Origin of the sequence: Kocuria sp. CPCC 205260, from assembly GCF_040981045.1 — a bacterium.
In the GTDB taxonomy this organism is placed as follows: Bacteria; Actinomycetota; Actinomycetes; order Actinomycetales; family Micrococcaceae; genus Kocuria; species Kocuria palustris.
This window is the reverse complement of the sequence record NZ_JAVKPT010000005.1, coordinates 55,971-113,641: the sequence shown is the minus strand read 5'-3', so window position 1 is coordinate 113,641 and position 57,671 is coordinate 55,971. Positions and strand designations below refer to the sequence as shown.

Genomic DNA, 57,671 nt, shown 5'->3' with positions numbered 1-57,671 from the left:
CCCGATCCTCGACGCCCTGCGCGATCCGGTGGACTACGACGTCCTGGCCGTCGAACTGTCGAGCTTCCAGCTGCACTGGGCGCACTCGCTGTCCCCGCTGGCCGCGGTGTGCCTCAACGTGGCCGAGGACCACGTGGACTGGCACGGCGGCTTCGAGAACTACGTGGCGGACAAGTCGCGGATCTACGAGAACTGCCAGGTCGCCGCCGTGTACAACGTCAGCGATCCCCGCACCCGGCAGATGGTCGAGGAGGCGGACGTCGTCGAGGGCTGCCGGGCCATCGGCTTCACCGCGGGCAACCCGGACGTCTCCATGCTGGGCGTGGTCGAGGACCTGCTCGTGGACCGGGCCTTCCTGGACGACCGCCGCAATCAGGCGCTCGAGGTCGGGCTGGTGGAGTCCATCAAGCCCGTGCCGACCCCGCACGGCGTGACCAATGCGCTGGCGGCCGCCGCCCTGGCCCGAGCCGCAGGCGTCTCCGGCGAGGACATCGCCCAGGGTCTCGCCGCATGGGAGCCGGGCGGGCACCGCATCCAGCCCGTGGCCAAGACCTTCGGGGTGGTGTGGGTCGATGACTCCAAGGCAACCAACCCGCACGCCGCCGCCGCCTCGCTGTCGGCCTTCGACCCGGTCGTGTGGATCGCCGGCGGCCTGGCCAAGGGCACGGACAGCTCCGCCCTGGTCGCCGCCCACGCGCGCCGCCTGCGGGCGGTGGTGCTGATCGGCACCGACAACGACCGGCTCGAGGCCGCTCTGGCCGCTTCTGCTCCCGACGTGCCGATCCTGCGCGCCGCCGACGGCCTCGAGGACGCCTCCGACGGCGAGGCCGTCATGCGCGCCGCCGTCGAAGCCGCCCACCGCGTGGCCGTGGACGGGGACACCGTGCTGATGGCCCCGGCCGCGGCCTCCATGGACCAGTTCCGGGACTACGCCCACCGCGGGGACGCGTTCGCGCGCAGCGTGGCCGATCTCGTGGAGCGCCTGTCGTGAGCCCGCGAACCGCAGCCGTGGCCACCCGGCTGCGGGACCGGATCGACGAGCGGTCGGGCCCGCTGCGCGGGGTCGAGCACCGGGTCCGCAGCGGCCCCCTGCTGCAGTCGTACTACGCGCTGGCCGTTTGCGCGGTGCTGCTCTTCGCGATCGGCGCCATGATGGTGCTCTCCGCCTCTGCGGTCGAGTCGATCTCCGCCGAGCAGTCGGCCTACGGCCTGTTCGTGCGCCAGCTGATCTTCGGCGCGCTGGGGCTGATCGCCATGTTCGCGCTCTCGCGCGTCCCGGCCCGGGTCATGCGGCGGCTGGCGATCCTGGCGTTCTGGGTCTCGGCGGTCATCCTGGCGCTCGTGGTGCCGTTCGGCGTCGAGGTCGGCGGCAACCGGAACTGGCTGTCGGTCGGCGGCTTCACGCTGCAGCCCTCGGAGATCGCCAAGCTGACCTGCATCCTGGCCCTGGGCGTGTGGCTCGGCCGCGTGGCGGGGCGCATCCGCACGCTCAAGGACGCGCTGTGGCCCTCGGCCGTGGCCGTCGTCGTGCCGGTGCTGTTCGTGATGTACGGCCGCGACATGGGCACGGCCGGCATCTTCCTGCTGATCTACCTGGCCGCCGTGTTCTTCGCCGGCATGCCCATCCGCTGGATCCTCACGGCCTTCGCCGCCGGTGCCGCGGTGTCGGTGCTCTTCGTGATCTCCGCGCCCCACCGCATGGAGCGCGTGACCTCCTGGCTGACCGGCGACTGCGACCCATCCGCGGGCTGCTACCAGGCCATGCACGGGCTCTCCGCGCTGGCCACCGGAGGCTGGTGGGGAGTCGGGCTGGGGCAGTCGCGCTCCAAGTACAACTACGTCCCCGAGGCCCACAACGACTTCATCTTCGCGATCATCGGCGAGGAGCTCGGACTGCTCGGCACCGTCACCATCCTGGTGCTGTTCGCCGTGATGGCCGTGGCCATGGCCCGGATCCTGATGCGCTCCACCTCGGGCTTCGAGCGCATCGTGACCGGCGGCGTCCTGGCCTGGCTGATCGGGCAGGCCTTCGTGAACATCGGCATGGTCACCGGCGTGCTGCCGGTGATCGGGGTGCCGCTGCCGTTCATCAGCTACGGCGGCTCGTCGCTGCTGATGTGCCTGTCTGCCGTGGGCGTCGTGATGTCCTTCGCCAGGCAGCCCTCGGTCGGGATGGTCGAGGCGATCCCGCAGCCGCGCTCGCGCCCCGTCGCCGCCCGACGGCCGCTGCCGGGCGACGATGCGTACGATGCCTACGACCACGAGGGCCGCTACGACGACCTCATGGACGATGAGCGCGAGCCCATCGCCGAGGTCCACGACATCCGCCGCGGAAGGGTCCTCCGCACCCGCGGCGACTCGTGAGCCCCCAGACACCCGAACGCACGTCCCGTACACCGCAGGAGCAGCCGCATGAGCGACCACGACGCCCACCCGACCGAGTCCCAGCGCCCCGTGAACGTGGTGCTGGCCGGCGGAGGCACCGCGGGGCATGTCTCGCCGCTGCTGGCGATCGCAGCGGCGGTGCGCCGCGCCGAGCCCGAAGCGCAGGTCACCGCGGTCGGCACCGCCTCGGGCATGGAGACCCGCCTGGTCCCGGCCGCCGGTCTGCCGCTGGAGACCATCGACCGCGTTCCGCTGCCTCGCCGACCCTCCGTGGATCTGCTCAAGCTGCCCGTGCGCCTGCGCGGGGCGATCGGCCAGGCCGGGCGGATCATCGACGAGAGCCGCGCCGACGTGGTGGTGGGCGTGGGCGGCTACGTCTGCACCCCCATGTACCTGGCGGCCCGCCGTCGCGGCGTCCCTGTCGTGATCCATGAGGCCAACGCCCGCCCCGGGCTGGCCAATCGCGTCGGAGCCCGCTTCGCCGCCGTCGTGGCCACCGCCTTCCCGAACACGCCGCTGAAGGGCGCCCGCACGGTGGGGATGCCCATGCGCCGGGAGATCTCGCTGCTCGACCGCGCGGCCGCCCAGAGCGGGGCCCGGCAGCGCCTGGGCCTGGACCCGGAGCGCACCACAGTGATCGTGACCGGCGGCTCCTCCGGGGCGATGGCCATCAACCGCACGATCCAGGGGATCGTGCCGGGGATCGCCGAGCAGGGCTACCAGCTGCTGCACATCACCGGCCGCGACAAGCCCGTGCTCACCCCGGACCTGCGCCCGCTGGAGGCCGAGGGCTATCGGCAGGTGGAGTACGTCGACGGCATGGAGGACGTCTACGCCGCCGCCGATCTGCTGATCGCCCGCGCCGGGGCCGCGACCGTCTCCGAGGTGGCCGCCGTCGGACTGCCCGCGATCTTCGTGCCGCTGCCGATCGGCAACGGCGAGCAGGCGCTCAACGCCCGCTCCCTCGTGGAGGCCGGCGCCGCCCGGCTCGTCGAGGACTCCGACTTCACCTCCGAGTGGTACCGCGCGAACGTGCTGCCTCTGCTCACGGCCCCCGAGGGCCTGGCCGAGATGACCCGTGCGGCACGAGGGGCAGGCGTGCGCGATGCGGACGCGACCATGGCTGAACTGATCCTGCAGGAGGCACGACGTGAGCACTGATCCCGGAACCGGGTCCCCGAACGAGTCCATGGGCGTGGATACCGATCCCGCCGGGCTGGGGCCCACCCACCTGATCGGCATCGGGGGCGCCGGCATGTCCGCCGTCGCCCGCCTGCTGCTGGCCCACGGGGTGAGCGTCTCCGGATCGGATGCCCAGGAGTCCCGCGGGCTCGCCGCGCTGCGCGAGCGCGGGGCCCGCATCAGCATCGGTCAGGCGGCCGAGAACATCGCCGACGCCCGGACCGTCGTCGTCTCGACCGCGATCCGCGAGACCAACCCCGAGCTGGCCGCGGCTCGGGAGGCCGGGCTGCGCGTGCTGCACCGCTCCCAGGCCCTCGGGGTGGCCATGCACGGCTCCCAGGTGGTCGCGGTCGCCGGCACGCACGGCAAGACCACCACGTCGTCCATGGCGGCAGTGGCGCTGCAGGAGTCAGGGCAGGAGCCGTCGTGGGCCATCGGCGCGCACGTGGCCGATCTGGGCACCAACGCCCACCTGGGCCGCGGCCGCTGGTTCGTGGCCGAGGCCGACGAGTCCGACGGCTCGTTCCTCTCCTACGCGCCCACGATCGCCGTGGTCACGAACATCGAGCCCGACCACTTGGATCACTACGGCTCCGAGGAGGCCTTCTTCCAGGCCTTCGAGGACTTCGCGGACACCCTCCGCCCCGGCGGCACCCTGGTGGCATGCCAGGACGATTCCGGTTCGCGCCGGCTGGCCGAGGCCGTGCGCCGCCGCGGCGGCAGCGTGGTCACCTACGGCACCGATGCCGCAGCGCAGATCCGCGTGAGCGATATCCGCACCGAGGGCATCGGCGCCACCGCCGAGCTGAGCCTGGGGGAGGGCGCCGACCTCCGCAGCCACCGCATGCGCCTGGAGGTCCCCGGCGAGCACAACGTGCTCAACGCGGCAGCGGCCTTCGCCGTCACCCAGATCGCCGGGGTCCCCGCCGAGGACGCCCTGCGGGGCCTGGCCGGTTTCCACGGCTCCGACCGCCGATTCGAGCTCAAGGGAGAGGCCCGCGGCGTGCGGGTCATCGACGATTACGCCCATCACCCCACCGAGGTGCGCGCCGCGCTGACGGCCGCACGGCGCGTGGCGGGGGAGGACCGCGTCCTGGTGCTCTTCCAGCCCCACCTCTTCTCCCGCACGCAGGCCTTCGCGGGCGAGTTCGCCCAGGCCCTCGAGATCGCCGACGACGCCTGGGTCCTGCCGATCTACGCAGCGCGCGAGGACCCGGTCGAGGGCGTCTCCTCGGATCTGATCGCCGATGCCGCCGGGGACTCGGTGCGCAGCGCCTTCGACCCCCAGGAGGCGATCGCTCAGATCGCGGCCCAGGCACGGGAGGGAGATCTGGTGCTCACGGTCGGCGCCGGGGACGTCACCGCGTTCGGCCCCCGCCTGCTCAGCGCACTGGAGGACTCCGGGCAGGCCGGGGCCTCGGCCTGATGGCGGGCGGACCCCGACCCCGCCAGCCGCGCTTCGGCGGCACATCCGGCTCCTCCTCCACGCAGCGCGGACGCGAGCAGGAGCCGGTCGAGACCGCCGGCGGCGCTGAGTCCCCGTCGTCCCCCGGTGCCGAGACCCCGCGCGTGCGCGTCAACAGCCGGGACAAGGTCGCAGCGCTCGACGAGCAGCGCGAGTCCGAGTTCGAGCCCGTGCCCACAGGAGGCGGGCGATTCAGCGACTGGCGGCGCACGCTGCAGCTGGGCTCGTCCGGCTCGGGATCCAGGGGCTCGGCGCGCGACGGGCACGACGGCGATGACAGTCGTCGGCTGTCCCCGGCGCTGCGCCGCCTGGTGCGTCTGGCGGTGGCCGTGCTGATCGTGGTCCTGATCGTGTGGGGCGTGTTCTTCTCCCCGCTGTTCTCGGTGCGCTCCCTGCAGGTCGAGGGCCTCTCCCTGACCGACCAGGGGGCCGCCGAGGAGGCGCTGCAGCCGCTGGAGGGCAAGTCCATGACCCGGATCTCCTCCGAGGAGGTCGAGTCCCTGCTCACGCAGTTCCCGGCAGTCGCCTCGGTGGACACCAGCGCCAGCGGCAGCGGGACCCTGCGCGTCGAGGTCCAGGAGCGGATCCCGGTCGCTGCGGTCGAGGACGGCGACGGCTGGCAGCTCGTGGACCGCGAGGGCACGCAGCTCGAGCAGGTCACCGACAGCGAGCAGATCCAGGTCCCGGTTATCGCCGGCGGCACCGACGTGCTGGGCAGCGAGGACTGGGACACGGTCAGCTCGGTGCTGGCCTCGCTGCCCTCGTCGCTGCTCGAGCAGGTCCAGACGGCCCGCGCCGAATCGGGCGGGGTCGTGATGCTCGAGCTGCAGGACGGGGTCACGGTGCGCTGGGGCGATGACACCGACAGCGCCCTGAAGTCCGAGGTCCTGGCCGCGCTCGTGGACGCCTCGGAGGCCACCGGCCAGGTCGAGGTCTACGACGTCTCCGCTCCCCGTCATCCGGTGCTGGAGTAGTCGTCCGAAGCGATTTCCTTCGACCCTCAGGTGAGTGTTGAAGGGGTGCCCCCGAATCAGGGGACTCAATGCGCACAACACGCGCCGCGAACTCGTGGCGACGCCTCCTCGGTTGTTAGGCTGACTCGGAAATCAGAGCATGAGCCCTCAGGCATATATCTCGACCTTGGATCGAAGGTTGAGACTGAGGGGTCAGCGCGGACCCCACCGTCGATACAGGTCGGCGGCCCCGAATCAAGACAGGGTGATCATGGACACCACGCCCCAGAACTATCTGGCCGTCATCAAGGTCGTCGGCATCGGCGGCGGCGGCGTCAACGCCGTCAACCGCATGATCGAGGAGGGACTCCGCGGTGTGGAGTTCATCGCGATCAACACGGATGCCCAGGCGCTGCTGATGTCGGATGCCGACGTCAAGCTCGATGTCGGCCGTGAGCTGACCCGCGGCCTCGGCGCCGGCGCCAACCCGGATGTCGGACGTCAGGCCGCTGAGGACCACCACGAGGAGATCGAGGAGGTCCTGAAGGGGGCCGACATGGTCTTCGTGACCGCCGGCGAGGGCGGCGGCACGGGCACCGGCGGCGCTCCGGTCGTCGCGCGCATCGCCCGCTCGCTGGGCGCGCTGACCATCGGCGTCGTGACCCGTCCGTTCACCTTCGAGGGCCGTCGCCGCTCGAACCAGGCCGAGAACGGCATCGAGACCATGCGCGACGAGGTCGACACGCTCATCGTCATCCCGAACGACCGCCTGCTGTCCATCTCGGACCGCAACGTGTCCATGCTGGATGCGTTCAAGTCCGCGGACCAGGTGCTGCTGTCGGGCGTGCAGGGCATCACCGACCTGATCACCACCCCGGGTCTGATCAACCTCGACTTCGCGGACGTCAAGTCCGTCATGCAGGGCGCGGGCTCCGCGCTCATGGGCATCGGCTCGGCGCAGGGCGAGGACCGTGCGGTCAAGGCCGCGGAGCTGGCGATCGCCTCGCCGCTGCTCGAGGCCTCGATCGACGGCGCCCACGGCGTGCTGCTGTCCATCCAGGGCGGCTCGGACCTCGGCCTGTTCGAGATCAACGAGGCCGCTCGCCTGGTCCAGGAGGTCGCCCACCCGGAGGCCAACATCATCTTCGGCGCGGTCATCGACGACGCCCTGGGCGACAGCGCCCGCGTCACCGTGATCGCGGCGGGCTTCGACTCCCTGTCGCAGGAGACCAACGCCAACGCGAACTCGCCGGCCGCGCAGCAGGCCGCCTCGACCCGCGCCGCCTTCGGCGCAGGTGCCGGCGCTCCGTCCACCGCCTCCAGCTCCTCCGCTCAGCGCGGCGGTCAGAGCTCGGGCTTCGGCGGCTCGCAGTCGGGCTCGTGGGGCTCCAGCCCGGCGTCCTCTGCCCCGTCGAACGACGACGTCCCGGACGACGCCGGCTTCGACGTCGACCTCCCGCCGGAGAGCGGCGCTCCCAAGTCCTCGGGCCGCAAGGACTCGCTGGACTTCCCGGACTTCCTCAAGTGAGGTCCTGACATCGCGGATCCCGCGATGTCGTGAGCACGAGGGCGGCGCCCCGACCGACCGGTCGGGGCGCCGCCCTCGTCTCGTCCCGGCCCGAGCCGTCGCACGGTCAGCAGAGTCGCCGTGGCCCGCTGAAGTCCCCGAGAGCCCACTTCGGGGCGGGGCTCGGCCACTTGTGGCACTTGGGCTCCGCGAAATAGCCGCCGAACCTCTCCGGCAGATGCCGCCGCCCGTCGAGTGGCGTGCTGGTGTTCCCTCTGCCGCCGAGCGGCATGGGCGCAGCGGGGTCGAGCTCTCGCTGCTGTGACGAAGCGGCCGCTCGGTGTCCACCGTGTCGTCAGGTGCGTGCGACTAGGGTCGGGCCCATGTACTGGCATTCGTCTCAGCGCCTCGGCGTCCGCACCGTGTTCACCGACAGGGACCTCGGCAATCTGGGCCTTCATGTCCCCGACGACCCCCAGGCGGTGCGCGCTCGTCGTGACCGCGCGGCCATCGATCTCGGCGTGGATCCCTCCTCCGTGCTCTATCTGGATCAGGTGCACGGCACCCACGTGGTCGATGCCGATGCGGCGGCCCCGGGGGAGGTCTGCACCGGCGACGCCGCGGTCTCCACCGCAGGACGCCCGCTCGCCGTCATGGTCGCTGACTGCGTGCCCGTGGTGCTGGTCGGCGAGCCCGAGCGCGCCGGCGCCGCGCCGTTGACCGCCGTCGCCCATGCTGGTCGGCGCGGGTTGCTCGACGGCGTCCTTCCGGCGGTCGTCGAGGCTCTGCGCGCGCGCGGGGCCCAGCGCATCAGCGCGCAGATCGGCCCGTGCGTGTGCGCGCAGTGCTATGAGGTGCCCGAGCAGATGGCCGAGGAGTCGGAGCAGAGCCTTCCCGGCATCCGCACGACGACCCGCTGGGGCACCCCGGGGCTCGACCTGCCCGGCGCTGCTGCGCGCCAGCTGGAGCAGCTCGGAGTGCAGGTCGAGGTCGTGGCTGAGGACAGCCCGCGCTGCACGCTCGAGAACGAGGGACTGTCCTCCCATCGCCGCGATCCCTCCAGCGGCCGGATCGCCGGCATCGTCGTCCCCGTGTCCTGAGCAAGGCTGAACGCAGCCTCGCCGCGCTGGGCGGCGCTGGCCGTGTCCTGAGTCGCACTCCGGGCATCCGACCGGCACGTCTGACGTGGCGCTGCAGGACAGTCGGGTAGCCTGGCGGTCGACCTCCCCGCCGCTGATCCTTCCGGGCCCGGCGGCATCGGGCCGAGCCCGCCGCAGGACGCGAACCGCGCCCTGCCGATGCGGACCGCCGGGACGGTCGGAGTCGAAGACCATCATCTGCACCGCGGTGCAGATCAGAGCGAGGAGGGTCGCGCGTGAGCCAGTCGATGCGCCGAGCCATGATCCGTCTGGGCCTGGCCGAGCCCGAGGGCCACGACGAGGACTACGACCGATCGCCCGCCCCGCAGCGGCCCGAGCGCCGTTCCGCCCCGGCGCAGCCGCGCGAGGACCGCCCCTCCCTGGACGACGGCCCCCGCCGCGCGTCCGAGGACCGCGGATCCGATGGTCGCGGCGAGCCCGCCGATCGCGGTCCCCGCGACGGCGAGTCCGCGTCGCAGCGCCGCGGTGCCGAGCAGTCGCGCACCCGGCCCGCGCGCGAGCATCGCCGAGACTCCGAGTACCGAGCCCCCGTCACGCCGATCAAGCGTGCCCCCTCGACATCCCGAGAGGATGCAGACGACATGCGCACCATCACCACCGTCCACCCGCGCTCCTACAACGACGCGAAGTCGGTGGGCGAGTCCTTCCGCGACGGCACTCCCGTCATCATGGACCTGAGCGATCTGGCCGAGGCCGAGGCCAAGCGCCTCGTGGACTTCGCCGCCGGGCTGGTCTACGCCCTCCACGGATCGATCGAGCGCGTGACCACCACGGTGTTCCTGCTCACCCCGTCCTACGTCGAGGTCGTCGACTCCTCGGTCGGCCCGGACGAGGACCTCGACGCCGCAGAGGCCTGAGCGCCATGACGGTCGTCTTCGCGATCCTCTACCTGCTGGTGCATGTCCTGATCCTGGTCGTGCTCGGCAGGTTCGCCGTGGACATGATCCAGTCCTTCGCGCGCGGATGGCGCCCCCAGGGGGCTTCCCTGGTGCTGGCCTCGAGCATCTACGCCGTGACGGATCCGATCCTGAACCCGTTGCGGCGGCTGATCCCGCCGCTGCGCCTCGGCGGGATCGCCCTGGATCTGTCGTCGATGATCCTCATCTTCGGGCTGGTCATCCTGGAGAGCGTCTGCATCTCCCTGCTGGTGTCGGCCTGAGATCATCCGGTTCGCCTCGCCGCTCGAGTGCGCTCAGATGGGCCGCAGCTCGGGCTCAGCTGACAGTTGGGCCACAATCACAACCGTGGACGGGTCCACCAGTCTCCGATCCCTGCCGAGCATGTAGTCTGATCCGTCGAAGGCCCCCAGTGTCGGGGCACGTCGCGCGGAGGCATCTCCTGCAGGGCTAGCAGGTACCGGACCCGCGGATCTCGTTGTCCGAAAGGGGGTTCCCGGATCGTGCGGCGGAACTCGACCCCATTGCTATGAGGAGAGGCATATTCCATGGCTCTGACCCCGGAAGACGTCATCAACAAGCGTTTCCAGCCGACCAAGTTCCGCGAGGGCTACGACCAGGACGAGGTCGATGACTTCCTGGACGAGATCGTCGTCGAGCTTCGTCGGCTGAATCAGGAGAACGCCGAGCTGCGCGATCGCCTGGAAGGTGCGGACGCCTCGACGGCCGCATCGGAGGCTGAGACCTCGAGCGCCGTCTCGGCTCAGGACTCCGCGCAGGAGCAGGAGACCGTCGAGCCCGTCAGCGCTCCGGTCGCCGAGCAGCCCGAGGCCCCCGGCGACGCTGCGGCCCCGGCCGGGGAGGCCCCGGCTCCTGCCCAGCCCGCTGAGGATTCCTACGTCGCCTCGGCCGAGAGCGCGGCCGGCGTGCTCGCCATGGCCCAGAAGCTGCACGACCAGTACGTCAGCGAGGGTCGCGCCGAGCGCGATCGTCTGATCGACGAGGGCCGCACCCGCGCCGACGGCCTCGTCTCGGAGGCCGAGACCACCAAGTCCCAGGTCCTCTCCTCCCTGGAGGAGGAGCGCCGCGATCTCGAGGTCGCCGTCTCGGATCTGCGTGGCTTCGAGTCGTCCTACCGCGAGCGTCTGGCCGAGTTCATCGGCGGGCAGCTCGAGGAGATCAAGACCGCTCCGTCGCTGGCTCCCGAGTCCTCCTCGGACGCCCGCTGATCTGAGCTGACGCCGCGCGCCTTCCCCGTCACCGGGTCGGTGCGCGGCGTCTGCTCTTCCTCGACCCCGTCCGGTCCGCACAGGACCGCCCTCGATCCGCTTCCCGCGAGAGAGCCCGGTGCACAGCCACATGTCCTCACCCGCCCCTGAGCAGCAGACCCGCAGCGCCGCACGGAGACGGGGCCGGGGGGCTGTGCTGATCCTCGCGCTGCTGTGCGCCGTCGTGGTCTACGGGCTGGATCAGGGGACCAAGGCTCTCGTGGAGCGGACCATGACGCTGGGCCAGCAGATCCCGGTGATCGACGGCCTGCTGCAGTGGCACTACATCCTCAATCCCGGTGCGGCCTTCTCCATGGGGGAAGGCTTCACCTGGGTGTTCACAGCGATCATGGCGATCGTCTCGGTCGGCATCCTGGTCTATCTGCCGCGGGTGCGATCGCTGGCCTGGGCACTGAGCCTGGGCCTGGTGCTCGGCGGGGCGACCGGCAACCTCACGGACCGGCTGCTGCGCTGGCCTGGGTTCCCCAACGGGCACGTGGTCGACTTCATCCACGTCCAGGGCTTCGCGGTGTTCAACGTCGCCGATTCCGGAGTGGTCGTGGGCGTCATCCTGACGGCGACGCTGATCCTCTTCGGCCGCGAGCCCGACGGCACCCGCTCCGGGCGCGATCGCCCCGGGACCGAGGGCACGGGATCCGCCGAAGCCCCCCGCACCGACTCGGCTCAGGATCGCGTCGTCGACCACGACTCCTCCGCCGGCGATGCCTCCAGTGAGGGGGCTGCCCGATGAGCGCGGCGTCCCAGTCCCCGCAGCGCGAGTCGCGTGAGCTGCAGGTCCCGGCGGAGCTGGCCGGCGCCAGGGCCGATGCGATCGTGTCCCAGCTCAGCGGGCTGTCGCGCACCGCGACCGGCAGGCTCTTCGAGGCCCAGGAGGTGGAGGTCGACGGCGCGCCGATCGCCAAGTCCCGCAAGCTCGCTCAGGGAGCTGCGGTGCACGTCCTCATGCCCGAGGAGATCGACCTGTCGGTGATCGTGCCGGAGACCGTCGACGGCTTCTCCGTGATCCACGCGGACGACGACATCGTGGTGATCGACAAGCCCGCAGGCGTCGCCGCGCATCCGTCGCCGGGATGGTCCGGCCCCACAGTGCTCAGCGCCCTGGCCGGCGCCGGGATCACCGTGAGCACCTCCGGGGCGGCAGAGCGCCAGGGCATCGTCCATCGCCTGGACGTGGGGACCTCAGGTCTCATGGTCGTAGCCCGCTCCGAGCGGGCGTACGCGGCGCTGAAGCGGGCGTTCAAGGAGCGCACGGTCGAGAAGATCTACCACACGGTCGTGCAGGGCATGCCCGATCCCATGAGGGGCACGATCGAGGCGCCGATCGCCCGGCACCCCGACTACGAGTGGCGTTTCGCGGTGATCGAGGGTGGGCGCGATTCCGTGACCCACTACGAGACGCTGGAGTCCTTCGGGCGCGCCACGCTGCTGGAGGTCCACCTGGAGACGGGGCGCACGCACCAGATCCGCGTGCACTTCAGCGCCCTGAAGCACCCCTGCGCCGGGGACCTCACCTACGGCGCCGATCCCGCCCTGTCGGCGGGCCTGGGCCTGACCCGCCAGTGGCTGCACGCGCAGCGTCTGGGCTTCGAGCACCCGGGGACGGGGGAGCGGGTCACGTTCACGTCCGAGCCTCCCGCGGATCTGAGCTGGGCGCTGGAGACCCTGCGCGACGGCGGACCGCGCTGAGGCCTGCTGGCCTCCTGACTCGGCGGGGCCGTCGTCGTCCGGGGCGGCGCCGCACGAGGGGTCCGTGATCAGCGGCAGCGGTGTCGGCCCCTGTCGCGTCGGAGGCTGCGGATAGGATCCTCGCGATGACTCAGGGCAAGGGATTCACGCATCTGCACGTGCACACCGAGTACTCCATGCTCGACGGCGCCGCTCGACTCGACGATCTGTTCGAGGCCTGCCACGCCCAGGGGATGGACTCGCTGGCCACGACCGACCACGGCTTCGTCTTCGGCGCCTACGACTTCTGGTCGCGGGCCAACAAGGCCGGGATCAAGCCGATCATCGGCGTGGAGGCGTACCTGACCCCCGGCACGGCACGCGCCGATCGCACGCGCGTGAAGTTCGCCGACGGCGGCCGCAACGACGTCTCCGGCGCCGGCTCCTACACCCACATGACCCTGCTGGCCGAGACCACCGAGGGCATGCAGAACCTGTTCCGGGCCTCGAGCTACGCCTCCCTGGAGGGCCAGCTCTACAAGCCCCGCATGGACCGGGATCTGCTCAACCGCTACGGCAAGGGCCTGATCGCCACGACCGGCTGCCCGTCCGGGGAGATCCAGACCCGTCTGCGGCTGGGTCAGTACAAGGAGGCGATCGACGCCGCCGCCGAGTTCCGGGACATCTTCGGCCCCGAGAACTTCTACTGCGAGATCATGGATCACGGCCTGGGGATCGAGAAGGACGTCCACCAGGACCTCATGAAGCTGGCCAAGGACCTCCAGCTGCCCCTGGTCGCCACGAACGACCTCCACTACACGAATGCCGAGGACGCCAAGGCGCACGCCGCCCTGCTGTGCGTGCAGTCCGGCTCCACGCTGGCCGATCCCAAGCGCTTCAAGTTCGATGCCGACGAGTTCTACCTCAAGTCGGCCGCGGAGATGCGGGATCTGTTCCGGGACTACCCGGAGGCCTGCGACAACACGCTGGAGATCGCCGAGCGCTGCCACGTCGAGTTCGACGAGACCGTCGGCAAGTTCATGCCCGTCTTCCCGGTCCCGGAGGGCGAGTCGGAGGAGTCCTGGTTCGCCAAGGAGGTCGACCGCGGCCTGGAGTTCCGCTTCCCGGACGGCGTCCCCTCGGAGGTGCGGGATCAGGCCGAGTACGAGAAGGGGATCATCCTGCAGATGGGCTTCCCCGGGTACTTCCTGGTGGTGGCCGACTTCATCACCTGGGCCAAGGCCCAGGGGATCCGCGTGGGTCCGGGGCGCGGCTCCGGTGCAGGCTCCATGGTCGCCTACGCCATGCGCATCACGGAGCTGAACCCCCTGGAGCACGGGCTGATCTTCGAGCGCTTCCTGAACCCCGAGCGCGTCTCCATGCCGGACTTCGACATCGACTTCGATGATCGTCGCCGCCCGGAGGTCATCCGCTACGTCACCGAGAAGTACGGCGACGAGCGCGTGGCCATGATCGTCACCTACGGCACCATCAAGGCCAAGCAGGCGCTGAAGGACTCCTCGCGCGTGCTGGGCTACCCGTTCTCCATGGGCGAGAAGCTCACCAAGGCCATGCCGCCGGACATCATGGGCAAGGGCATCTCCCTGGCGGATGTCTACAACGAGGATGCCAAGCGCTACGAGGAGGCCGCCGAGCTGCGAGAGGTCCTGCAGGAGGACCCCGAGTCGCAGAAGGTCTTCGAGACGGCCCAGGGCCTCGAGGGGCTCAAGCGCCAGTGGGGCGTGCACGCCGCCGGCGTGATCATGTCCTCGGACCCGCTGATCGACATCATCCCGCTCATGCGCCGCGAGCAGGACGGGCAGATCATCACCCAGTTCGACTACCCCACGTGCGAGGGGCTCGGGCTGATCAAGATGGACTTCCTGGGGCTGCGAAACCTCACGATCATCTCCGACGCCCTGGAGAACATCACCCACAACCGCGACGGCTTCGTCCTGGACCTCGAGGGGCTGGCTCTCGACGACAAGGCCTCCTACGACCTCCTGGCCCGCGGCGACACGCTGGGCGTCTTCCAGCTCGACGGCGGCCCCATGCGCCAGCTGCTGAAGATGATGCGCCCGGACCAGTACGAGGACATCTCCGCTGTGCTGGCGCTCTACCGCCCCGGCCCCATGGGCGTGAACTCGCACATCAACTACGCCCTGCGCAAGACGGGCCAGCAGGAGATCACCCCGATCCACCCGGAGCTCGAGGAGCCGCTGGCCGAGATCCTGGACCTGACCTACGGCCTGATCGTGTATCAGGAGCAGGTCATGGCCGTGGCGCAGAAGGTCGCCGACTACACCCTGGGCCAGGCGGATCTGCTGCGCCGAGCCATGGGCAAGAAGAAGAAGTCCGAGCTGGACAAGCAGAAGGACTTCTTCTTCGGCGGCATGGAGAAGAACGGGTACTCCCGGGAGGCCGCCGACACCCTGTGGCACGTCCTCGAGTCGTTCTCCGACTACGCGTTCAACAAGGCGCACACCGCCGCCTACGGACTGGTCTCCTACTGGACGGCCTACCTCAAGGCGCACTACCCGGCCGAGTACATGGCCGCGCTGCTGACGTCGGTGGGCGATGACAAGGACAAGCTCGCGCTCTACCTCAACGAGTGCCGCCGCATGGGCATCACCGTGCTGCCACCGGACGTCAACGAGTCCGTCGTGAACTTCACGCCCGTGGGGGAGGACATCCGCTTCGGCATGGCCGCGGTGCGCAACGTGGGCGCCAACGTGGTGGAGGCGATCGTGCGCGCTCGCACGTCGGAGGGGGCCTTCACGTCCTTCAACGACTTCCTCTCCAAGGTCGAGCTCGTGGTGTGCAATAAGCGGACGATCGAGTCGCTCGTGAAGTCGGGGGCCTTCGATCAGCTCGGGCACACCCGCCGGGCGCTCGTGGACGTCCACGAGCAGGCCATCGACGACGTCGTGTCCCAGAAGAAGAACGAGGCCAAGGGCGAGTTCACCTTCGACATCTTCGCCATGGGCGGGGACACCGCCGAGTCGGAGGGCGAGGGGCTGCAGGTCGAGGTCCCTGACCTGCCGGAGTGGGAGCGCAAGGACATGCTCTCCTTCGAGCGCGAGATGCTCGGGCTCTACGTCTCGGATCACCCCCTGCGCGGGCTGGACCAGGCGCTGGCCGAGCACTCGGACACCTCGGTGCAGCAGGTGCTCTCCGAGGACGGCGGCAAGCCGGACGGGGCGATCGTCACGGTCGCCGGCATGATCACCTCGGTCCAGCGCCGGATCGCCAAGTCCTCGGGCAACGCCTATGCCCGGATCGAGCTCGAGGACCGATCCGGCTCCGTCGAGATCATGTTCTTCGGCAAGGTCTACGCCCCCATCGCGGGAGTGCTGGCCGAGGACCTGATCTGCTCGATCAAGGGCCGCGTGCAGAAGCGCGACGACGGCTCCGTGTCCATGTCCGCCATGGAGCTGACCCTGCCGGAGATCCACCCGGAGGGCCACGCCGGTCCGGTCACGATCACGGTGCCGGAGCGCCGGCTCAACGAGCAGACCGTCGGGGAGCTCGCCTCGGTGCTGCGCAGCCACCGCGGCGATTCGGAGGTCCGGCTTCGGGTCGGGACCCAGCGGGCCACGCAGGTCTGGCAGCTGCCGCCGCAGTACCGGGTCGAGGCCGGACCGGCGTTCTTCGGCGATCTGAAGGTCCTGCTGGGCCCCGCCTGCCTGGAGGGCTGAGCCCGTCGCAGAGGGGGCCGGTGCTCCCGGGGCCGTCATCGCCCGGGGCCTAGAATGGACGCCGTGAACGCGAATCCTGAGAACCCCGTGCCCTCCGCCGACCCCGCTGCTGCGGCCTCGTCCCAGGACCGCGCCGGGAACGGGGCCGGTCCCGTCCTGCGCACGATCGATCTGCGCGGCCAGGACCTGGCCTGGGCGCAGCTGCGCGCCGTCGTGCCTCGGCAGACCGACGTCGCCCGTCAGGACGCCGACGACACCGTCCGGGCGATCATCGCGGACGTGCGCGAGCGCGGCGCGCAGGCCCTGCGGGACTACGCCCAGCGCTTCGACGGGGTCGCCCAGGAACGCCTCAAGGTGGATCCCGAGCAGATCCAGCAGGCCGTGCGCGAGCTCGATCCGGCCGTGCGCGCGGGTCTCGAATCGGCCATCGAGCGCTGCCGCGCCTTCGCCGCCGCTCAGCGCCCGGCCGATGCCGAGATCGAGGTCGCTCCCGGAGCCCGCCTGGCCCACCGATGGACCCCGGTGCAGCGCGTGGGCCTCTACGTGCCGGGCGGTCTGGCCGTCTACCCCTCGTCGGTCGTGATGAACGTCGTGCCCGCGCAGGCCGCCGGCGTCGAGTCGGTCGTGCTGTGCACGCCGCCGCAGGCCGAGTTCGGCGGCCTGCCGCATCCCACGATCCTGGCCGCCGCCGGGCTGCTCGGCGTGGACGAGGTCTGGGCGATCGGCGGGGCCCAGGCCCTGGCCGCCATGGCCCACGGCGTGGTCGACGAGGGCGAGGACCGCCGTGACGTCCTGGAGCCCGTGCACACGATCACCGGGCCGGGCAACCTGTTCGTGGCGACCGCCAAGCGCCAGCTGCGCTCGGTCGTGGGCGTCGATGCCGAGGCCGGCACCACCGAGATCGCCGTGATCGCCGATGAGACCGCTCAGCCGCGCTACGTGGCCGCCGATCTGATCTCCCAGGCAGAGCACGACCCGCTGGCCGGGTCGGTGCTGATCACCCACAGCCCGCGGATCGCGCAGCAGGTCGCAGAGGCCATCGTGGAGCTGGCCGGCACGGCGCGCCACGCCGAGCGCATCCGCACGGCGCTGGAGGGCGAGCAGTCCGGCGTGGTGCTCACCGACAGCCTCGAGGCCTCGATCGCCGTGGCCGATGCCTACGCCGCCGAGCACCTCGAGATCCACACCGAGGATCCGCGCGCCGTGGCGGCCAGGGTGCGCAACGCCGGGGCGATCTTCGTGGGCCCGTACAGCCCGGTGCCGCTGGGGGACTACGCGGCCGGCTCCAACCACGTGCTGCCCACGGGCGGGTCGGCGGTGCACGCCCAGGGGCTGTGCACCACGAGCTTCATGAAGGCCGTCCAGGTCATCGAGTACGACCAGCAGGCCCTGCTGGAGCTCGAGCCGGCCATCACCGCACTGGCCGAAGCAGAGGACCTGCCCAATCACGGCGTGGCCGTCACGGTGCGCGCGCAGGACGCCGCGCACGCCGCCGACACGGAGGGCTGAGCGTGCACTGCCCGTTCTGCCGCCATCCCGACTCCAAGGTCGTGGACTCGCGCACCACCGACGACGGCGCCGCGATCCGGCGCCGCCGCCAGTGCGCGCAGTGCAAGCGGCGCTTCTCGACCATGGAGACCACCACCATCTCCGTGATCAAGCGCTCGGGGGTCACCGAGCCGTTCGAACGGCAGAAGATCGTCTCCGGCGTGCGCAAGGCATGTCAGGGCCGACCCGTGAACGAGGACGACCTGGCCAAGCTGGCCCAGGAGGTCGAGGAATCTGTGCGCGCGGCCGGGATCGCCGAGATCGAAGCCGATGAGGTCGGGCTGGCCATCCTCAAGCCCCTGCGCCGGCTGGACGTGGTCGCCTATCTGCGCTTCGCCTCCGTGTACCAGGCCTTCAGCGACCTGGACGACTTCGAGAACGCCATCGAGGTGCTGCGCTCCGAGCGCGCCGCTCAGGCCATCGGCCAGCAGGCACTCGTGGACGACGAGGTGACCGCACCGCGGCGCTCCAAGCGTCGCACCGCCCCCTCCGCCGAGCGGCGCACGTCCGCGCAGCGACGACGCTCCGCCGCACCCGCCGAGACGGAGGACAGCCCCGAGCAGGAGCGACTGCTGTGACGGGAGCATCCCGGGCCTGACCTGGGGCTGCGCCGCGGGTTCCGCCCTCGGCGATCACCGCCTTGCCGGGGATCGGAGACGGCCTGTACAGTGAGTGCATAAGGCCCGTCAGGGGTTGCGGAGGGGAAGCCGCGAACCTTGACGGGCCTTTGCAATGCCCGGATGCTGCCGGGGCCCGGGCACTGTCGGGAGGGAGCCGGACTCAGCCCGCGGCGTGGCGGCGCTGATCCTCCTCCGCCCACAGGGCGGCGCCCACGATGCCCGCGTTGTTGCGCAGCTGAGCCACCTCCACGGGGGTCTCGAGCTCGAGCAGCGGCAGGAACTTGTCCGACTTCTTGGACACGCCGCCGCCGACCACGAACAGGTCGGGGGAGAACAGCATCTGCACGTGCTCGAAATAGGGCTGCAGGCGGTGCGTGGCCCACTTCTTGAAGGACAGCTCCTGCCGCTCGCGCGCCACGGCCGAGGCCCGGGTCTCTGCGTCGTGGCCGTCGAGCTCCAGGTGCCCGAGCTCGGCGTTGGGCACCAGATGCCCGTCCATGATCAGGGCGGCACCGATGCCCGTGCCCAGGGTCAGCATGATGACCAGTCCGTCGACGCCCCTGCCGGCGCCGTAGCGGGCCTCGGCCAGACCGGCGCCGTCGGCGTCGTTGAGGGCGGCGATCGGACGGCCCAGCGTCTCGGAGAAGGTCTCGGCGATGTTCGCCCCGACCCACGACTCGTCGATATTGGCCGCCAGCTTGGTCACGCCGTTCTTGACGATCGACGGGACGATCACGCCGATGGGCGATCCCGGCTCCGGGGCACCCTCGCGGTCCTGCAGCACGGCGACGATCTCGCCGATGACCTTGCCGACGGCTTCCGGCGTGGCCGGCTGCGGCGTGGGGATGCGGTAGCGCTCCCCGATCAGATCGCCGACCTCCAGGTCGACGATCCCGCCCTTGATGCCGGTGCCGCCGACATCGATCCCGATGAAGCGACGCGCGCTCGAGGCCGAGCCCGCGGACGGGGCCGGGGGAGTGGTGTCATCGTCGCGGACTCCCGAGTCCTTGACGACGTCCTCGGCGGTGATCTTCTCCGCGGGCTTGGCGTGGGTCTTCTTGGCGGCCATGTCGGCTCCCTTCGATGGACGGTGCAGGCTCAGGCGGCCGTGGGCAGCGTCAGGACATCCACGCCGTCCTCGGTGACCACCATGGTGTGCTCGAACTGGGCGGTGCGCCGCCTGTCGGCGGTGGTGATCGTCCAGTCGTCGTCCCACTGCTCCCACTGGATGGATCCGAGAGTGAGCATGGGCTCGATGGTGAAGATCATGCCCGGAACGATCTCCGTGGCATAGGAGGGCGCGGCATCGTAATGCGGGATGATCAGCCCGGTGTGGAATTCGTGGCCCACACCGTGGCCCGTGAAGTCGCGGACCACGCCGTATCCGAAGCGCTGGGCGTACTTCTCGATGACCCGTCCGATGACGTTGATCTCGCGGCCTGGACGCACTGCCTTCATGGCGCGGTTCAGCGACTCCCGTGTCCGCTCCACGAGCAGGCGGGACTGCTCGTCGACCTCGCCCACCAGGAACATGGCGTTCGTGTCGCCGTGCATCCCGTCCTTGTAGGCCGTGACGTCGAGGTTGATGATGTCGCCGTCCTCGAGCACGGTGGAATCCGGGATGCCGTGGCAGATGACCTCGTTGAGCGAGGTGCAGATCGACTTGCGGAAGCCGCGGTAGCCCAGGCAGGACGGATACGCCCCGTGATCGCACATGTACTCGTGGGCGATCCGGTCCAGCTCATCGGTGGTCGTGCCCGGCACGCAGGCCTTCCCGGCCTCCTGCAGGGCGTCGGCGGCGATCGTGCCGGCGGCCCGCACCAGCTCGATCTCCTCCGGGGTGTAGATGTTCGAGCACTTGCCCTCGTCGGGATCCTTCTTGCCCACGTACTCGGGCCGGACGATGCCGCCGGGCACCTGGCGCGACTTCCCGATGGCTCCGGGGCGCAGGCGCCCGAGCGGGGCGGCGCCGGGCTCGGCGGGGAGGTTGTGGGACGGGCTGGACACGGGGATCGGCGCTCCTTCTGGTCAGGGGTTCTCGACGGCGCTGCGTCGGGTGGTCTTCCTCCCAGCCTAGTTCTCCGGGCCGACGCCGCTGCGGGACCGGTCGACCGGGCAACGGGGCGGCGTGCGCGGACGGAGCAGACCGTGCGGATCACGGTGGGGGATACTGGGCAGCGGAAGCGCTCGCGCAGCGAGCCGGCCGCAGGGCCCTGGAGCCATGCGGCCGCACGACGACACCGGGAAGGCAGGTCGCATCATGGAGTACTGGTACAACCTCAGCAGCGGTCAGATCGAGCGGGGCCAGCAGTCGGACTACAGCCAGCTGCTGGGCCCGTACGCCTCGGAGGCCCAGGCGCGCAGGGCGCTGGAGACCGCGGCGGCCAAGTCCAAGGCCTGGGACGAGAAGGAGCGCGAGTTCCGCGACGACTGAGCGGGCTTCGTCTGCTCCGAGGACGTGGACGGGCCCCGACGGCAGCGCTGCCGTCGGGGCCCTCGTCGTCCCGTGCCTCGCAGCTGAGCTCTCAGGCCACGTGCCTGGCCGGCTCGGACCTGCTCAGGGGCAGCTTCAGAAGGTGTGCTCGGGCCCGGGGAAGGAGCCGTCGCGGACATCGTCGGCGTAGCGGGTCACGGCGTCGGTGATCGTGGAGCGCAGAGCGGCGTACTGACGCACGAACCGCGGGACGCGTCCGCCGTTGAGACCCAGCAGGTCCTGCCACACGAGCACCTGCCCGGTGGTCGCAGCCCCTGCGCCGATGCCGACGGTCGGCACGTCCAGGGCGGCGTCGACCTCCTGCGCGGTCTGCGCCGGGACCATCTCGAGCAGCACGGAGAACGCACCGGCCTCCTGCAGCGCCAGGGCGTCGTCGAGGACGCGTCGGGCCGTCTCGCCGCGGCCCTGGACCCGGTAGCCGCCCAGGGCATGCTCGGACTGCGGGGTGAAGCCCACATGGCCCATCACCGGGATCCCGGCGCGCACCACGGCGCGCACGTGCTCGGCCAGCGCGACGTCCGCCTCGATCTTCACCGCGTGGACCCCTCCCTCCTTGAGCAGCCGCACCGCCGAGCGCACGGCCTGCTGCGGAGACTCCTCGTAGGAGCCGAAGGGCAGATCGGCGATCACCAGGGCGCGACGGGTCGCGCGGGAGACCGCGGCCGAGAGCATGATCATCTGCTCGAGCGTCACCGGCAGCGTCGAGGACTGCCCGAAGACCGTGCTCCCGGCCGAGTCGCCGACCAGGAGGGTGTCGATGCCCGCGGAGTCGAAGATCTCGGCGAGCATGGCGTCGTAGGCCGTGAGCATCGTGAAGCGCTCGCCGGCCTCCTTGGCCTCCTGCAGGTGCCGGGTGCGCACCCGGCCCACGCTGCGCAGCCCCGGTGCGCTGCGCTCGGCGGCGCCCGCCGGAACGGAAGCGCTGTTGGGGTAGGGCGCCGAGTCCGGGCGAACGGAGGCATGATCCGAGGAGGCTGCATCAGTCATGATGCCAGGGTACGCGTCGGACGCGGCGCGCCGGGTCGTCGTCCGAGCCTGCCGATAGGCTGGGACTCGGCACCGCACCGGGTCGTCATCGGCGACGACCCCTCGCCCTGGGGCGAGCACTCGAGCCATAAGGAGACCCCATGGACCGTCAGCAGGAGTTCGTGCTGCGCACCATCGAGGACCGCGACGTCCGCTTCGTGCGCATGTGGTTCACGGACGTGACGGGCACGCTCAAGTCCGTGGCGCTCGCCCCGGCGGAGGTCGAGTCGGCCTTCGAGGAGGGACTGGGCTTCGACGGCTCCTCGATCGAGGGCTTCTCGCGGGTCACGGAGTCGGACATGCTCCTGCAGCCGGATCCCTCGACCTTCCAGATCCTGCCGTGGCGCGGTAAGGATCAGCCCACGGCCCGCATGTTCTGCGACATCCTCACCCCGGACGGCGAGCCGTCCATGGCGGATCCCCGCGGCGTGCTCAAGCGCGTGCTGGCCAAGGCCACCGAGCAGGGTGTCACCTGCTACACCTCCCCGGAGATCGAGTTCTACCTCCTGGAGTCCTCGCGCCTGGATCCTGCCACGGGTGAGCCCACGCCGGTGGACAGCGAGGGCTACTTCGATCACACCCCGGGCGGCGTGGTGCAGAACTTCCGCAGGGACGTCGTGCTCATGCTCGAGGAGGTCGGCATCTCCGTCGAGTTCTCCCACCATGAGGCCGGCCCGGGCCAGAACGAGATCGACCTGCGCTATGCCGATCCGCTGCAGACTGCGGACAACATCATGACGTTCCGCACGATCGTCAAGGAGTCGGCACTCAAGCACGACTCGTACGCGACCTTCATGCCCAAGCCGTTCGGCAATCACCCCGGTTCGGGCATGCACACGCACTTCTCCCTGTTCGAGGGCGACACCAACGCGTTCTTCGAGGCGGGTGCCGAGTTCCAGCTCTCGCGCGTGGCCGGGCACTTCATCGCCGGCGTGCTGCGCTACGCCCCGGAGATGGCGATCCTGACCAATCAGTTCGTGAACTCGTACAAGCGGCTGTGGGGCGGCGACGAGGCTCCCTCCTACGTCTCCTGGGGCCACAACAACCGCTCCGCGCTCGTGCGGGTGCCGCTGTACAAGCCGGACAAGGTGCAGTCCGCGCGCATCGAGTACCGCGGCCTGGACTCGGCGGCCAACCCGTACCTGGCCTACGCCGGCGTGCTGGCCGCCGGCCTTCGCGGGATCGAGGACGAGCTGGAGCTGCCTGAGGTCGAGTCGGACGATCTGGGCGCCATGTCCAGCGCCGAGCGCCGCGTGGCCGGGCACGAGCCCATGCCGGGCTCCCTGCACGAGGCGATCCGACTGGCCGAGGAGTCCGAGTTCATGGCCGATCTGCTCGGCGAGCAGGTCTTCGGGCACATCATGCGCAACAAGCGCGCGGAATGGGAGTCCTACCGCACGGTGGTCACCCGCTACGAACTCGAGACCAATCTCGGCCTGCTCTGAAGAAGGAAAGCGCTCGCACATGAGCCAGGAACAGGACGCTCCCACCGCCCTTCCGGAGGCGCTCGAGAAGCTCGCGGACCGGCGCCTGGTCAAGACCGGGTTCGACGACGTGCGCACGGCCCGGCGCTGGCTCGGCTTCGGCGAGCTGAAGGGCGTGGAGCTCGAGCCCCTGCTCGGGCAGCTCGAGCAGACCGGCTGCCCGGACGCCGCCGTGCGCTGCCTGGTGCGACTGATCGAGGCCGAGCCCCGGGCCGCTGCCCGTCTGAAGGACCCGCAGCAGGCGCAGACGCTGATCCGCCTGCTGGGCTGCTCCGAGGCCCTCGGCGGCTTCCTCGAGTCGCACCCGCAGCACCTGGACCTGCTCGATGGTCCCCTCGACCCCGAGCCGGAGGAGATCTCCGCCGACGAGCTGCGCTCGAGCCTCCTGCGCAGCGTGGGCGCCGACCCGGAGGCGGACACGCCCGTCGCGCAGTCCGTCGGCGACGACGGCGCGGCAGCCCTGCGCGTCGAGTACCGCCGCCAGCTCATCCGCATCGCCCTGGGCGATCTGGGCGCCGCCGATCCCGTTGATCACCTGCCGGCCGTCGGGCGGCAGCTCGCGGATCTGGCCGCAGCGGCCATCGAGGCCGCGCTGGCCGTCTCCCGAGGCGAGATCCACGCCGGCAGCGGGTCCACCCAGGCGGACCCGGAGGAGCTCGAGCGCATCCGGCTCAGCGTCATCGGGATGGGCAAGTGCGGGGCCAGGGAGCTGAACTACATCTCTGACGTGGACGTCGTCTACGTCCACGACATCGTCGACCCGTTTGGCGGCGAGGACGGCCACTTGCCGATCGACGACGACCGCGCAGCCGTGCTGGCCACGGCCCTGGCCAGCGGGACCGCTCGAGCCGTGATGTCCAACGGCCCGGAGGCCCCGCTGTGGGAACTCGACGCCAACCTGCGCCCCGAGGGCAAGGACGGGCCTCTGTCGCGCACACTGGACTCCCACGTGCGCTACTACCGCAAGTGGGCCAAGTCCTGGGAGTTCCAGGCGCTGCTCAAGGCCCGGCCCATGGCGGGGGACCAGGAGCTCGGCCGGCGCTACTCCGAGGCGATCTCGCCCATGGTGTGGGAGTCGAGCCAGCGCGAGGGCTTCGTGTCCTCGGTGCAGGCCATGCGCCGGCGCGTCATGGACAACATCCCCTCCGAGGAGCGGGACCGCCAGATCAAGCTCGGCCCCGGCGGCCTGCGCGACGTCGAGTTCACCGTCCAGCTGCTGCAGCTGGTGCACGGCCGCGGCGACGAGTCCGTGCGCACCCGTGCCACCACGGACTCCCTGGCGGCCCTGGCCAACGCCGGGTACATCGGCCGTGAGGACGCCGAGGAGTTCGGCGCCCAGTACCGGTGGCTGCGCCTGCTCGAGCATCGCATCCAGCTCTTCCGCATGCGTCGCACCCACCTGATGCCCACCTCCACCGCGGAGCTGGCCGTGATCGCCGCCGCCATGCACCCGCCCGGGGCGGGTGCCCGCACCGGCGGCGACGACCTGATGGAGCGCTGGCACAAGACGCGCAGGGCCGTGCGCGGCATGCACGAGCGGATCTTCTACCGCCCGCTGCTGGCCGCGATCACCAACACCTCCTTCGAGGGCGTCGAGCTGAACCAGGACCAGGTCCGAGACCGCCTCAAGGCGCTGGGCTACCGCGACCCCAAGGCTGCCCATCGTCACCTCGAGGCGCTCACTCGGGGCGTCAGCCGCCGGGCTAGCATCCTGCGCACGCTGCTTCCGGTGCTGCTCGAGTGGTTCGCCGAAGGCGTCGATCCGGATGCCGGGTTGCTCGGCTTCCGGCGAGTGTCGGAGGAGCTGGGCACCTCGCCCTGGTACCTGCGGATGCTGCGCGATTCCAACACCGGGGCGCAGCGCCTGTGCCACGTGCTCTCCTCCTCGCGCTACATCTCGGACATGCTCGAGACGCTGCCGGAGGCCACCGCGTGGCTGGGCACGGACGCCGAGCTCAAGCCCCGGACCTTCGCCACATTGTGGGCGGAGACGCACGCGCAGATGGGCCGTCACCCGGATGCCGAGTCCGCAGTGCGCATGATCCGACTGATGCGGCGCAGGGAGTCGCTGCGCGTGGCGCTGGCCGACACCGCCGGGCTGATCGATGTCCAGCAGGTCGTCGCGGCGCTGTCGGACATCGACCGCGCTGCGGTGCTCGGTGCCCTGTACTCCGCCGAGCGGGAGCTGCATCGCGAGCAGGGAGTGCCCTGGGCAGCCGACATCCTCGTGGTCGCCATGGGGCGCCAGGGCGGTCGCGAGATCGGCTACGGCTCCGACGCCGATGTCCTCTACGTCTACGTCCCCTCCGAAGACGGCCACGAGCATCCTGGCCGCGATGAGCTCGGGCTGATCTCCCGACCGGACGATGCCGCGGCCCCCGGGGCGGCCGATGCCGTGGAGGGCGCGAGCACCGACGACACCGCGGAATCCGACGATGCACTGTCGGGCGCCTCCGACGAGGCTGCGGCCTCCGATGACGCCCCGGACTCCGACGCCGCCGCCGAGGATGCACCGCCGCAGCAACCGGGGGAGCAGGCGGCGCGGGTGATCGAGCGGATGGTCCAGCTGCTCAAGCGGCCCTGCGACCCGCCGATCGTGGCCGAGCGCGTGCTGGAGATCGACAACGATCTGCGTCCCGAGGGGCGCTCCGGCCCCATGGTCCGGTCGCTGGAGTCCTACGCCGAGTACTACAGCCGCTGGGCGGACACTTGGGAGTTCCAGGCGCTCACCCGAGCCCGGCCCATGGCGGGGTCGGATCTGCTCGCTGAGCGGTTCACCGAGCTGATCGATCCCTACCGCTACCCGGCGGAGCTCACCGAGCGCCAGCTCAATGAGATCCGACGCATGAAGGCTCGGGTGGAGAACGAGCGCCTGCCGCGCGGTGCCGACCCGTCCCGGCATGTGAAGCTGGGTCGCGGGGGTCTCTCGGACGTCGAATGGCTCGTGCAGACCCTGCAGCTGCAGCACGCCCACCAGCATCCCGGCCTGCGCACCACCTCCACCCTGGACGGGCTCGAGGCCGCGGTGCAGGCCGAGCTGATGGACTCGGAGGACGCCCACGCCCTGGCCAAGGCCTGGAAGCTGTGCACGGCCATCCGCAACGGCAACGTGCTGCGCACCGGCCGGGCCTCGGACGTGCTGCCCTCGGCGGGCCAGGACATGGAGGCCGTCGCGCGGTGGTGCGGCTATCCGCCGGGCAGCTCCGAGCTGCTCGAGGATGACTACCTTCGCACCACGCGCCAGGCCCGCGCTGTCTTCGAGCGGCTGTTCTACGGCCTCTGAGCAGACCGCACCCGATCGTCGGAGAGGGCCTAGCTCCGTCGGCCGTCGGGCCCGCGGGGTCCTCAGCAGCAGCTGATGCGCCGGCTCGTTCGCAGAAAGCAACAGGGGCCGCGATCGCCTCGACGATCGCGGCCCCTGCCGTGGTGCTGCTGAGGGATCAGACTCCGTAGTAGAGCTGGAACTCGAGCGGGTGCGGGACGAGCGAGAGCGGCTTGAGCTCGATCTCGCGCTTGTACTCGATCCAGGAGGACAGAGTGTCCTCGGTGAAGACATCGCCCTGCAGCAGGAACTCGTGGTCCTCCTCCAGCGCCTGCAGCGCCTCCTCGAGCGAGCCCGGAGCCTTCTTGATGTCCTTGGCCTCCTCGGGCGGCAGCTCGTAGAGGTCCTTGTCGATCGGATCCGCCGGCTCGATGCGGTTGCGGATGCCGTCCAGGCCGGCCATCAGCTGCGCGGCGAAGGCCAGGTACGGGTTGCAGGAGGGATCCGGGGCGCGGAACTCCAGGCGCTTGGCCTTGGGGTTGGTGCCGGTGATCGGGATGCGGATGCCGGCGGAGCGGTTGCCCTGCGAGTAGACCATGTTGACCGGGGCCTCGAAGCCCTTCACCAGGCGGCGGTAGGAGTTCACCGTGGGGTTGGTGAAGGCCAGCACGGCCGAGGAGTGCTCGAGCAGCCCGCCGATGTACCACCGAGCCAGGTCGGAGAGCCCGGCATAGCCCTTCTCGTCGTAGAACAGCGGCTCGCCGTTCTTCCACAGCGACTGGTGGCAGTGCATGCCGGAGCCGTTGTCGTTGAAGACCGGCTTGGGCATGAAAGTGGCGGTCTTGCCCCAGGCCTCTGCGGTGTTCTTCACGACGTACTTGAACTTCTGCAGGTCGTCTGCCGCATGGGTCAGGGTGTCGAAGCGGTAGTTGATCTCCGCCTGACCGGAAGCGCCGACCTCGTGGTGGGCGCGCTCGACCTCCAGGCCGACCTCATCCAGGGTCACGGAGATGGCATCGCGCAGATCGGCCTGCTTGTCCGTGGGGGAGACGGGGAAGTAGCCGCCCTTCAGGGACGTCTTGTTGGCCAGGTTGCCGCCCTCCTCACGGCGCCCGGTGTTCCACGGGGCCTCGTCGGAATCCACGGCGTAGAAGGAGCCCTGCGGCTGGACGTCGTAGCGGACGTCCTCGAAGATGAAGAACTCGGCCTCGGGGGCGAAGTTCGCCGTGTCCGCGATCCCGGTGGAGCGCATGTAGGCCTCGGCGCGCTCGGCCACGCCGCGGGGGTCGCGGTGGTAGGGCTCGCCGGTGCGGGGGTTGACGATCGAGCAGGTGACGTTGAGCGTCTTCTCGATGCGGTACGGGTCCAGGAAGGCGGTGGCCACATCCGGGATGAGCTGCATGTCGGACTCGGCGATTCCAGCGAACCCACGGATCGAGGAGCCGTCGAAGAGCTGCCCGTTCACGAAGAAGTCGTCATCCACGGCCTTGGCGGGGAGGTTGAAGTGCTGCTGGACCCCCGGCATGTCGGTGAACCGGATGTCGACGAAGACGACGTCCTCCTCCTTGATGAAAGCGAGGACCTCTTCTGCTGTCTTGAACACTGCGTACTCCTTCATGGTGTGGGGCGGCCGCCCTGTCAGCGGTCTTCCGCACGACGGGCCGAGCCCCTAGCGGATCGTCTTCGACCCTACGGAGGCGCCGTTGCCCAGCCGTGACCCTCGTGTTTCGCGGGTGTTTCGGATCTCATCCTATCGGCCGATCCTCCGAGCACGCCCGAAGCGCGCAGGATCCGCCGGAGCCGCCGCGGCTGCCCCGGTAGGCTGAGCGGATGACCGAGCACGACGACGTCCGCCGCCCCAGCGCCCCTGCCGACGCAGAGACGGGCTACCCGGGACAGGGTCTGGGGCGACCCCAGGACGGGCCCGGCTCGATTCCCAGCCTGATCCGCCGCGTGGGAGGCCTGTGCATCGACTGGGGCATCGCGGTGGCGCTGGCCTGGGCGCTGCTGCCCTACGAGTGGGTCAACCTCGGCATCACCGGGATCTGGCTGGTGCTCACGATCCTGGCGGTGGGGTTCATGGGCCACTCGGTGGGCCACCTGGTCTTGGGGATGCAGGTCCAGACCCTCGATGGCCGCCCGATCGGCTTCGCCAGGGCATTCGTGCGCACCGTGCTCCTCGCCCTGGTGATCCCGGCGCTGATCATGGACCGCGACCAGCGCGGGCTCAACGATCGCCTGATCGGCACGGTGCTGGTGCGCATCCGCTGAGCCCGACCACGCGAAGAGGCCCCGGACGTCGGTGACATCCGGGGCCTCTTCGCGCGTTCGGAGCGGGATCAGCGGCCGCGCAGCGCCTTGTGATCGGGGCGGGCGCGCATGGGGTCCACGCCCTTGGGGATCGGCAGCTGGTCGGAGCGCAGGGTCGACAGGCGCTGGTGCACCGCCGAGACCTCCTGCTTGGTCAGCTTGTTCTCCAGCTTGCGGATGTGCTTGGAGACCTGGTTCAGCGGCACCTGATCCTCACGCTGGCCGGCGGCGATGATGTGGATCGGGACATTGCGCACGCGCGGTCCCACGCGGCGGCGCTCCTTCTCGGCGAGCTTGCGGGCGCGGCCGGTGGGGCCCTCGGTCACCAGCACCACACCGGGGCGGCCGATGGCGCGGAAGACCAGGTCGCGATTGCGCGGATCGATCTGCACCGGCTGCTCCTCGACGATCCAGCCGCGGCGCAGCGTGGACAGAGCCGCGCCCGTGGCGCCCGGCTGATCCTCGATGCGGGCGAAGGCGGCCTTCTCCGCCCGTCGGGACAGGAACCAGAAGCACAGCAGGATGGCGAACGGGATGCCGATCAGCAGCCAGGTGATCCAGTTGTTGAGCAGCAGGCCCAGCAGCAGGAAGACCACCAGCACGCCCAGCCCGAGGGCGATGAGCTTGAGGGTGATGTTCGGGTCCTGCTCCTTGGTGATCTGGAAGACCTGCTTGATCTGGGCGAAGGGCCCGGGACCGCGCTCGGCCTTCCGCTTGGCCTTGGCCTCGCGCTGCTCCTGCTTGGCCTTGGCCTTGGCGGCCTTGGGATCGGCAGCGGAGGCGCCCTTGCTGCGGGAGGGAGTGCGATCAGACACGGATGGTTCCTCGTGGTCGGGATGCTGCGGGTGGCCGCCCGGTCGAGACGCTGGTCGGCGAGGGGCGGCGGAGCGGGGCCAGTCTAGCGGCTGAGGGAGGCGGCAAGGGCCCGCCCGACGCGATGCGTCGGCGGGCCCTTGCCGGACCGACGGTGCGCTGCAGGCACCGGCGGCTCGGACTCAGCGGCCGAGCTTGGCCATGAGGGTCGAGGCCTCCTGCGCGGCGGAGCCCTCATCGGTGATGTGGGCCAGGTGCTCGGGGATCTCGCGGTCGAGCTTCTTCATGGCCCGGGCCCACAGGCGCCCGGAGCGGTAGGAGGAGCGGACCATGGGCCCGGCCATGACGCCCAGGAAGCCGATCTCCTCGGCCATCTCGCTGTACTCCACGAACTGCTCGGGCTTGACCCAGCGGTCGATCGGGTGGAAGAGCTTGGACGGGCGGAGGTACTGCGTGAGGGTGATGATGTCGCAGCCGGAGTCGCGCAGGTCGCACAGCGCCTCGTAGATCTCCTCGTCCGTCTCGCCCATGCCCAGGATCAGGTTGGACTTGGTGATCAGGTCCTGGTCCTTGGCGAAGTTCAGGACCTCGAGGGAGCGCTCGTAGGTGAAGGCCGGGCGGATCTTCTTGAAGATGCGCGGCACGGTCTCCAGGTTGTGGGCGAAGACCTCCGGCTGGGCGTCGACGACCTCCTGCAGGGACTCGGGGCGGCCCTTGAAGTCGGGGATCAGGATCTCCATGCCCGTGTTCGGGGAGATCTCGTGCACGGCGCGGATGGTCTCCGCGTAGAGCCACGACGCGCCGTCCTCCTGGTCATCGCGGGCCACGCCGGTGACGGTCGCGTAGCGCAGGTCGAGGTCGCGGATGGACTCCGCGACCTTGCGGGGCTCCTCCGGGTCCAGGGGCTCGGGACGGCCGGTGGAGATGTCGCAGAAGTCGCAGCGACGGGTGCACACCGAGCCGCCGATGAGGAACGAGGCCTCGCGGTCCTCCCAGCACTCGTAGATGTTGGGGCAGCCGGCCTCCTCGCACACCGTGTGCAGGCCCTGGCTGCGGGCCATGGACTTCAGCTTGGTGTACTCCGGACCGGTGCGCGCGGTGTTCTTGAGCCAGTCCGGCTTCTTCTCGACCGGGACCTCGGCATTGCGGGCTTCGACGCGCAGCAGGCGGCGGCCTTCGGGGGCGATGGTCATCGGCGTTCTCCTCGTCTGTTGTCCTGGGTGAGGACCGGGTCAGTCTGTCGGTGCTCGGTCCGCGCGGTGGCGCGGGCTGATGCGTCTCAGGCCGCGCTCGCGGCGGGCCAGGGCAGGGGTGCGGCATCTGCGGGGATCTCGGAGACCTCGCACAGATCGGCCTCGCGGAGGATCAGCTCGTCGATCACGAGGTCCTTGACCTCCGACGGCGTCACGGTCCGGCCGAGTTCGCGGCTGATCGTGGTCACGCCGGCGTCCGAGATCCCGCACGGGATGATGCTGCGGAACGCCTCGAGGTCGTTGCTGCAGTTGATCGCGATGCCGTGCATGGTGGTGCGCTTGGAGACCTGCACGCCGATCGCCGAGATCTTGCGATCGCCGCCGCGCTCGTCGGCGAGGATCCAGGCTCCGGAGCGGCCCTCGACCGTGACGGCCTCCAGCCCGAGCCGTCGCAGCACGGACAGCACGAGCTGCTCCATGTTCCGCACGAACTTCACGACGTCGATCGGGGTGGTCAGCTTCATGATCGGGTAGACCACGAGCATCCCGGGGCCGTGCCAGGTGATCTTGCCTCCGCGGCCGATCTCGACCACTTCGGTCCCATCCGTGGGGTACTCCTCGGCGGCGGCTCGCCGACCTGCCGTGTAGACCGGCTCGTGCTCGCACAGCAGGACCGTGTTGGCCCGGGTGCCCGCGACGACGTCGCCGTGGACGATCCGCTGCAGCTCCAGCGCGGGTCGGTACGGAACCAGGTCCGGAGCCATGCCGAGAGACTCGATGGAAAGGGACATGTCACCAGGGTACGCCTGGTGCTCGGATGTGGATAACTCGAGACGCCCTTTCGCTGACAGCATGCTGGGCGCATGGACGAGAACCAGACGGGCACCGCTCAGGACCACGATCCGTTCCGGGAGCTTCTGCGCTTCGATGGCCCGTGGGCGCCGGCCGGCGGGCAGCGGCTCACGCACCTGCAGACCGGAGAGTCCTTCGGACGGCTCGCGCTGGCGGACGCGCACGACGCCTCTGACTGGGCCGAGCTCGTGGACGCACTTGCAGACCTGGACAGCGAGCGGCTCGTGCTCCCGAGGGCGGTGATCGACAACGGCACCGCCGTGCTCTACTCCGGGCCCGACGACCTCGGTGAATCCTTTGCCAGCCTGCTGGAGGCTTCCGGGATGGTCGAGCAGGATGAGACCGTGCGCATGGCAGCCGATCTCGCTCTCGCCCTGCGGCAGCTGCACTCCTCCGGCGCAGTGCTCGGGCGTCTGCGGCTGCAGGACGTGCTCAGGTCCGGTGACGGAGGGTGGGCGCTGCTGGTCTCTCCGTCCTCCGGCGCGCACACGGCGGCTGGGGCTGAGCTGGCGCGGCTCAGCCGCGCCGACGTGGTCCTGCTCGCCTCGGCCGCTGTCACGGTGCTCACCGGGCGACGCCCCAGCGCTGCGCGCACTCGTGCGCCGCTGCGCAGCACCCACCCGCTGCTCGATCCGGAAGCCGCTGACGCCCTGGACCTCGTGCTCGACCGGGCGGCTCAGCAGGAGGGGGAGGGCTCAGCCGGGACGGGGGAGCGCGCCGGGTCGACGGCTCGTGCCGGTACCGGGATGGCCACCGGCTCAGGGATGCTCACGGCCTCGGAGCTGGAGCTGCTGCTGCGACCTGCAGCGTCGTACTCGGCGGGGTTCGAGCCGACGGAGGCCGAGGCGGCAGGGGATGAGCCAGCGCGCTCCGGCCCCACAGGGGCCGGGCCTGCCGACGTGACGCGGATGGTCCGGCCCGCTGTCGGGGGACCGATTGCGGCGAAGGGCGCGGGCGACTTCGGCCCTCTGTCCCCAGATGAAGCCGAGCCCCTCCCGAAAGGACAGGAGCGCGATGATCCCACCGTCCGGCTGCTGCGCGCCGAGGCACGTGAGCCGGAGAGATGGCGGCGCAGCGCTCGAAGTCTTCGAGGAAGCACTCGACGAGGTGACGGCGGTGCCCAGCACACCGGCGGTGGCGGGGAGGAGGGCAGGGGCGGCGGGCCTCAGCTCGTGAGCAGCGATCGTGCGGACCGGGGCAGGGCTCGTCCGGCCCGAGGTCGTGCGCGTCCGTCAGCCGCCTCGTCTGAGGAGTCGCGACGCCCGCGTCGCGTGCTCGCCGGAGCGGCCGCGGTCGTGATCGGTGCCGCTGCCCTGGCCGGGTGGCAGGTCGTCACCGGGCCGCCAGACGAGATCCCCAGCGCCGTCGGCTCGGCCGAGCAGGTTCCGGGCGCTGCTGTCGGAGACCAGCCGGCTGCCGGCGGCGACGACCCGACGCAGGCAGCACCGGGGGAGTCCGTCTCGTCCGAGACCGGAGCGGCGACCGAGCCGGAAGCCGTGAGCGCTCAGCACAGTCCGGAGTACGCCGCGGCCGCGCTGATCGCCTTGCGAGCCGATGCGCTGCGCACGGGAGATCGCGACCTGCTGGAATCGGTCTACCTCCCGGAAGCGGCCGATCTGGCCGATGACCTGGAGACCCTGGACCAGGCGAGATCGTCGGGAGCGTTCGAGGACCTGCAGATGGCGCTCGCCGATGCGCAGCCGTCGGCCTCGGACCCGAGCGCCGCCCGCGCCGAAGCCAGTCCACCCGAGCGAACCGCCACGGTCACCGGCACGGTGGAGGCCACGGGCAGCGGCCTGGATCCGGAGGCCGCCGGTGAGACCACGCTGCGCCAGGACGTGAGCATCGAGATGGTGGCAGGCGACGACGGCGCCTGGCGCCTCTTCGACGTCACGCCGATGTGAGCCGGAGATGCCGGAGGCCCGAGATCGCCTCGAGCCGGAGGCGGCGGCGACCCTGTGATGACGGCGAGCCGGGACCGATCTGCTCGGTCCCGGCTCACGGGTGCACTGCTCAGCGGGGCTCGTGTGCCCGCGTGCGGCTCACCAGAGGACGGCGATCACCATGTTGATCAGGGCCGAGCCGCCCACGCCGTGGGCGATGCCGGTCGAGACCGGTTCGCCCTTGGCGATCTTCCGGCGACCGATCAGGGCCGCGGCGAAGACCGCGATGGCGATGATCAGCTTGATAGTGAGCTTGAGGTGGTTCACGGGGCCGTCCCCCATCTCGAGCAGCCCCATCAGGAGCAGACCGGAGACGAGCATGGCCACGGACGACCAGAACTGCCAGCCGGTCACCGTCGGCTTGCGGAACGTGGCGATCCAGGTGCCGATGATCACGGCGGCGCCGAAGAGATGGACGAGGACCAGGAGGGAGTACACGAATGCCATGGAATCCACACTAACCGCAGTTTGACGACACCCTGTCACCGATTCCTCGAGGCAGCCGGTGATCTCAGCCACCCGTCGCGATGCGGGAAGGCCCCGCACCGTGGGACGGCGCGGGGCCTTGCAGGAGACGCTCGCTCGACGCGCTGCCGAGCGGGGGCGAACTCAGCTCACAGGCCGAGCGAGCCCTCGAAGCGGCCCTCCTCCAGGCGGGCCTTGAGGCCCTGGAGGAAGCGGCCGGCGTCGGCGCCGTCCACGATGCGGTGGTCGTAGGTCAGCGACAGGTAGCACATGTGGCGGATGGCCACGACGTCGTTGCCGTCGGCGTCCTGGATGACCATGGGGCGCTTCACGATCGTGCCCGTGCCCAGGATGGCGACCTGGGGCTGGTTGATGATCGGGGTGTCGAACAGCGCGCCGAAGGAGCCCAGGTTCGTGATCGTGAAGGTGCCGCCGCTCAGGTCGTCAGGGCTGAGCGAGCCGTCGCGACCGCGGGAGCCGAGGTCGGCGATGTTCTGGGCCAGGCCCGGAAGCTGCATGTCGCCAGCCTCCTTGATGACCGGGACCAGCAGACCGCGCGGGGTGTCCACGGCGATCGCCAGGTTCTCGGAGCCGTTGTAGACGATCTCCTTCTCGTCCTCCTTGAACGTGGCGTTCAGGGCCGGGTTGGCCTTGAGCCCCTCGGCCACGGCCTGGGCGAAGAAGGGGAGGTAGGTCAGCTTGGCGCCGTGCTTCTCCTGGAACGGGGCCTTGGCCTTGTTCCGCAGAGCGGCCACGCGGGTCATGTCGACCTCGGTGACCTGCGTCAGCTGAGCGGACTCCTGCAGCGACTCGCGCATGCGCTTGGCGATCGTCATGCGGATGCGCGGTGCCTTCTCCGTGGTGCCGCGCTTGTCCGAGACGGGCTGGATGGTGGTCGGCTCGCCGTTGTCGGCGATCTGCGCACCACCCTGCTGGGTCGAGCCGGAGGAGGCCGGGGACTGGGCGCCCGACTCCGCAGCGGCCAGAACGTCCTGCTTGCGGATGCGACCACCCACGCCGGTGCCCTTCACGGAGGCGAGGTCCACGCCCTTCTCGCGTGCGAGCTTGCGCACGAGCGGGGTGACGTAGCCGGAGGCCTCACCGGAGCCGGAGGCCGCGGAGGATTCCTGCCTCGGAGCCTTCTGCTGCGCGGGCTCGGTCTTGGCGGCCTGCGCCTTCTCGGACCTCTGGTCCTGAGCGGACTTCTCGTCCTTCTTGGCCTCGCCGGAGGTCTTGTCCTCGGCGGCCTCGTCGGTGGCCTCGGGGGTCGACGACGACGTCGCGGCGTCCTCGATCTCCTCGGCGGACTTCTCCTCGCTCTTGCCCTGATCGGAGGAGTCATCCGAGGAGTCGGCGGAGGACTCGGCGGCGTCTGCGTCGCCGATCACGGCCAGGACCTGGCCGACCTCGGCGTCCTCGTCCTCCTGGACGCGGATCTCGAGCAGGGTGCCGGCCACCGGGGAGGGGACCTCGGTGTCGACCTTGTCGGTGGAGACCTCGAGGAGGGGCTCGTCGACGGCGATCTCCTCGCCGATCTCCTTGAGCCAGCGGGTCACGGTGCCCTCGGTCACGGATTCGCCCAGGGCGGGCAGGGCGACCTCGGTGCCGGAGCCGCCGGAGGACTTCTTGGCCTCGGCCTTCGGAGCCTCCTCGGCGGGCTTCTCCTCGGACTTCTCCTCAGCCTTCGGCTCCTCCTTCTCGGCGGAGTCATCCGCGGAGTCGCTGGAGTCGTCGGAGGACTCGGCGGCGTCTGCGTCGCCGATCACGGCCAGGACCTGGCCGACCTCGGCGTCCTCGTCCTCCTGGACGCGGATCTCGAGCAGGGTGCCGGCCACCGGGGAGGGGACCTCGGTGTCGACCTTGTCGGTGGAGACCTCGAGGAGGGGCTCGTCGACGGCGATCTCCTCGCCGATCTCCTTGAGCCAGCGGGTCACGGTGCCCTCGGTCACGGATTCGCCCAGGGCGGGCAGGGCGACCTCGGTGCCGGAGCCGCCGGAGGACTTCTTGGCCTCGGCCTTCGGAGCCTCCTCGGCGGGCTTCTCCTCGGACTTCTCCTCAGCCTTCGGCTCCTCCTTCTCGGCGGAGTCATCCGCGGAGTCGCTGGAGTCGTCGGAGCTGCCGGAGCCGGAGCCGTCGCCGATGACGACCAGCGGAGCGCCGACCTCGACGTCCTCGTCCTCCTGGACCAGGATCTCCTCGATCACACCGGCGACCGGGGAGGGGACCTCGGTGTCCACCTTGTCGGTCGAGATCTCGACGATGGCCTCGTCGACGGCCACCTCGTCGCCGACCTCCTTGAGCCAGCGGGTCACGGTGCCCTCGGTCACGGACTCACCGAGTGCAGGAAGGTTCACGGTTTCAGACATGTTCAGATTCTCTTTCTGACGTCAGGTCGATGCAGTGCTGGTGATCGGCCGGCGACGCTGTCAGCAGCGTCGCCGGCCGAGGTGGCCTGATCAGCCGTGCAGCGGGATGCCCGCCAGGCCCATGGCGGCCTCGCCGAGGGCCTCGTTCTGGGTGGGGTGCGCGTGGACGAACTGCGCGACGTCCTCCGGGTAGGCCTCCCAGTTGACGATGAGCTGGCCCTCGCCGATCTGCTCCGAGATGCGCTTGCCGATCGCGTGGAAGCCGACGATCGGGCCGTCCTTCTCGCGGACCAGCTTGATGATGCCGCCGGTGCCCAGGATCGAGGACTTGCCGTTGCCGAGCAGGTTGTACTCGAAGGTCTCGATGTTCTCCTTGCCGAACTTCTCCTCGGCCTTGGGCTGGGTGTAGCCCACCGACGAGATCTCCGGCTCGGTGAAGGTGACCTTGGGGACGTTGATGTCCTCGACGGGGATCGGGTTCAGGCCCGCGATCTCCTCGGCCACGAAGCGGCCCTGCTGGTAGCCGCGGTGGGCCAGCTGCACGCCCGGGACGATGTCGCCGATCGCGTAGATGTTGCCCACGCCGGTGTGCAGGCGCTCGTTCGGGGTGACGAAGCCGCGGTCCATGGGGATCCCGAGGTCCTCGTAGCCCATGTCCTCGGTGCGCGGGGCGCGGCCCACGGCGACCAGGACGACGTCGGCCTCGAAGACCTTGCCGTCGGCGAGGGTGACCTTGGCACCGTTGTCGTCCTGCTCGACCTTCTCGAAGAAGGTGCCCAGGTTGGTCTTGATGCCCTTCTTCTTGAACTCCTTCTCGAGGTTCTTGATGATGGCGGGGTCCTCGTTGGGGACCAGGTGATCCAGGCCCTCGATGACGGTGACGTCCACGCCGAAGGAGTTCCACATGGAGGCGAACTCGGAGCCGATGACGCCGCCGCCCAGCACGATCGCGGACTTGGGGGTCCAGTCGATCTCGAGGGCCTCGGTGGAGGTCATGACCCGATCGCGGATCTCGATGCCCATGGTCTTCGAGTAGGAGCCCGAGGCCAGGATGATGTGCTTGCCGGTGTAGGTGGTGCCGTCGACGTCGATGGTGTTCTCACCGGTGAGCTTGCCGAAGCCGTCCACGACGGTGACCTTCTTGGACTTCATGAGTCCCTGCAGGCCCTTGTACTTGCCGGCGACGATGCTGTCCTTGTACTCGCGCACCTTGGCCATGTCGACGGAGACCTCGCCGATGCTCACGCCGTACTTCTCCGAGTTCTGGGCCTCGGTGGCCAGCTCGGCCGAGTGCAGGTACGCCTTGGTGGGGATGCAGCCCCAGTGCAGGCAGGTGCCGCCCAGCTTGGACTTCTCGATCAGTGCGACGCTGAAGCCCAGCTGGACTCCGCGAAGAGCTGCGGCGTAACCGGCGGAGCCTCCGCCGAGCACCAGGATGTCGAATTCGTTGTCTGCCACGGATGACGCTCCCTTGCGATCTGTTCCACGTGCGCCCGGCGTCGTCGCCGTGCGTGCCCCTGACATGCCGTGCAGAGGCCTCGGTTCTGTTCGTCAGTCTAGCCCCGTCGCACGCGCGCGCCATGCGGGTGACGACCGTGCCGCACAGCCTGCCCGGAGGCCGGCCGTGCGGCACTGCTCACACCGCGAGCGTGCTCGAGTCTGCTCAGACCGGTCGTCCGGCCACGAGCTCGAGGGTCCGGAACAGGGTCAGCAGGCCCATGCCCGTGCCCTGACGAGGGGTATAGCCCCACGGGGAGTCCTCGTTGAACGACGGTCCGGCGATGTCCAGGTGCGCCCAGGGGCCGGCAGGGCCCTCGGGGCGCAGGTCATCGGCCGAGTCGGTGTGCTCGGCGCCGCCGAACTCCTGCAGGAACAGCCCGGCCACCAGCATCCCGCCCTCGCGGTCGCCGATGTTCTTCAGATCGGCGACGTGCGAGTCCAGCGAGGCGCGCAGGTGATGCGGCAGCGGCATGGGCCACAGGGACTCGCCCGAGTCGACCGAGGCCGACAGCAGCGCCTCGACGGCATCGTCATCGCCCATGACTCCCGCGGTGCGCTTGCCGAGGGCGATCATCTGAGCACCCGTCAGCGTGGCGACGTCGATGAGCAGGCCCGGATCCTCCTCGCGGGCGGCGACGAGGCCGTCGGCCAGCACCAGTCGGCCCTCGGCGTCGGTGTTCAGGACCTCGACGGTGCGCCCGCCGCGGATGCGCAGGACGTCGCCGGGGCGGGTGGCGGTGCCCGAGGGCATGTTCTCGGCCAGGCACAGCCAGCCCGTGGTGGCCACGGGAAGCCCTGCCTCGGCGGCGGCCAGCACCGTGGCCAGCACGGTGGCGGCCCCTGACATGTCCGACTTCATGGTCATCATGGATGCCCCGGGCTTCAGCGACAGGCCGCCGGAGTCGAACGTGATGCCCTTGCCCACCAGCGCCACATGGTCGACGGGCTTGGCCGGCTCCCAGCCGATGCGCACCAGGCGCGGCGGGTGCGCCGCTCCCTGGCCCACGCCTATCAGGCCGCCGTAGCCGCCGGCGGCGAGCTCGTCCTCGGCCAGGACCTCGACCGAGAGCCGGCCCTTGGCCCCGGTGGAGGTCGCGGCCGCGAGATCGCGGGCCAGCTCGGCGAAGCTGTGCGGATACACCGTGTCCGGGGACAGATCGGTCAGTGTGCGCGACAGTGCTACGGCCCGCCCCAGGTTCTCCGCGCGGGTCAGAGCGGGAGCCAGCTCGTCCGCGGGAAGGCCCGCCGCGGCGATCGTGGCACGGCGCAGTGGGGAGTCGCTGGGCTTGCGGGTCGCGTGCTTCTGGGCGGTGAACGTGAAGGCGCCCAGCGCCGCGCCCTCGGCCACGGCGGCGGCCTCTGCCACGTCCTGGGCCGGCAGAGCGAACACGGCGTGCTCGCGACCGGTCAGGGCGCGTGCGGCCGCACCGGCGGCGCGGCGCAGCGACTCGGCGCGCGAGTCGGTCTCGCGGCCGTCGCCCAGCCCGCTCAGCACGATGACCGGCCAGGCCGAGCCCGACGGGGCCGGCAGGGTGCGGACCTCATCTGCGGCGCCGGAGACGCGCAGCGCCTCCGCCTGCAGCTGCAGATCGGCGGGAAGGCCCTTGGCCTCCAGCGGCAGGGCCACGACGGGGCCATCGGGGGTCTTCTCCACGCCGAGCACCAGAGCGTCCGCGGACAGGGAGGACAGCTTCTTGGTGCTGCTGGTCAGGCTCAGCCCGCCCGAGGGGACGAGGTCGATGAGCGCGGGCGGGGTCTCGGCGCCGGGGCGTCGGCGGGCGGGAGAGCTGGAGGGGGTGCGGGCCATGGACTGTCCTCATTCCTCTGGAGGGTGATCGGCGCGCGGCGCGCGATCGGGGCGGGGATCGGTTCCTGCAGCGGTGCGGTGCGCTTGGCCCGCCTCCGGGCGATATGCCCGGAGCGGGGCCGGAGCGTCCAGCCGCTGCGTCATGTGCTCGAGGGTAGCGGGCGCCTCGGACGGGGCACGGCGAATGGGCGCTGCTCCTCATGGGTGCGAGACTGGTGGCTCGGCCGTCGCACGGAATAGAAAACGCCTGCGGGGCCGTTGCATCCTGCTGAAGCGCCCGTGCCCGTGGAGGGGCGCGGCGCACGGCACGTCGATGGAGGAGCAACTGTGGCTGATGCATCCGAGCTGTACATGGCGAACGGGAGCCTGCTCGATGACCCCCGGCTGCACGGCGCTCCCATGATCGTGGCCCTGTCCGGCTACGCCGATGCGGGGCACCTGGCCGAGCAGGTCCGCGAGACCCTGCTGGGGGGACTGCCCTCGGAGGTCCTGGCCAGGTTCGACTCCGACCAGCTGCACGACTACCGGGCCCGGCGCCCGCACGTGCGCTTCGTCCAGGACCACTTCGAGCGCATCGAGGGCCCGGAGCTGGCCCTGCACCTGGTGACGGACCCTCTGGGCCAGCACTTCACGGTGCTCTCCGGGCCGGAGCCGGACCTGCACTGGGAGCGCTTCCTGGACGCGGTCATGGACCTCGTGCAGCGCATGGAGACCTCGATCGTCACCGACGTCACGGGATTCCCCATGCCCGTTCCGCACACCCGACCCTTCCTGGTGACCCCGCACGGCTCGCGCACGGATCTGGTGGGCTCGGGCTTCTCCAAGCTGCCGATCATCGAGATGAGCTCCTCGGTCGCCCAGCAGCTCGAGATCCGCCTTGCCGAGGCCGCAATCGACCACGTGGGCTTCTCGGTGCACGTCCCGCAGTACATGGCCGAAGCCGTCCTGCCGCAGATCGCGGTGACTGCGTTCGAGCACTTTTCCGCGGCCACGGCCCTGACCCTGCCCACCGACGCCCTGCGCGACGACTCCCGCGATGCCCTGCAGCGCATCGAGGAGCAGGTGGCCGAGTCGCCGGAGATCCAGGCCGTGATCTCCCAGCTCGAGCAGCGCTACGACGAGGCCGTCGAGGGCGCGCAGCCGCGCTCCCTGCTGGCCGGAGACGCCGACGAGCTGCCCGATGCCGATGAGATCGGGGCGGCCGCCGAGGCCTTCCTGGCGCAGCGCTCGGAGTCTGACGACCTGTGACGGGCGCTGCGTCTGGTCGTCCCCTCCCGCAGCGCGACTCGCGCACAGCCTTCCTCGTCATGGGGGTGGGCGTCTTCGCCTACATGATCGCCGTGGCGCAGCGGACGAGCTTCGGGGTGGCCTCGACCCAGGCCGCGGACCGCTTCGGCGCCGCGGCCTCCGAGCTGTCCCTGTTCACGATGCTGCAGGTGCTGATCTACGCCGGCATGCAGATCCCCGTCGGCGTGCTGGTCGATCGGCTGGGCAGCCGGCGGATGGTCGCCATCGGCGCCGGGCTGATGATCGTCGGACAGCTCATCCTGGCCGTGGCCGAGTCGATCAGCGTGGGCGTTCTGGCTCGCGTGTTCGTCGGCGCCGGCGATGCCATGACCTTCGTGTGCGTGCTGAAGATCGTCCCGGCGTGGTTCTCGCTGCGCTATTCGCCCATGGTCACCATGGCCGTCGGCGCGGTCGGCAACCTGGGCCAGCTGCTGTCGGTCGTGCCGTTCAGCCTGCTGCTCTCGGCGGCCGGATGGGTGCCGTCGTTCCTGTCGATGGCAGGACTGTCCGTGCTGACGCTGGTCCTCGTGCTGGCCTTCCTGCGCGACTCCCCGGAGGGCTCGGCCCGCAGCGAGCGGCCCACGACCCTGCGCAGGGTGCGCATCCAGGTGCAGCGCTGCCTGCGCGATCCCTCCGTCGGACTCGCGTTCTGGCTGCACTTCACGATCCAGTTCACCGGCAACGTCTTCGGACTGATGTGGGGCTACCCCTATCTGCAGCACGCCCAGGGCCTGTCGATGGGGGAGGCGTCGTTCGTCATGACGTTCTTCGTGCTGGCCAACATCGTCGTGGGCCTCGTGCTCGGCGGGATCGTCTCGCGTGCGCCCGATCGCCGGATGCGCCTGTCCTTCACCATCATCGGACTGGGTGCGGCCGCGTGGCTCGTGCTGCTGCTGTGGCCCGGGCATGCGCCGTTCCTGGTGGTGGCCGCAGCGGTCGTGCTGATCGCGATCTCGCTGCCGGCCTCCATGCTCGCCTTCAACGTGATCCAGTCGTTCATCCCCGTGCGCCGGGCCGGCACCGCCACCGGGATCGCGAATGTCGGCGGCTTCGTGGCGGCCCTGATCGCGATCTTCCTCATCGGTGCCGCGCTGGATCTGCAGCTGGCGCTGGGGATCACCGACGAGCTGTACTCGCCGGCGTCGTTCCGAGTGGCCATGGCCACGCAGCTGCTGGTGACGGCCGTGGGCTCGGCCTTCTGCCTGCTGTTCACCCGCCGGGTCCGCAGCAAGTACGGCGCCAGCGCGGTCTGAGGGCTCCACAGCCTCCGTCTGCGCAGCCACGCGGGGCGGGATCTCCACGGTCGTCGGCTTCCGGACCCGGTGGCCGGCCCCGACGGCGACGCTGGGCCCATGAGCACAGACGCCGCGCACAGCGATCCCACTCCCTCCTCCCGCGCCGACTCCGGGCAGGACGTCGGCCGCGACCCGTTCACGCCCGTGGCGCGCACCGCCGCGGACATCCTCGCGATCATGCCGCACACGCTGGGGCAGTGGCCCAAGCGCTCGGCGGTGCTGCTGACCTCGACCGATTCGGAGCCCGGCCCGTGCCTGCGCGTGGACCTGCCCGAGGAGCGGGTGCTCGCCGATGAGCTCACGCTGCTCGAGTGGATCGCCGAGCTGTGCCGCCTGCTGGAGCACGATCCGGTGGGCGACCGCCTCTACCTGGCACTGTTCACCGACGGATCCTCCCTGGACGCGCGGCAGTGCGAGCAGGTCGTCGACGCCGTGGGGGAGGCCGCGGCCCTGTCCGGGCACAGCATCGTCGGGTGCTGGGAGGTGGGGCCGCGGCAGTGGTTCGATCTGGAGGACTCCGAGCCCCGGATCGGCCGCGACGTGCAGGAGATCCGCTCGAGCGCGGTGTGGACGGCGCTGGTGGTCACCGGAAGCACGGTCGACGAGCCGGCCCCGGCTCGGTCCGTCCGCGCCGAGCCGGAGCGCAGCGAGCTGCGGGTAGAGGACTGCCGGGGCCTGGTCCGAGAGTTCCAGCGGCGATGGAGCCTGCGCCGCGGCGCGGCCGGACCTGGTGCCGCCCAGTGCCTCCACCGCGACGTCGGACCCCAGGTGGCCGACTCCCTGGAGGCCTGGCAGCGCCTGCTCGATGAGCGCTCCCCGGGCACGGCCGCCGAACGGGCCTCGGCGCTGGATTCGGCCGCGCAGGCGCAGCTGCTGGTCTGCCTGGCGGATCCGCTGGGATCGGACGCGCTCGCGGTGTCCGTGCTCACCGGCCAGCACGGACGTGCCCTGAGGGCCTGGTGGCAGCTGCAGGCCATGGTGCACGGGTCGAGCCACGGCGAGGACTTCGACTGGATGATCGAGGTGCTCAAGGGCCGGTGGGACGGGACGCCCGACTGGGAGCGGGTCGAGCAGTGCGAGGGCGTGCTCGAGCTGCTGCTGGACCTGCTGCACGGCGCCGCTGAAGCGGGGCCCGGATCGCCGGCCGGTGCCGATGCCGAGGCCTGGCTGTGGGTGGCCACCGCGCATCTGGAGCGCTTTCGCGCCCGGGGGACGCGGGCGACCCAGTGGCTCGAGCTGGCTGCGGAGGCCGTGCCGGGGCACCTGGGCGTGGCACGACTGCGCGCTCTGGGCACCCAGCATCCGCTGCCCAGCTGGGCGGGAGATCCGCAGCGCAGCTGGCATCGTCGCAGCTGAGCCCCGAAGTCCTGCCGGTGTTCGGACGAAAGCCGTGGGGCGCGCTCCATCGATGTCAGAAAAAAGATCTGCGACATCCGCGATTCACGGAACAAAAGGCAGCGACCTCTGGTTGGATCCCACGGTAGGCCCTTCAGGATCCTTGGCAGCGCGTGTGTGTGCGAGCCGAGGGCTTGACAGGGTCATAGGCGTTCTGACGGTGAGTCGGGCGCTTCGTCTAGTGAGGAAAGGTCAACATTGTCCCCTGCTGCCCAGAACAAGTCGGCTGCCGCTGCGAGCGCGAGCGACCCCGCTGAGGTCGACACCGCGGGTGCGGAGTCCACGGGCGCAGCCCCGGCCAAGTCCGCCGCCAAGAAGACGACTGCGGCCAAGAAGACCGCCGCCGCGCGCAAGACCACCTCGTCCGCGGCGAAGTCGAGCGCCGCCAAGTCCACGGCCTCCAAGTCGGCTGCCTCCAAGTCGACCGCGTCCCGCTCCACGGCCACCAAGGCCTCGGTCCCGGAGACCGGTGCTGAGGCGGAGGCCAAGACCGAGTCGCTGGAGGAGGCTGTGAAGGCCCCGGCCAAGAAGACTCCGGCCAAGAAGACCGCCGCCAAGAAGCCGACCACGCGCAAGACGGCGGCCAAGGCCGCCGAGTCCGACGAGACCGCCGCCAAGGCCGCGCCCAAGACCACCCGCCGCAAGGCGGCCCAGGCCGAGCCGGAGGACAGCGCGGACGAGTACGAGGACGCCTCGGGAGATGACCTCGACTCGGCCGATGAGGCCGATGAGGCCGATGATTCCGCGGAGGAGGGCGAGGACGTCGTCGTCCAGGGCGACGACGCCGAGAAGGCCCGCTCCGGCACCGAGGTCATCGCCAAGCCCACGGGCAAGGAGACCGAGTCCAAGTCGGACAAGGTCCGCGGCTTCGTGCTGTCCAACAACGACGATGACGACGCCCCCGCGCAGCAGGTTGTCTCCGCGGGCGCGACCGCCGATCCCGTCAAGGACTACCTGAAGCAGATCGGCAAGGTCGCGCTGCTCAACGCCGAGCAGGAGGTCGATCTCGCCCTGCGGATCGAGGCCGGCCTGTTCGCCGAGCACAAGTACAAGGGCGAGGAAGCGGACAAGCTGTCCAAGGAGGACCGCAAGGCCCTGCGCTGGGTCATCCACGACGGCAAGCGCGCCAAGAACCACCTGCTCGAGGCCAACCTGCGCCTCGTCGTCTCCCTGGCCAAGCGCTACACGGGCCGCGGCATGCTCTTCCTGGACCTGATCCAGGAGGGCAACCTGGGCCTGATCCGCGCCGTCGAGAAGTTCGACTACACCAAGGGCTTCAAGTTCTCGACCTACGCCACCTGGTGGATCCGCCAGGCGATCACCCGCGCCATGGCCGATCAGGCCCGCACCATCCGCATCCCGGTGCACATGGTCGAGGTCATCAACAAGCTGGCCCGCGTCCAGCGCCAGATGCTCCAGGACCTGGGCCGCGAGCCCACCCCGGAGGAGCTGGCCAAGGAGCTGGACATGACGCCGGAGAAGGTCGTCGAGGTCCAGAAGTACGGCCGCGAGCCCATCTCCCTGCACACCCCGCTGGGCGAGGACGGCGATTCCGAGTTCGGAGACCTGATCGAGGACTCCGAGGCCGTCGTGCCCGCCGACGCCGTGAGCTTCACGCTGCTGCAGGAGCAGCTGCACTCGGTGCTCGACACACTCTCCGAGCGGGAGGCAGGGGTGGTCGCCATGCGCTTCGGGCTCACCGACGGCCAGCCCAAGACCCTGGACGAGATCGGCAAGGTCTACGGCGTGACCCGCGAGCGGATCCGCCAGATAGAGTCCAAGACCATGTCCAAGCTGCGCCACCCCTCGCGCTCGCAGGTCCTGCGCGACTACCTGGACTGATCCTCCTGCGCTGAGCGCGCAGCGTCCTTCCGACGGCCCTCCCTCCGGCTGCCCCAGCGGCGGCGGAGAGGGGGCCGTCGTCGTATTCCCCGGGCGCTGCGCCGTCGGAGGCCGCCCGTAGGATCCCTAGCACCGAGAGAACACCTCAGGTGAGGAGCGGCCATGCGCCGAAGCATCGTCAACGAGCCCGATCAGCTGGTGCCGCAGGCCCTCGAGGGCCTCGTGCTCAGCCACCCGCAGCTGCTGGAGCTGGAGGCCGAGCACCGCTGCGTGCGCCGCCGCGAGCCCGCTCAGGACAAGGTCGGACTGGTCTCCGGCGGGGGCTCCGGGCACGAGCCGCTGCACGCGGGGATGGTCGGGCGCGGCATGCTGGACGTGGCCGTTGCGGGCGCCGTGTTCACGAGCCCCACCGCGCTGCAGGTCCTGGAGGCCACGCGCGCCGCCGATTCGGGCCGCGGCGTCGTCCAGATCGTCAAGAACTACACCGGCGACGTCCTGAACTTCCGGATCGCGGACGAGATCACCGGCGACGATGACATCGAGACCGAGATCGTGCTGGTCGACGACGACCTGGCCACCGACTCCCCGGACGGCGGACCGGGCCGCCGGGGGACCGCCGCCACCCTGATCGTGGAGAAGCTGTGCGGGGCCGCAGCCGAGCAAGGAGCCGAGCTGAGCGAGGTCGCCGAGATCGGCCGCCGCGCCGCAGCCTCGGCGCGGACCATGAGCCTGGCGCTGTCCGCGGGCACCCCGCCGGCGGACGGGCGCCCCCAGTTCGAGCTCGCGGACCACGAGGTCGAGCTCGGCGTCGGCATCCACGGCGAGCGCGCGGCCCGCCGTGGCGAGTTCACCGACGCCGACGGGCTGACGGCCCAGCTGCTCGACCCGCTGCTCGAGCAGCTGGGCCTGGAGCAGGGGCAGGAGCTGCTCGTGGTGGTCAACGGCCTCGGCTCGGCCACGCAGCTCGAGCTGAGCCTCGTGGCGCGAGCGGCGCACCATCGCCTCCGCGGCGAAGGACTGTCCGTCGGGCGCTGGCTCGTGGGCTCGTACGTCACGAGCCTGGACATGCACGGCGTGTCGATCACGCTGATGCCGCTGGATCCGCAGACCCGTCAGCTGTGGGACGCCCCCGTGCGCACCCCCGCCCTGACCTGGTGAGGAGCAGAAGATGACCGAGCAGGAGAGTTCCGGGACGGCTCAGGGCCTGGGCGAGGACTTCGGGCGCCGATTCGTGCAGGGCGTGCAGCGGCTGCTGGGCGAGAACGCCGAAGCCCTCGGCGAGCTGGACCGTCGAGCAGGCGACGGCGACTTCGGCACCAGCGTGCGCACCGCGCTGTCGCAGCTGGACAGGGAGACCGAGCAGGAGCAGCCGAGCACCTACCGGCAGTGGCTGAGCGCGCTGTATCGCGGCTGGCTCGCCGTGGGCGGCACCAGCGGTCCGCTGTTCGGCGTGTTCTTCCGAGAGCTGGCCAAAGCCGGTGAGGCGGACGGCACTCCGCAGGTGGAGGAGCTCGTCGAGGCCCTGGCTGCGGGGCAGGCGATCGTGCAGCGCTACGGCGAGGCCGAGGTCGGGGACAAGACGATGGTCGATGCCCTGGCTCCCGCAGTGGAGGCCATGCGCCGGAGCCTGCACGACGGCGAGCCTTCGCAGCACGTCCTCGAAGCCGGCGAGGCCGCTGCGGTCGAGGGCGCTCGCAGCAGTGCTGAGAGCCTCGCCCGACGCGGTCGAGCCAGCTATGTGGGAGAGGCTTCGCAGGGGGTGATCGACCCGGGCGCCGCGGCCATGGCACTGGTGCTGGGCGCGGCTCGTGCCGCCGCTGACGCCGGTCGGGGCGAGCAGCACCCGCGGGAGGTCGACACCGCCTGGCTCGTCTGAGGGACGGGCCTTTCCGGTGCAGACGCAGGGGGAGGGCTCTCTCCTGCGACACCGGGACGACGACCTAGCATGAGCCCAGAACCCCGCCGCATCCGGAAGCCGCCCGCGCTGCGGGGGCACGAGATACAGGAGAGACCCATGACGCAGGAATCCACCCCCTCCGGATCGCCCATGGGCCTGAGCCAGGAGCCCGTGACCAGCCTCGAGGTCTTCGAGGCCCAGCAGGTCCCCACGCTGGTGCTGAAGGTCCACGGCCAGCCGATGGACCGGATGCGGGAGGTCTTCGACACCGCCTTCCGCGCGATCTTCCCGGCCATGGCGCAGCACGGGCTGACCCCCAGCGGATCGGCGTTCGCCCTGTACCACCGCGCCCCGGACGAGACCGCGGACTTCGAGGTCGGCATGCCCCTGACCGAGCCGAGCGAGTCCGTGATCGAGGCCGCGGACGGAGTGCGGCTGGAGCCGTCGTGGCTGCCGGAAGGACGAGCGGCGCGGATCTCCCACCTGGGCGGGTTCGACCAGCTGTCGACCGCCTGGGCCGGGTTCATGGGTCAGGTCGCCTCCGCCGGTGAGACCCCCGAGCTGCCGTTCTGGGAGGTCTACGTCACCGAGCCGAGCCCGGAGATGGATCCGGTGGACCTGCGCACCGACCTGTTCACGCGGCTGGGCTGAGCCCGAGGCCTCCGGCACAGACGAGGGCCCCGTTCACCGATCGGTGAACGGGGCCCTCGTGCCGGCTCAGCGCCCGCGCTGCAGGGGATCCTGAGCGTTCAGGAGATGCGCTCGGTCTCGTCCTGCCACTGGGCGGCCATGGGGCGCAGCTTGTCCTCGTTGGCACGGGCGTGGTGAGCGCAGAAGAGCAGCTCGCCGCCGGTGGACTCGAGGACCACACGGACGTAGGCCTGGGCGCCGCAGGCGTCGCAGCGGTGGGTGGCGTTCAGTTCTGGGGTCTCAAGCGTGGTGTTCACGATTCCTCCTCGTGCTCGGAGTCCGTCGGATCGTGAGATGTCCGCGACGGATTCGTCTGGTCCAGCATCGACGCTGGGCCGATACCGCGCATCCGATGCGCTCGGTCCTCCGAGGCGGGGGTGCGGCGGTTCGGACTATAGAACCACGCCGAGCCCCCGGAAGCTTCCCAGCGGCACGCGATTTCGCCCACCGCGCATCCGGTGAGCGCCGCGTCACGGTGGGGACCCGTCGTCGATCGCAACGGCAGCGGCCCGCGCGGTGTCGCCGAGCCGGTCTAGAGTGGGGTCGCCCGTGCGCCGCCGGGCGGCCGCCCCACCCGCGGCCGCGGCCGGCAGCCGCAGGCACGATCGATGCCGTCGAACCGCAGGAGCTCTCCCGTCGTGACCCCCTCGACCTCCGAGTACAACGCCCGCCACCTCTCGGTGCTGGAGGGCCTGGAGGCTGTGCGAAAGCGCCCGGGCATGTACATCGGCTCGACCGACGGCCGCGGGCTCATGCACTGCCTCTGGGAGATCATCGACAACTCGGTGGACGAGGCCCTGGCCGGCTACGGCCAGCAGATCACGGTGGTGCTGCACAAGGACGGCTGCGTCGAGGTCCACGACGACGGCCGAGGCGTGCCCATCGACAAGGAGCCGCGCACCGGGCTGTCCGGCGTGGAGGTCGTGTTCACCAAGCTGCATGCCGGCGGCAAGTTCGGCGGCGGCTCCTACACGGCCTCCGGCGGTCTGCACGGCGTGGGCGCCTCGGTGGTCAACGCCCTGTCCTCGCGCCTGGACGTCCAGGTGGATCGCGGCGGGAAGACCTACCAGATGTCCTTCCGCCACGGGGAGCCCGGGCGCTTCGAGGACAAGGGCGCCCCGAGCCCCCAGGCGCCCTTCGAGCCGTTCGTCTCGGGATCCGAGCTCGACGTCGTCGGCAAGGCCAAGCGCGGCGTGACCGGGACCCGCGTGCGCTACTGGGCGGACAAGCAGATCTTCACCCCGGGCGCCCAGTTCTCCTATGAGGAGCTGGTCCGCCGCGCCCGCACCACCGCCTTCCTGATCCCGGGGCTGCGCCTCACCGTGCGCGACGAGCGCCGCCTTCCGGGCACGGCCGGTGAGATGGGCTCCCACGAGGAGGTCTTCCAGCACGACGGCGGCATCTCCGAGTTCGCCGAGTTCCTGGCCTCGGACGAGTCCGTGACCGATGTCTGGCGCTTCCAGGGGGAGGGGACCTTCACCGAGACGGTGCCCGTGCTCGATGACTCCGGTCAGTCCCGGCTCAAGGACGTCGAGCGCACGTGCGAGGTCGACGTCGCCCTGCGGTGGGGGATCGGCTACGACACCGAGCTGCGCAGCTTCGTGAACATCATCGCCACGCCCAAGGGCGGCACGCACGTCAGCGGGTTCGAGCAGGCGCTGGTGAAGGTCTTCCGCAAGCAGATCGCCGCGAATGCGCGCAAGCTCAAGGCCGGCAACGACAAGATCGAGAAGGACGACATCATGGCCGGGCTCACGGCCGTGCTGACGGTGCGCCTGGCCGAGCCGCAGTTCGAGGGCCAGACCAAGGAGGTGCTGGGCACCCCGGCGGTGCGCCAGATCGTCTCCAAGGTCGTGGAGAAGGAGCTCACGGCGGCGCTGACGTCGGGCAAGCGGGAGCAGAAGAACCAGGCCGGGCAGGTCCTGGAGAAGGTCGTCGGTGAGATGAAGTCCCGCATCTCGGCTCGCCTGCACAAGGAGACGCAGCGGCGCAAGAACGCCCTGGAGACCTCGTCCATGCCCGCCAAGCTCGTCGAGTGCCGCTCGACCGATGTGCAGCGCTCCGAGGTCTTCATCGTGGAGGGCGACTCCGCGCTGGGCACCGCCCGCATGGCTCGCGACTCCGCCTACCAGGCGCTGTTCCCCATCCGCGGCAAGATCCTCAACGTCCAGAAGGCGTCGCTGCCGGACATGCTGGCCAACGCCGAGTGCGCGGCCCTGATCCAGGTCATCGGCGCAGGCTCGGGGCGCACGTTCGATCTCGACGCCGCCCGCTACGGCAAGGTCATCATGATGACCGACGCCGACGTGGACGGCGCCCACATCCGCACGCTGCTGCTGACGCTGTTCTACCGCTACATGCGCCCGCTCGTGGAGGCCGGCAAGGTCTACGCGGCCGTTCCCCCGCTGCACCGCGTGGAGATCATCAACCGCGGCTCGAAGGCCAACGAGATGGTCTACACCTACTCGGAGGCCGAGCTGCACCGCCTGATGTCCCGCCTCGAGTCGGAGGGCCGCTCCTACAAGGAGCCGATCCAGCGCTACAAGGGCCTGGGGGAGATGGATGCCGATCAGCTGGCGGAGACCACCATGGACATCCGCCACCGGCTGCTGCGCCGGGTGACCATGAGCCAGGCCGAGGAGGCCGAGCGCGCCTTCGCGCTGCTGATGGGCGCGGAGGTGGCCCCGCGCCGGGACTTCATCATCGAGGGCGCCGCGCGACTGGATGCCGAGCAGATCGACGCCTGAGCACGACCGGCGGCCTGGCCGGGCCGCAGCCCGACCGGGCGAGCGCGGCTGCGCCCTCGGCTCGCCGCATGGCGGGGTCGGTCTGCAAGACCTCGCTGCCCAGATCGTGCAACGCCGTGCCTGCCGATGCTCCCGCGACCTACGCTGAAGCCACACCGACCCAGCCCAGCGCAGGAGCAGCCATGGACACGACCGGCCCCGAGACCACCCAGGACCCCCGCCCGATCACCGTCACCGTCACGGGTGCCGCCGGGCAGATCGGCTACGCCGCGCTGTTCCGCGCCTGTGCCGGGGACCTGTTCGGGCCGCAGCAGCCGGTGCGGCTGCGCCTGCTCGAGCTGCCGCAGGCGGCCCGGGCCGCCCATGCCCTGATCTCCCACGTCCGCCTGTGGAGCCAGGGAACCCCGGAGGGCTCGTGGACCTCCATGGCCGTGGCCTCGGACGGCTCCTACGGCGTCCCCGAGGGGATCGTCAGCTCCTTCCCCGTGACCTGCGCCGACGGGCAGTGGTCCATCGTGTCCGACTGGCAGATCGACGACTTCGCCCGTGAGCGCATCGACCGCTCGGTGGCCGAGCTGGTCGCAGAGCGCGATGCGGTGGCGGCAGCGGGGCTGCTGGGTCCTCGCAGCTGAGCCGCGCCTGGACGGCTGCGGCGCATGAGGATCGCCGGAGTTCCACGGCGATGGCGCGCCTGGGACGACCGACGATGCCCTGACCTGGGACGGCGCGGGTGTGAGCGACGAGACAGCCTCAGAGCCCGGCTCGCGGACCGCTCGAACCATCGGCGAGCCTATACTGTGGAGCATCTGAGGCGGGGCCCGTCTCCGCCCGGCGCTCCGCCGGCAGGGCCCCGCGAGGAGTCGCATGGACATCGTCGAGATCGCTCGGTGGCAGTTCGGGATCACCACGGTCTACCACTTCATGATGGTCCCGCTGACGCTGGGACTCGGCGCCGTCGTGGTGTGGTTCAACCTGCAGTGGGTGCGCAGGCGCCGCCCGGAGGACCTGCGGCTGACCAAGTTCTGGGGCAAGCTCTTCCTGATCAACTTCATCATGGGCGTGGCCACGGGCCTGGTCCAGGAGTTCCAGTTCGGGATGGCCTGGTCGGAGTACTCGCGCTTCGTGGGCGATGTCTTCGGCGCCCCGCTGGCCATGGAGGGACTGCTCGCGTTCTTCGTGGAGTCCACGTTCCTGGGCCTGTGGATCTTCGGCTGGGACAAGCTGCGCCCGGCGGTCCACGCGGCCTGCCTCGCCATGGCGGTGATCGCCTCGTGGCTCTCGGCGTTCTTCATCATCGTGGCCAACTCGTGGATGCAGCATCCGGTCGGCTACGAGATCATCGACGGCCGCCCCATCCTGAATGACATCGGCGCCGTGCTGACGAACTCGACAGCGGTGGTGGCGATCATCCACACCCTGTTCGGGGCGATCGCCGTGGCCGGGTCCTTCCTGCTGGGCATCGCCTGGTACAAGCTGTGGCGCCGCCGGGCGGACGGCCTCGACACCGTGGATGCCGACGGCGTCGTCGTCGTGGGGGAGCTGCCCACCGGGGGACGCGACCGCACCGACTACCGGGTGTGGTGGCGCTCGCTGCGCGTGGGGATCCTCATCGGGATCGTCGGCTTCCTGGGCACGGCGTTCTCCGGACATGCGCAGGCGCAGCTGATGATCCACCAGCAGCCCCTGAAGATGGCCTCCGCGGAAGCGGCCTGCCACGACGGCACCGCGTTCTCGGTGCTCACGATCGGCTCGCCGGGCGACGCGTCCTGCGACAACGCGCACACCCTCCTGGAAGTGCCCGGCCTGCTGTCCTTCCTGGCCTACAACAACTTCACGACCGACGTGGCGGGGCTGAACACGCTGCAGCCCGAGTACGAGCAGGAGTACGGCACGAACCTGGCCGACGACGAGCTCTACGGCGACCGAGCCGGTGAGCAGATCGAGTACCAGCCCCTCATGGAGGTCACCTACTGGGGCTTCCGGCTGATGATCACCTTCGGCGGTCTGGCGGCCGTGGCCTGCGCCGGTGCCTGGTGGCTCACGCGCAAGGGCACGGTGCCCCTGTCGAAGGGGCTGATGGGCCTGGGCGTCGTGGGCATCCTGGCCCCGTTCGGGGCCAATGTGGCGGGCTGGGTCTTCACGGAGATGGGCCGGCAGCCCTTCGTCGTAGCACCCAATCCGGACCTGCCGCTGGATCAGCGGATCTTCATGTTCACCGAAGCCGCGGTCTCGCCGAACGTCACGGCCGGGGAGCTGCTGTTCTCGCTGGGCAGCCTCCTGCTGCTGTACGGGGTGCTCATGGTCGTGGAGGTCGCGCTGATCGCCAAGTACGTGCGCACCGGCGCGGTCGCGGCCATGCCCGAGCTGGTCGAGCACGAGGACCACGACGACGACGGCTCCCGGGACGACGTCCTGGCCTTCGCCTACTGAGGAGACGAGAGATGTTCGAGCAGTTCGCGGGACAGCCGGGCCTGGCCACGGCGTGGTTCCTCGTCATCGGCTTCTTCTGGATCGGCTACGTGGTCCTGGACGGCTTCGATCTGGGTGTCGGCATGCTCATGGGGCGGATCTTTGCCCGTGACGACCGGGAGCAGCGCGTGCTGCTCAACACGATCGGGCCGGTGTGGGACGGCAACGAGGTCTGGCTGGTCACCGCCGCAGCGGCCACCTTCGCCGCCTTCCCGCACTGGTACGCGGCCCTGTTCTCCGGGCTCTACCTCCCTCTGACCCTGGCCCTGATCGCGCTGATCCTGCGCGCGGTGTCCATCGAGTACCGCGGCAAGGGCTCCTCGGAGGCGTGGTCGCGGCGCTGGAACGCCATCACCGCGTGGTCCTCCCTGGCGATCGCGTTCCTGATCGGCGCGCTGCTGAGCATCACCGCCACCGGGCTTCCGCTGAACGACAACGGCGACCGCGTAGGCGGGCTGCTGTCGTGGCTGAGCTGGCAGGCGGTGCTCGGCGGGCTCGGCATGGTCGGCTTCTGCCTCATCCACGGCCTGGCCTTCGTGGCCCTGAAGACGGACGGGCCCGTGCGCGAGCGCGCCGGCGCGCTGCTGGTGCGCGCCCTGCCCGCGGGCGTCCTGCCGCTGGCCGCCCTGGTCGTCGTGGTGCAGCTGGCCACCGGCTCGACGCTGTCCTGGCTGTGCACCTGCCTGGCGGTGATGTCGGTCGCGGCGGCCTGGCTGGCGGGGACGCGCCGGCGCGAGGGCTGGAGCTTCGCAGGGATGGCCGGGTTCGCGGCTCTCGGCCTGCTGGCCGTGTTCACCGCCATGTACCCGGCCGTGCTGCCCACCACACTGGCCGGCGCGCCCGATCTGACGATCACCTCGGCCTCTTCCTCTCCGTACACGCTCACGGTCATGACGTGGGTGGCCGGCTTCGGGGTCCCGTTCCTGCTGGCGTATCAGAGCTGGACGTACTGGGTCTTCCGACGACGCCTGCGCGCCGAGCAGCTGCCCTCCGGCGGCGATCATGCGGATCTGACCACCATGCCCACGCGCGCCGGTGCCTGAGCGCAGCGCGTCGCAGCACACCGCTGCCGGGGCAAGCTCTTCCGAGCAGCCCGGTGCGCAGCATCCGAGCGACGGCGGGCTGGGCCCTGAGCAGCCGGGAGCCGCGCGCCGCGCTTCGGGCCGCCCGCCGCTGGGCCCGCAGGCCCGTCGCATCCTGCCGCTGCTGGGTGCGCTGAGCCTGGTCCGGACGCTGGGCATGATCGCCTTCGCCACCGGGCTCGGCGCCCTGATCGCGGCCCTGGCCGCCGACGGCTTCGCCGCCCAGGCCGCGCAGGGCACGACCAGCTCGCAGGGACTGGCCGAATTCATCGGCACCGGCCTGGCCCGCATCGACGGACTGCTTCCGGGAGCCTGGCTCGGCGACGGCCCGTGGTGGAGCTGGCCCGGGCTCTGGCTCGCCGCGCTCGGCGCGACGCTGCGGGCACTGGCGCAGTGGGGCACCGCGGTGGCAGCCCGTCGTGGCGCTGCCGGCACCATCTCGCAGATCCGCTCGCGCCTGATCCTGCGCCTGCTCGAGACCGGATCGTCGACCACCGGCTCCGAGGCCCCGTCGGCCGGGCCCGAGGACCACGCGGGGGCTGCCGCAGTGCTGGTCTCGCGCGGGCTCGGGGCGCTCGACGACTACTACGTCCGCGCCGTGACCGCCATGGTCGCCACCGGGGTCGCTCCGGCAGTGCTGTGGCTGTGGATCCTGCTGCACGACGGGGTCAGCGCCCTGATCGTGGCGCTGACGCTGCCGCTCGTGCCCGTGTTCATGATCCTCATCGGGCGCACCACGCAGGATCAGACGCGGCGCGCGCAGGACGCCCAGCTGCGCCTGTCGCGCCACATCGTGGAGCTGGCTCGCGGGCTGCCCGTGCTCGTGGGCCTGCGCCGCGACCGCGCCCAGGCCCGCGCGCTCGCGGATCTGGACGACGAGCACCGTGGCAGCACCATGCAGACCCTGCGCTCGGCCTTCCTGTCCTCGCTGGCCCTCGAGCTGATCACCACGCTGTCGGTGGCTCTGGTGGCCGTGTTCATCGGCGTGCGGCTGGTCGAGGGCGGCATGGGCCTGGACACCGCCGTGATGGTCCTGCTGCTGGCCCCGGAGTGCTATCAGCCCCTGCGCGATGTCGGCACCGCCTACCACCAGTCGCAGGAGGGCGTCGAGGCCCTGCGCCGCTCCGAACGGCTGCTGTCGAGCCCGTCCGGAGAGCCGGCGACCGAGCGGGCCTCCGCGGCCGAGCGGCCGGAATCGGCAGGCACCGCAGCGGTCGCGACTGAGGGGCAGCCCGCTCAGCTGCTGGTGGAGGGGCTGCGAGTCCGCCACGACGGCCGCGCCGAGACGATCGGGCCGCTGGATCTCAGCGCCTCGGCAGGGCGGATCACCGCGCTGAGCGGCCCGTCCGGGGCCGGCAAGACCACCGTCGTCTCGGCGATCGCCGGGCTGATCCCTCGGGCTCCTCGTCGTGGCACCGATCAGCGGGACCGGTCCGGTTCGGGCGCCGAGCCGGGGCACCAGGACCCCGCGGCCGCCGGCGTGATCGACGGGCGCATCGTGCTGCCCGGCCCGGTGCGCCTGGTGCCTCAGGCGCCGGCCTTCGTGGCGGGGACGGCGCTCGATGAGATCGCCCTGTGCCTGGCGCCCGAGCACGCGGCGGCCTTCCTGGAGGCGCAGCCCACGATCCCGAGTCCCGATGCGCAGCCGGAGTCGGGCTCCTCCGAGCATGCCCTGGCGGAGGGACCGAGCGGACCGTCGGTGCTCGCAGGCCGCACGCGCGCGGCGTCGCTGCTGGCCGGCGTCGGGCTGTCCGGTCTGGAAAAGCTCGCCCCGGAGGCTCTGAGCGCGGGCCAGGCCCGGCGTCTGGCCATCGCCCGCTGCATGGCCTCCGTCGAGGCGCTGGAGCGCACCAGCCCCGGGGAGACCGTCACCGTGCTGGTCGACGAGCCGACCGCCCACCTCGACCAGGACGCCGCCGGCATGATCACCGCCGGGCTGCGGGGGATGGCACGGGCCGGTGCGATCGTCGTGGTCGTGACGCACGACGAGGGCCTGATCGGCGACGCCGATCACCGCCTCGAGCTCACCGCACGGGGGGCCCGGGTCCTACCGGACTCCGATCGGCCGCCGTCGTGCTCCGGACCCCATGAGAACGCGGACCCCGTCGAGACCGACGCAGTGCAGCGCGGACACGCTGCGGAGGCCGACGCGCCGGGCGAGCAGCCGGACGACCGCGGGCAGCGGCTGCCAGGACCCTTCGCCACGGTGCGCACGGTCCTGCGCCTGAGCGGGATCTCCTGGTCCCGGGCCGTGCTCAGCGCAGCCCTCGCCGTGGCCGCGATCGGCTTCGGCGCCGCGCTGACCGCGCTGTCGGGCTGGCTGATCGTGCGGGCGGCACAGCAGCCCGGGATGATGTACCTGCTGGTCGCGGTCACCGGGGTGCGCTTCTTCGGTCTGGGGCGTGCCGTGCTGCGCTACCTCGAGCGGCTCATGAGCCACGACGTCGCCCTCCGGGCAGCCGGGCGCCTGCGCCTGGGGGCATGGGAGGCCACCGGCCGCACAGCGCTGGGGCTGCGCGCCATGCTCACGGGGGAGGTCTTCCTGAACCGGCTGATCACCCATATCGAGGACCTGCGCGATGCGCTGCCCCGGATCCTGCTTCCCCTCGCCGCGCTCGGCCCGGTGCTCGCGGGAGCCGTCGTCGTCTGCCTGCTCACGGTCCCTCAGGCCGTGGCACCCGTCGCCGGCGCGGCGGTGCTCAGCGCCGCGGCGGGGCCGACGCTGCTGCGCGGGCTCGACGCGCGCGCGGAGGCCCGTCAGCACGAGGCCGCGGCGGCCGCGCTGCGCCTGAGCTCACGGGCGCTGCAGGCCGCACCGGATCTGCGGGTCGCGCAGCTGGGCGCCGCCGTGGGTGCCGCCGTGCGAGCCCAGGACGACCGGGGGCGGCGCGCCGCCCAGCGCGCGGCTTGGGTCAGCGGCCTGGGCGAGGGGCTCGCCGTGCTGATCTGGTTCGCGGCCGCGATCGCCGTCGTGCCCCTGGCCTGGGGGCCCGTGGCCTCGGGGGAGGTCTCGGCCGCCGTGGCCGCGATCCCCGTGCTGCTGTGCACCGCCATGGTGGAGCCGGTCGCCCAGGGCTTCGAGGC

Annotated in this window: 44 protein-coding genes (2 of these 44 cut by a window edge); 32 read left to right on the top strand and 12 right to left on the bottom strand. The window is 70.8% G+C overall.

Annotation, left to right across the window (positions count from 1 at the left end; genetic code table 11):
* The 15 genes from murD to nrdR form a co-directional block, all read left to right on the top strand.
* Positions 1 to 991 carry the 3' portion of a UDP-N-acetylmuramoyl-L-alanine--D-glutamate ligase gene (murD, locus tag RF645_RS09735; RefSeq protein WP_271403704.1) on the top strand. 539 nt of this gene lie to the left of the window's left edge, so only the last 991 of its 1,530 coding nucleotides appear in the window; the start codon falls outside the window, past its left edge; it ends in the stop codon at positions 989 to 991.
* Positions 988 to 2,364 (top strand): putative lipid II flippase FtsW, encoded by a 1,377-nt coding sequence (gene ftsW, locus RF645_RS09730; RefSeq protein WP_368818990.1) that lies wholly within the window; start codon positions 988 to 990, stop codon positions 2,362 to 2,364. Before murD ends, ftsW begins: the two co-directional genes overlap by 4 nt.
* Before the next feature lie 48 nt (positions 2,365 to 2,412).
* Complete coding sequence (murG, locus tag RF645_RS09725; RefSeq protein ID WP_368818989.1) at positions 2,413 to 3,546, top strand: undecaprenyldiphospho-muramoylpentapeptide beta-N-acetylglucosaminyltransferase; 1,134 nt, start codon at positions 2,413 to 2,415, stop codon at positions 3,544 to 3,546.
* Complete coding sequence (gene murC, locus RF645_RS09720; RefSeq protein ID WP_006214835.1) at positions 3,536 to 4,993, top strand: UDP-N-acetylmuramate--L-alanine ligase; 1,458 nt, start codon at positions 3,536 to 3,538, stop codon at positions 4,991 to 4,993. The genes murG and murC overlap by 11 nt, the downstream gene beginning before the upstream one ends.
* The gene (locus tag RF645_RS09715) at positions 4,993 to 6,006 is read left to right on the top strand and encodes a cell division protein FtsQ/DivIB (protein WP_368818988.1); all 1,014 of its coding nucleotides are present in this window, start codon (positions 4,993 to 4,995) and stop codon (positions 6,004 to 6,006) included. Before murC ends, RF645_RS09715 begins: the two co-directional genes overlap by 1 nt.
* A gap of 250 nt (positions 6,007 to 6,256) precedes the next feature.
* The gene (gene ftsZ / locus RF645_RS09710; RefSeq protein WP_024290293.1) at positions 6,257 to 7,513 is read left to right on the top strand and encodes a cell division protein FtsZ; all 1,257 of its coding nucleotides are present in this window, start codon (positions 6,257 to 6,259) and stop codon (positions 7,511 to 7,513) included.
* A 362-nt stretch (positions 7,514 to 7,875) separates the two neighbouring features.
* Positions 7,876 to 8,592: a polyphenol oxidase family protein gene (locus RF645_RS09705; protein WP_006214839.1), complete on the top strand. Its 717-nt coding sequence runs from the start codon at positions 7,876 to 7,878 to the stop codon at positions 8,590 to 8,592.
* A 275-nt stretch (positions 8,593 to 8,867) separates the two neighbouring features.
* Positions 8,868 to 9,509 (top strand): cell division protein SepF, encoded by a 642-nt coding sequence (sepF, locus tag RF645_RS09700; protein WP_368818987.1) that lies wholly within the window; start codon positions 8,868 to 8,870, stop codon positions 9,507 to 9,509.
* A gap of 5 nt (positions 9,510 to 9,514) precedes the next feature.
* Complete coding sequence (locus RF645_RS09695) at positions 9,515 to 9,811, top strand: YggT family protein (protein WP_006214841.1); 297 nt, start codon at positions 9,515 to 9,517, stop codon at positions 9,809 to 9,811.
* Positions 9,812 to 10,096: 285 nt separating this feature from the next.
* On the top strand, positions 10,097 to 10,777 hold the full coding sequence (locus RF645_RS09690; RefSeq protein WP_368818986.1) for a DivIVA domain-containing protein: 681 nt from the start codon (positions 10,097 to 10,099) through the stop codon (positions 10,775 to 10,777).
* 130 nt (positions 10,778 to 10,907) lie between these two features.
* Positions 10,908 to 11,567 (top strand): signal peptidase II, encoded by a 660-nt coding sequence (lspA, locus tag RF645_RS09685; protein ID WP_368818985.1) that lies wholly within the window; start codon positions 10,908 to 10,910, stop codon positions 11,565 to 11,567.
* Entirely contained in the window at positions 11,564 to 12,523 is a 960-nt protein-coding gene (locus RF645_RS09680; protein WP_368818984.1) for an RluA family pseudouridine synthase, read from the top strand. Before lspA ends, RF645_RS09680 begins: the two co-directional genes overlap by 4 nt.
* 125 nt (positions 12,524 to 12,648) lie before the next feature.
* Positions 12,649 to 16,200 (top strand): DNA polymerase III subunit alpha, encoded by a 3,552-nt coding sequence (dnaE, locus tag RF645_RS09675; protein WP_006214845.1) that lies wholly within the window; start codon positions 12,649 to 12,651, stop codon positions 16,198 to 16,200.
* Positions 16,201 to 16,263: 63 nt separating this feature from the next.
* Positions 16,264 to 17,709: a histidinol dehydrogenase gene (gene hisD, locus RF645_RS09670; RefSeq protein WP_368818983.1), complete on the top strand. Its 1,446-nt coding sequence runs from the start codon at positions 16,264 to 16,266 to the stop codon at positions 17,707 to 17,709.
* A gap of 2 nt (positions 17,710 to 17,711) precedes the next feature.
* A complete protein-coding gene (nrdR, locus tag RF645_RS09665; protein WP_006214847.1) occupies positions 17,712 to 18,326 on the top strand; it encodes a transcriptional regulator NrdR in 615 nt (204 codons plus the stop codon).
* Positions 18,327 to 18,528: 202 nt separating this feature from the next.
* On the opposite strand, the gene ppgK is transcribed toward nrdR, so the two are convergent.
* A complete protein-coding gene (gene ppgK / locus RF645_RS09660) occupies positions 18,529 to 19,437 on the bottom strand; it encodes a polyphosphate--glucose phosphotransferase (protein WP_006214848.1) in 909 nt (302 codons plus the stop codon).
* A 29-nt stretch (positions 19,438 to 19,466) separates the two neighbouring features.
* Positions 19,467 to 20,375: a type I methionyl aminopeptidase gene (gene map, locus RF645_RS09655; RefSeq protein WP_137802314.1), complete on the bottom strand. Its 909-nt coding sequence runs from the start codon at positions 20,373 to 20,375 to the stop codon at positions 19,467 to 19,469.
* Between the two features lie 214 nt (positions 20,376 to 20,589).
* On the opposite strand from map, the gene RF645_RS09650 reads away from it, so the two are divergent.
* Positions 20,590 to 20,802: an SPOR domain-containing protein gene (locus RF645_RS09650; RefSeq protein WP_368818982.1), complete on the top strand. Its 213-nt coding sequence runs from the start codon at positions 20,590 to 20,592 to the stop codon at positions 20,800 to 20,802.
* A 135-nt stretch (positions 20,803 to 20,937) separates the two neighbouring features.
* Here the strand turns inward: RF645_RS09650 and panB are convergent, their stop codons facing one another.
* Positions 20,938 to 21,849, bottom strand: a complete 912-nt coding sequence (panB, locus tag RF645_RS09645) for a 3-methyl-2-oxobutanoate hydroxymethyltransferase (RefSeq protein ID WP_006214851.1) — start codon at positions 21,847 to 21,849, stop codon at positions 20,938 to 20,940.
* Between the two features lie 140 nt (positions 21,850 to 21,989).
* Between panB and RF645_RS09640 the strand changes: the two genes are divergently transcribed.
* Together RF645_RS09640 and RF645_RS09635 are read left to right on the top strand one after the other, a co-directional pair.
* On the top strand, positions 21,990 to 23,333 hold the full coding sequence (locus RF645_RS09640) for a glutamine synthetase family protein (protein WP_006214852.1): 1,344 nt from the start codon (positions 21,990 to 21,992) through the stop codon (positions 23,331 to 23,333).
* 19 nt (positions 23,334 to 23,352) lie between these two features.
* Complete coding sequence (locus RF645_RS09635; protein ID WP_368818981.1) at positions 23,353 to 26,655, top strand: bifunctional [glutamine synthetase] adenylyltransferase/[glutamine synthetase]-adenylyl-L-tyrosine phosphorylase; 3,303 nt, start codon at positions 23,353 to 23,355, stop codon at positions 26,653 to 26,655.
* A gap of 157 nt (positions 26,656 to 26,812) precedes the next feature.
* Here RF645_RS09635 and glnA read toward each other — a convergent pair whose 3' ends face one another.
* Positions 26,813 to 28,237, bottom strand: a complete 1,425-nt coding sequence (gene glnA / locus RF645_RS09630; RefSeq protein WP_058872199.1) for a type I glutamate--ammonia ligase — start codon at positions 28,235 to 28,237, stop codon at positions 26,813 to 26,815.
* Positions 28,238 to 28,464: 227 nt separating this feature from the next.
* Between glnA and RF645_RS09625 the strand changes: the two genes are divergently transcribed.
* Positions 28,465 to 28,905, top strand: coding sequence for an RDD family protein (locus tag RF645_RS09625; RefSeq protein WP_053447494.1), 441 nt, complete (start codon positions 28,465 to 28,467; stop codon positions 28,903 to 28,905).
* A 68-nt stretch (positions 28,906 to 28,973) separates the two neighbouring features.
* Here the strand turns inward: RF645_RS09625 and RF645_RS09620 are convergent, their stop codons facing one another.
* From RF645_RS09620 to lipB, 3 genes are all read right to left on the bottom strand, one after another.
* Positions 28,974 to 29,759 (bottom strand): DUF4191 domain-containing protein, encoded by a 786-nt coding sequence (locus tag RF645_RS09620; RefSeq protein WP_368818980.1) that lies wholly within the window; start codon positions 29,757 to 29,759, stop codon positions 28,974 to 28,976.
* 180 nt (positions 29,760 to 29,939) lie between these two features.
* Complete coding sequence (lipA, locus tag RF645_RS09615; RefSeq protein WP_006214859.1) at positions 29,940 to 30,950, bottom strand: lipoyl synthase; 1,011 nt, start codon at positions 30,948 to 30,950, stop codon at positions 29,940 to 29,942.
* Positions 30,951 to 31,036: 86 nt separating this feature from the next.
* Entirely contained in the window at positions 31,037 to 31,741 is a 705-nt protein-coding gene (lipB, locus tag RF645_RS09610; protein ID WP_024290309.1) for a lipoyl(octanoyl) transferase LipB, read from the bottom strand.
* Positions 31,742 to 31,813: 72 nt separating this feature from the next.
* Here lipB and RF645_RS09605 point away from each other — a divergent pair, with 72 nt between their 5' ends.
* Positions 31,814 to 33,706, top strand: a complete 1,893-nt coding sequence (locus tag RF645_RS09605; protein ID WP_058872200.1) for a hypothetical protein — start codon at positions 31,814 to 31,816, stop codon at positions 33,704 to 33,706.
* A gap of 138 nt (positions 33,707 to 33,844) precedes the next feature.
* On the opposite strand, the gene RF645_RS09600 is transcribed toward RF645_RS09605, so the two are convergent.
* The 4 genes from RF645_RS09600 to RF645_RS09585 form a co-directional block, all read right to left on the bottom strand.
* Positions 33,845 to 34,192 carry a hypothetical protein gene (locus tag RF645_RS09600; RefSeq protein ID WP_006214862.1) on the bottom strand — a complete coding sequence of 116 codons (348 nt, stop codon included), beginning with the start codon at positions 34,190 to 34,192 and terminating at the stop codon, positions 33,845 to 33,847.
* Between the two features lie 167 nt (positions 34,193 to 34,359).
* The gene (gene sucB, locus RF645_RS09595) at positions 34,360 to 36,576 is read right to left on the bottom strand and encodes a 2-oxoglutarate dehydrogenase, E2 component, dihydrolipoamide succinyltransferase (RefSeq protein WP_368818979.1); all 2,217 of its coding nucleotides are present in this window, start codon (positions 36,574 to 36,576) and stop codon (positions 34,360 to 34,362) included.
* 90 nt (positions 36,577 to 36,666) lie between these two features.
* Positions 36,667 to 38,034 carry a dihydrolipoyl dehydrogenase gene (gene lpdA / locus RF645_RS09590; protein ID WP_006214864.1) on the bottom strand — a complete coding sequence of 456 codons (1,368 nt, stop codon included), beginning with the start codon at positions 38,032 to 38,034 and terminating at the stop codon, positions 36,667 to 36,669.
* Positions 38,035 to 38,239: 205 nt separating this feature from the next.
* The gene (locus RF645_RS09585) at positions 38,240 to 39,883 is read right to left on the bottom strand and encodes a leucyl aminopeptidase (protein WP_082677059.1); all 1,644 of its coding nucleotides are present in this window, start codon (positions 39,881 to 39,883) and stop codon (positions 38,240 to 38,242) included.
* A 327-nt stretch (positions 39,884 to 40,210) separates the two neighbouring features.
* Between RF645_RS09585 and RF645_RS09580 the strand changes: the two genes are divergently transcribed.
* The 7 genes from RF645_RS09580 to RF645_RS09550 all read left to right on the top strand — a co-directional run bounded on the left by RF645_RS09580 (position 40,211) and on the right by RF645_RS09550 (position 48,250).
* On the top strand, positions 40,211 to 41,131 hold the full coding sequence (locus RF645_RS09580) for a PAC2 family protein (RefSeq protein ID WP_058872202.1): 921 nt from the start codon (positions 40,211 to 40,213) through the stop codon (positions 41,129 to 41,131).
* Positions 41,132 to 41,190: 59 nt separating this feature from the next.
* Positions 41,191 to 42,423, top strand: coding sequence for a nitrate/nitrite transporter (locus tag RF645_RS09575; RefSeq protein ID WP_368818978.1), 1,233 nt, complete (start codon positions 41,191 to 41,193; stop codon positions 42,421 to 42,423).
* Between the two features lie 99 nt (positions 42,424 to 42,522).
* Positions 42,523 to 43,821, top strand: a complete 1,299-nt coding sequence (locus RF645_RS09570; RefSeq protein ID WP_368818977.1) for a hypothetical protein — start codon at positions 42,523 to 42,525, stop codon at positions 43,819 to 43,821.
* A 237-nt stretch (positions 43,822 to 44,058) separates the two neighbouring features.
* Positions 44,059 to 45,702, top strand: coding sequence for an RNA polymerase sigma factor (locus tag RF645_RS09565; RefSeq protein WP_368818976.1), 1,644 nt, complete (start codon positions 44,059 to 44,061; stop codon positions 45,700 to 45,702).
* 162 nt (positions 45,703 to 45,864) lie between these two features.
* A complete protein-coding gene (locus RF645_RS09560) occupies positions 45,865 to 46,860 on the top strand; it encodes a dihydroxyacetone kinase subunit DhaK (RefSeq protein WP_368818975.1) in 996 nt (331 codons plus the stop codon).
* A gap of 10 nt (positions 46,861 to 46,870) precedes the next feature.
* Positions 46,871 to 47,578 (top strand): dihydroxyacetone kinase subunit DhaL, encoded by a 708-nt coding sequence (dhaL, locus tag RF645_RS09555; RefSeq protein WP_024290317.1) that lies wholly within the window; start codon positions 46,871 to 46,873, stop codon positions 47,576 to 47,578.
* Between the two features lie 138 nt (positions 47,579 to 47,716).
* Positions 47,717 to 48,250: a GyrI-like domain-containing protein gene (locus RF645_RS09550; protein ID WP_368818974.1), complete on the top strand. Its 534-nt coding sequence runs from the start codon at positions 47,717 to 47,719 to the stop codon at positions 48,248 to 48,250.
* 98 nt (positions 48,251 to 48,348) lie between these two features.
* Here RF645_RS09550 and RF645_RS09545 read toward each other — a convergent pair whose 3' ends face one another.
* Positions 48,349 to 48,546, bottom strand: coding sequence for a hypothetical protein (locus RF645_RS09545; RefSeq protein ID WP_006214873.1), 198 nt, complete (start codon positions 48,544 to 48,546; stop codon positions 48,349 to 48,351).
* A 381-nt stretch (positions 48,547 to 48,927) separates the two neighbouring features.
* Between RF645_RS09545 and RF645_RS09540 the strand changes: the two genes are divergently transcribed.
* The 5 genes from RF645_RS09540 to cydC all read left to right on the top strand — a co-directional run.
* Complete coding sequence (locus tag RF645_RS09540; RefSeq protein ID WP_368818973.1) at positions 48,928 to 51,036, top strand: type IIA DNA topoisomerase subunit B; 2,109 nt, start codon at positions 48,928 to 48,930, stop codon at positions 51,034 to 51,036.
* 182 nt (positions 51,037 to 51,218) lie between these two features.
* Positions 51,219 to 51,668 carry a hypothetical protein gene (locus RF645_RS09535; protein WP_368818972.1) on the top strand — a complete coding sequence of 150 codons (450 nt, stop codon included), beginning with the start codon at positions 51,219 to 51,221 and terminating at the stop codon, positions 51,666 to 51,668.
* 232 nt (positions 51,669 to 51,900) lie between these two features.
* Complete coding sequence (locus tag RF645_RS09530; RefSeq protein WP_368818971.1) at positions 51,901 to 53,466, top strand: cytochrome ubiquinol oxidase subunit I; 1,566 nt, start codon at positions 51,901 to 51,903, stop codon at positions 53,464 to 53,466.
* An 11-nt stretch (positions 53,467 to 53,477) separates the two neighbouring features.
* On the top strand, positions 53,478 to 54,548 hold the full coding sequence (cydB, locus tag RF645_RS09525) for a cytochrome d ubiquinol oxidase subunit II (protein WP_368818970.1): 1,071 nt from the start codon (positions 53,478 to 53,480) through the stop codon (positions 54,546 to 54,548).
* A protein-coding gene (gene cydC, locus RF645_RS09520; protein ID WP_024290323.1) for a thiol reductant ABC exporter subunit CydC crosses the window boundary here: on the top strand, positions 54,541 to 57,671 show its 5' portion. Its footprint extends 775 nt past the window's final position; only the first 3,131 of its 3,906 coding nucleotides appear in the window; the start codon lies at positions 54,541 to 54,543; the stop codon falls past the right edge of the window. The genes cydB and cydC overlap by 8 nt, the downstream gene beginning before the upstream one ends.

Coding starts and splice junctions, on each gene's coding strand:
- RF645_RS09640 (WP_006214852.1), top strand. CDS start 21,990: ATGGACCGTCAGCAGGAGTTCGTGCTGCGCACCATCGAGGACCGCGAC.
- dnaE (WP_006214845.1), top strand. CDS start 12,649: ATGACTCAGGGCAAGGGATTCACGCATCTGCACGTGCACACCGAGTAC.
- dhaL (WP_024290317.1), top strand. CDS start 46,871: ATGACCGAGCAGGAGAGTTCCGGGACGGCTCAGGGCCTGGGCGAGGAC.
- RF645_RS09715 (WP_368818988.1), top strand. CDS start 4,993: ATGGCGGGCGGACCCCGACCCCGCCAGCCGCGCTTCGGCGGCACATCC.
- RF645_RS09600 (WP_006214862.1), bottom strand. CDS start 34,192: ATGGCATTCGTGTACTCCCTCCTGGTCCTCGTCCATCTCTTCGGCGCC.
- RF645_RS09690 (WP_368818986.1), top strand. CDS start 10,097: ATGGCTCTGACCCCGGAAGACGTCATCAACAAGCGTTTCCAGCCGACC.
- RF645_RS09535 (WP_368818972.1), top strand. CDS start 51,219: ATGGACACGACCGGCCCCGAGACCACCCAGGACCCCCGCCCGATCACC.
- lspA (WP_368818985.1), top strand. CDS start 10,908: ATGTCCTCACCCGCCCCTGAGCAGCAGACCCGCAGCGCCGCACGGAGA.
- RF645_RS09650 (WP_368818982.1), top strand. CDS start 20,590: ATGCGGCCGCACGACGACACCGGGAAGGCAGGTCGCATCATGGAGTAC.
- RF645_RS09550 (WP_368818974.1), top strand. CDS start 47,717: ATGACGCAGGAATCCACCCCCTCCGGATCGCCCATGGGCCTGAGCCAG.
- RF645_RS09585 (WP_082677059.1), bottom strand. CDS start 39,883: ATGGCCCGCACCCCCTCCAGCTCTCCCGCCCGCCGACGCCCCGGCGCC.
- RF645_RS09575 (WP_368818978.1), top strand. CDS start 41,191: ATGGGGGTGGGCGTCTTCGCCTACATGATCGCCGTGGCGCAGCGGACG.
- cydB (WP_368818970.1), top strand. CDS start 53,478: ATGTTCGAGCAGTTCGCGGGACAGCCGGGCCTGGCCACGGCGTGGTTC.
- RF645_RS09680 (WP_368818984.1), top strand. CDS start 11,564: ATGAGCGCGGCGTCCCAGTCCCCGCAGCGCGAGTCGCGTGAGCTGCAG.
- lipA (WP_006214859.1), bottom strand. CDS start 30,950: ATGACCATCGCCCCCGAAGGCCGCCGCCTGCTGCGCGTCGAAGCCCGC.
- murG (WP_368818989.1), top strand. CDS start 2,413: ATGAGCGACCACGACGCCCACCCGACCGAGTCCCAGCGCCCCGTGAAC.
- RF645_RS09570 (WP_368818977.1), top strand. CDS start 42,523: ATGAGCACAGACGCCGCGCACAGCGATCCCACTCCCTCCTCCCGCGCC.
- ftsZ (WP_024290293.1), top strand. CDS start 6,257: ATGGACACCACGCCCCAGAACTATCTGGCCGTCATCAAGGTCGTCGGC.
- lipB (WP_024290309.1), bottom strand. CDS start 31,741: ATGTCCCTTTCCATCGAGTCTCTCGGCATGGCTCCGGACCTGGTTCCG.
- ppgK (WP_006214848.1), bottom strand. CDS start 19,437: ATGGCCGCCAAGAAGACCCACGCCAAGCCCGCGGAGAAGATCACCGCC.
- RF645_RS09530 (WP_368818971.1), top strand. CDS start 51,901: ATGGACATCGTCGAGATCGCTCGGTGGCAGTTCGGGATCACCACGGTC.
- RF645_RS09695 (WP_006214841.1), top strand. CDS start 9,515: ATGACGGTCGTCTTCGCGATCCTCTACCTGCTGGTGCATGTCCTGATC.
- RF645_RS09625 (WP_053447494.1), top strand. CDS start 28,465: ATGACCGAGCACGACGACGTCCGCCGCCCCAGCGCCCCTGCCGACGCA.
- RF645_RS09635 (WP_368818981.1), top strand. CDS start 23,353: ATGAGCCAGGAACAGGACGCTCCCACCGCCCTTCCGGAGGCGCTCGAG.
- RF645_RS09705 (WP_006214839.1), top strand. CDS start 7,876: ATGTACTGGCATTCGTCTCAGCGCCTCGGCGTCCGCACCGTGTTCACC.
- RF645_RS09605 (WP_058872200.1), top strand. CDS start 31,814: ATGGACGAGAACCAGACGGGCACCGCTCAGGACCACGATCCGTTCCGG.
- sucB (WP_368818979.1), bottom strand. CDS start 36,576: ATGTCTGAAACCGTGAACCTTCCTGCACTCGGTGAGTCCGTGACCGAG.
- RF645_RS09560 (WP_368818975.1), top strand. CDS start 45,865: ATGCGCCGAAGCATCGTCAACGAGCCCGATCAGCTGGTGCCGCAGGCC.
- panB (WP_006214851.1), bottom strand. CDS start 21,849: ATGACTGATGCAGCCTCCTCGGATCATGCCTCCGTTCGCCCGGACTCG.